The sequence below is a fragment of the Nonomuraea sp. SYSU D8015 genome (assembly GCF_008065375.1).
Taxonomy (GTDB): domain Bacteria; phylum Actinomycetota; class Actinomycetes; order Streptosporangiales; family Streptosporangiaceae; genus Nonomuraea.
On the sequence record NZ_VJYI01000035.1, the window covers coordinates 1 to 55,365 of the forward strand.

Below are 55,365 nucleotides of genomic sequence, written 5' to 3' on the forward strand. Positions count from 1 at the left end.
GCAGCCAGTCGAAAGACTCGGTCTGCAGGGCCAGAAGGTCAGGAACTTCGAGAGGCTCCTGGATGCGCGCAAAAGAGACGCGACGGGGACCAGCGGGTACGGCGGAGGCGTTGCGCGAGGCTGCCAACAGATGTCCTTCCGAGGGCTCGCGGCGGACTGACTACACGCACGCCAGACAACCTCGCAACGTGAGCAAGCATCGCGGGTCGTCAAAGGGCAGCGCAAAGGGGCAGTGTAGCCGAACGGCACACGCCTGTCCACTTCGCTCTCGCTGCATGCTCCACGTTGGTCGCAGCATCGCCCGTTCAGGCGGAAACGTCAAGCCCACGAGCCCGACTTTTAGCCGACTCAGGGCCCGGACGCTGGGTTTTCTCCCCTGTGTGACCGGTCGCCTACCGCCAGGCCCAAGACGATACCCGCGAACGGGGGCGGTTAACGCTCCGTCACACCAGGGGTCGAACCCATGCCGACAACCGGTGTAGCTGTGACTGGGGTACCCCTGTCACAGGCTTCGCTAAACCAGATTTTTGGTAACAATTGAAGGAAGCGGCGCGCCCGCCGGAGCTCGGGGCTCGGGGCATCGGTGGATCACGCTCGTCAGGCGGTCCCGAGCAGGGTGGACAGGTCGGCGACCAGCCAGCGTGAGCCCTGCCGCACCATGACGAGCCTGGCCCGGCTCCGCTCGAACAACTGCTGGGGCTCGGCCTGCCCGGCGATCTCCTTGACCGTACCAGTGTTCACGAAGAGCAGAATCTCGACCCGGTCGGGCGCGGCCCGCTCCACCGCGGCCGCCGTCACCGCCACGGTCCGCACCGTCTTCTCTGCCTTGGCCTTGGAGACCAGGCTCGTGGTCAGCTGCTTGTAGTGCTTGGTCAGCTCGCCGGTGGTGTGCGCGCCGGCGCGCGCCAGGTCCTTTTCGACGGTCCGGTAGTCGTACGAGAGCAGGTCGGGCGCGACCTTCCTGGCCGCGGCCATGGCCTCGGCGGCGGCCACGTCGGCGGCCCGCAGATCGTGCAGGTTGAACCACATCGTCGGCACCAGTACGCCGGCCACGAGCACCAGGACGCCCAGGAGCACGATCACGAAGGTCCTCACAGCACCTGCACCGCCTTCGAGACCAGCCAGACGCCGCCGATCTTGTCGAGCTCCATCGACCACCGGTGGTTGCGGGGCTGCGGCGGGGTGTCGGAGCCGTCCCAGCGGATCTCGACGTCCGCCACGACCAGCACCTTCGCCTTGCTGCCCGTGAGCGAGACGACTCCGGCGGCACGCAGCACGCCCTGCTGGACGACCTTGCTCTTGAGCGTGGTGGACTTGAGCTTGTCCGCCGCCGCGGCGTACTCGGCCCTGGCCGCCCCCGTGGAGGTGTCGAGGATGCGTTGCAGGTCGGTGTCGACGGTCCGGTAGTCCAGCGAGACCAGATTCTTGGCGTGGGCTCCGGCGGCCAGCATCGCGGCCTCCTTGTCGCCCGCCCTGCCCTGCTCGTCGCGTGCCTGCGCCGCGATCCACGCGCCCGAGGCGACGAGCACCGCCAGCACCCCGCTGAGCGCCGCGATGAGGATGCGTGCAGGCCGAACGCCGAGCCCCGCCACGTACGCTCACCCCTTCCCCGCCACGCCGGTCGCCGGATCATAACGCGACCGTGCCTCCAGAAGCCCCCGAATCGACCCAGGCGGTAAGGCAGGGTGGGAAACACCCCTGAAAGGCTCTCAGGCGCCCGCTGCGGGGTTCGCTCAGGCGATGCCGTGCAGGTGGGCGTTGACCAGCCTTGGGTACTCCTCGAGCCAGTTGCGGCCGCGCTCGTCCACGAACGATCCCGGCGGCGGGATCACGCCGTTGGCCGCCAGCCAGGTGCCGGGCGGCTGCTGGGTGCGGCGGATCCGGCTGCCGGTCGGCATGAGCTGCGGCGGGATCGGCGGCAGCGCGCCGGGGTCGTGCCCCATCTGGGCCTCGGCCTCCAGCTCGGAGATGTCCTTCTCCTCCGACATGCCGATCGGGCCGTGCCTCCTGGCGTTGAGGAACTGCCGCACCACCGGCTCGTCGCTCGACAGCAGCATCTCGCGGGGGCCGAACATGACCAGCTCGCGCCTGAAGAGCAGCCCGATGCTGTCCGGGACCGTGCGTGCGGTGTTGATGTCGTGCGTCACGATCAGGAACGTCGCCTCGACCTCGGCGTTGAGGTCGACGATGAGCTGGTTGAGGTACGCCGTCCGCACCGGGTCGAGGCCGGAGTCCGGCTCGTCGAACAGGATGATCTCCGGGTCCAGCACCAGTGCCCTGGCCAGCCCCGCCCGCTTGCGCATGCCGCCGGAGATCTCCCCGGGCAGTTTGCGCTCGGCGCCGAGCAGGCCGACCAGCTCCATCTTCTCCATGACGACCTGGCGGATCTGGGTCTCGGTCTTCTTGGTGTGCTCGCGCAGCGGGAAGGCGATGTTGTCGTAGAGGTTGAGCGAGCCGAACAGGGCGCCGTCCTGGAAGAGCACTCCGAAGAGCCGGCGCAGCTCGTACAGCTTGCTCTCGGTGCAGTTGGCCAGGTCGTAGCCGTCGATCCAGATGTGGCCGCGGTCGGGGCGCAGCAGGCCGACCAGCGTCTTGAGGAAGACGGACTTGCCGGTGCCGGACGGGCCGAGCAGCACCGAGATCTCACCGGCGGGCAGCGTGAGCGAGACGTCCTCCCAGATGACCTGGCGCCCGAACGACTTGGTGAGACCGTCCACGACGACTTCGACGCCCACTGGCCACCTTCCCTTGTCGAGGGGAGTACCACCGTAGTGGCTATGAGACTTCCGGTCCAGTAAGCGCCCGCAGGCTCGGGCGCAGCACCCGGGCGATCTCCTCCTGTGGTGCGTCGCGCAGCTCGTCGAGCTCCAGAAGATGGTGGCCGACCGTCAGGCCGAGCATGATCGTCGTCATCAGCGCGGCCCGCAGGCGGGCGTCGTCGCCGGGGATGGACTCCGCGAGCCGGTCGATCTGCCTGCCGAGCACCTCACGGGCGGACGCGGCGGCCTCGGGGTGGGTCAGCATGGACCGCATCATGGCCAGCGAGCCCTGCGGCAGCTCACCCATCTTCACGGTGAGGGTGCCGAGGAGGTGGTCGACCAGCTGATCGGCGTCGAGGCCGGCGTCGGGGACCGGTGTCACGCGCACGGCCTTGCGGAAGAGCTCCTCTTTGTTTCCGAAGTACTGCATGACCAGGGCCGGGTCGACCTCGGCCGCCCTGGCCACGGCCCTGATCGTGGTGCGCTCGAAGCCCATCTCCGCGAACAGCACCCTGGCCGCGTCGAGGATCTTTCCCTCGGTCCTGCGCCGCCTCTCGGCCCGGGGAAGCGGTCTCTCACTCACGCCCTGACTCTACACGCGTTGACCCATCGACTCATTTCACTCTACGCTCGTTGAGTCAACGCCTGTTGAGCGAATGGGGATTGCTCATTTCCGTCGAAGAGACCGAAGCGACCGAAGAGATCGTCACCCGCTTCCACGACGCGATGCTGCACAAGTCGGCCGACGAGCTGGCCGACCTCTACGCGGAGGACGGGCTCCACGAGTTCCCGTTCGGCGGGCTGCCGCCGTACGAGGGGCGGGAGGAGATCCGGGCGGGGTACCGGGCCTCATGGGGTGCCACGCCGGCCGAGGTCCAGGAGGTACGCAGGCTCGCGCTGCATCGCACGGAGGATCCGGAGGTCGTGGTGGTGGAGCAGGACACGCATGTCACGGTCGGAGGCCGGCCGATCAGGGTCCCCGGGCTCCTGGTGCTCCGGATCCGAAACGGCAAGATCGTCCACACACGGGACTACATGGACGCCACCGTCATCACCCAGGTCCGCACGGCGACCGGCTAGCCGAGGGCATGGCCAAGGGGTTACGACCAGGACGACGGCCCTGGATGCCGACGCCCCATGCGGCCGGCCCGTGTGTTCTCACCACCCGCCGACGAGGCCTGCGGGTTGCCCGGGGAGGGCGGAAGCACAGCGGCGACCGAAGCGGACCTGGCCGCTCCCCCGGGCCGTCCGCATGAAATCATCGCGACGGCCCAACCGGACCCTGGCGACCGAAGCCAGCGTCGCGACCCGGGCGGCTAGAGCCGGCGCAGCGACCCTCGGTCCGAGCCCCTGGTGCTCAGTAGCGCCGTGACGACGCCTGCTAGCTCCCCCGGGGGCGCAGGCACCGCAGTAGCGGGATCCGCCATGGCTGCCCCCTGGACAGAACCCACAGCGCCGGAATCAACGCAGCGGGCCCAACTGGACCCAGGTGGCCCGAAGAGGTGGCGTGGCGACGCCTGCCTGTCCCGGGCGGCGGTTCGGCGGCGCCAGGCAGGCCGGGTGGCCGCGGTGGCCGGGGGGGCCGGGGGGGCCGGGGTGGCCGGGGTGGCCGGGGTGGCCGGCAGGCCCGGAGGAGTGGGTCAGGGGGTCGTCAGGTCGAAGACGGTGGTGCCGGCGACCGTCGTGGCGGTGAAGTTCTCCTGGACCCAGGCGGCGATCCGCGCCGCGTCATCGCTGCCGCCCGTGCTGCGCCCGCCGAAGCCACCCATCCCGGCGCCCAGGAAGTAGTGGATCTTCTTCTCGGCCACGTACTGCTGGAACTGCTGAAGCGTCGGCGCGGGGTCGGTGCCGTTGAAGCCGCCCACGGCCATCACCGGCACACCACTGGCGAGCTGGTAGCCGGCCGCGTTGTTGGAGCCGACCGTCGCCGCCGCCCACGTGTAGCCGGAGGCGCCGTCCTTCAGCAGCGCGGTCAGCTCGGCGGCCGGCGCGCCGGCGTTGAGCAGCCCGCCCATGCCGCCGCGTCCCATCCCTCCGAAGCCACGCCCCTGACCCGGCGTACCTCCGCCGAACCCGGTCGCGGGCGGCCGGCCGAACGTCTGACCGCCGCCGGGCCGCGCGAAGCCACCACCGGGCCGCGCGAAGCCCCCGCCGGTGGAGGGCCCGGCTGTCGGGATGGCGCCGGTGTGCGGCGACGCGGCCGTGTCCACGGCGTACGCGGCCGGCCCGGCCAGGCACGCCGCCAGCGCGACCGCGACCACGGCGAGGACCCGCCGGGTCAGCAGCATCGCCAGCGCGGCCCCCAGCCCCGCGACCAGCACGGCGACGCCCAGCCACGGATTCCAGTCGGAGCTGCGGGACAGCAGCACGTACGACCACACGGCCGTCACGGCCGTGAGCACGCCGAGCAGCCGGCGCGCCCCGCGCTCCCACAGCACGGCGACCCCCATCCCGACCAGCACCGCGATGGCCGGAGCCAGCGCCACCGTGTAGTAGGAGTGGAAGATCCCCTGCATGAGGCTGAAGACCAGCCCCGTCACGATCAGCCAGCTCCCCCACACCCAGAGCGCGGCGCGCACCGGATCCGTACGAGGCGCCCCCCGGGTGAGCCACGTGACCGCGACCAGCAGCACCAGCGCCGCCGGCAGCAGCCACGCGATCTGCCCGCCCGCCTCGGTGTCGAACATGCGCAGCCAACCGGCCTGCTGGTTGAGGTTCCCCAGCCCGCCGTAGTCACCGCCGTTGAGCCGCCCGATGCCGTTGTAGCCGAGCGCCAGCTCCAGCACGCTGTTGGTCTGGGAGCCCCCGATGTACGGCCGCTCCGACGCGGGCACCAGCGCCACCGCCAGCAGCCACCACCCGGCCGCGGCCACCATGGCGGCCCCGGCCAGCAGCAACTGCCACACCCGCCGCCAGAACGCCACCGGCGCGGTCACCAGGTACACCAGCGTGAACCCCGGCAGCACCAGGAACGCCTGCAGCATCTTCGCCAGGAACGCGAATCCGATCGCCGCCCCGGCCAGCACCAGCCACCGGGTCGCGCCGCGTTCCTGGGCCCGTGCGACGCAATAGCCCGCGACGGTCAGCAGCAGCACCAGCAGCGCGTCAGGATTGTTGAACCGGAACATCAGCACGGCCACCGGCGTGAGCGCCATGACGGCCCCGGCCAGCAGCCCCGCCCAGGCGTTGAACAGCCTGCGCACGGAGGCGTACACCATGGCCACGGTCGCGACGCCCATCAGCGCCTGCGGGACGAGGACGGCCCACGAGTTCAGCCCGAACAGCCGCACGCTGAGCACCATCGGCCACAGCGAGGCGGGCGTCTTGTCCACGGTGATCGCGTTCGCGGCGTCGGAGGCTCCGAAGAAGAACGCCTTCCAGCTCTGGCTGCCGGCCTGCACGGCAGCCGAGTAGTACGAATTGGCCCATCCGGAGGCGTCCAGGCCCCAGATGTACAGCAGGCCAGTGCCTGTCAGCAGGGCGGCCAACGCCCAACGGGACTTAGCTTCGGTCATCACGTCAGGCACGCTAGGCAGGCATGCTCGGCGCGCGATGAGACGCGTATGAAAATCCCCTGAGCACCCCCGGACATGAGAAAAGAGGCGGCGCACCCGGCACCAGGGTGCGTCCGCCTCTTTCCGGAAGAGCGTTGAGCGTGAAATTACTTCACGGTCACGGTGGCGCCGGCGCCCTCGAGGGCAGCCTTGGCCTTCTCCGCCTGCTCCTTGTTGACCTTGCCGTCGAAGACGTTCTTCGGAGCGCCGTCCACCAGGTCCTTGGCCTCCTTGAGGCCCAGGGACGTGAGGGCGCGGATCTCCTTGATGACCTGGATCTTCTTGTCGCCGGCGGCCTCGAGGATGACGTCGAACTCGTCCTGCTCCTCAACAGCGGGGGCCTCGGCGGCAGCGGCGCCGGGGGCGGCGGCGGCAACCGCGACCGGGGCGGCGGCCTTGACGTCGAAGACCTCTTCGAACTGCTTCACGAACTCGGACAGCTCGAGGAGGGTCATCTCCTTGAACGCGTCGAGCAGCTCGTCGGTGCTGAGCTTCGCCATGATGGATTTCCTTACGTATAGGACTTGCAGAAAACTGGGAACGGGACCGCGGGTGAATGCGGCAACCCCCGTGTTACTCGCCCGCCTCTTCGCGCTTCGCGCGCAGGGCGTCGGCCAGCTGAGCCATTTGCGTGGGCAGCGCGGCGAACACCGCGGCAGCGGCGCTCTGCTTCGCCTTGAGCGCACCGGCAAGCTTCGCGAGGAGGACCTCGCGGGACTCGAGGTCGGCGAGCTTGGTGATCTCGGTGGCGTCGAGCGTCTTGCCCTCGAGGACGCCGCCCTTGATCACCAGAAGGGGATTGGCCTTGGCGAAGTCACGCAGACCCTTGGCCGCCTCGACGACGTCGCCCTTGACGAAGGCGACGGCGGTCGGGCCGATCAGCAGGTCGTCCAGACCCGTCACGCCGGCCTGGTTGGCCGCGATCTTGGTCAGGGTGTTCTTCGCCACGGCGAACTTCGCATTCTCACCGAGAGACGTGCGCAGCTCCTTGAGCTGCGCGACGGTGAGACCGCGGTACTCGGTCAGAACGGCGGCAGAGCTGCCCTCGAACTCGTTCTTGAGCTCGGCAACCGCTGTCGCCTTATCCGGCCTCGCCATGGGCCTCCTTCCAGATGTGCCGCCGGCGAAGGCCCGTGAAATGAGAACAGCCCCGGGCGCAGGGCGCACGGGGCTTCGCACACATGGATCATCCATATGGGAAACTCGCATCACACCTGCGCGGGTCGTCCACATGGCGTGGATCCTTCGGCCGCCAGGTTTTGAGCACCTGACGACGACCGGCGGTCTTCGGCAACGACCAGACTACGTCCTGGCCGCCGAGTTTCCAAATCGCTCTCAGTTGGTCGTGTTCTTGGGCAGCTCGCCGACCTGGTCCGCGGGCGGGGCCTCGATGGTCACGGGCTTGTTGTAGTCCTTGAAGAACAGGGTGGCGTCGAGCGTGCCGCCCTCCTTCTGGCCGCTCAGCGCGAGCTTGCGCGGCAGGCCGTCGGCGGCCACCCAGATGTCGAACTTGACGTCCTTGAGCTCGGCCAGGTTCGTACGGGCCTGCTCCTGCTCGTCCGGGGGCAGCAGCTGCACGGCCGCGTCTACCGGGAAGGTGCCGCTGTAGTGGGTGGTGTCCTCGCCGTTGACGCTCTCGTTGCCGGCCGACTTGACGTCCTGCGAGGCCGTGACGAGCTTCGTGACGCTGGCCAGGTCGAACTGCTGGATCTGGGCGAGGTACTGGTTCACCTGGGCGGAGTCGCCCATCTCGCTGAGCGAGACCTTGATCCACGGCTTCTGGGCGCCCACCAGGTCCTTGAGCGCGTCGACCTTCACGTAGACGGTGTCGCCCTGCAGCACGGCACGTACGCCGCCCGGCAGGCTCTTACCGCCCATGTCGACCGTGTCGAGGGTGAGGTCCACGGCCAGCTGGGGCTTGCTCTGGTAGAGCATGCGCCCCTGCACCCGGCCATCGCCCTGCTGCGGGTGCGTGGCGTTCACCACGGCGTCGACCGTGTAGCTGGTGACCTCCGCGGTCTTCTGCGCGGCCTGCGCCAGCACCTCTGAGGCCGCCAGGTTGACCTGGATGGGCTGGGCGTTCACACCACAACCGGCAACCGCGGCCACGGCTAGCGCGGCTCCGGCCGCGGCGAGACTTATCGTGCGCTTCAGCATGTCTTGACCCTACGTTTGGGATCCGCCGCCGTAGCGACTTCCCCGCACAAATAGGGGAAAACCCAGGGTTATCCCTCACTACTTCTGCACATACCCTCCACATCCCATCTGGATTCAGCGGCGGCACTCAGTGAACCCCGCCGACGAGCCCGTGAAACACCTCTCCTGCCCGCCGGTGACCACCTCGCCGGAAGGGACGCCCTGCCCAAGGCTCATCCCGTGGAGCACGCTCGCCCACGACCGGCTGATCATGCCCGCCTGACCGGCTGGACGGCACCACGCCGCCACTCGCCGCCGCAGGCGCCGAAGGCCGCGAGCCGGCCGCCGCCCCCAGCGCCCGTTGCTCGCGAGGCGGTCGGACACTGACGGGCACACGAAAAGCCCTCGCCCGAGGGCGAGGGCGAGGGCTTTCGCGAGAACGAGAGGGTCAGCTCTCCAGGTCGGCGGTGATGCCGCGGGTGACGTTGGGGTCGACCGGCACGCCGGGGCCCATCGTCGTGGAGAAGGTGACCTTCTTCAGGTAGCGGCCCTTGGCCGCCGACGGCTTGAGACGCAGCACCTCGTCCAGGGCGGCGGCGTAGTTCTCCAGGAGCTGGCGCTCGTCGAACGACGTCTTGCCGATGATGAAGTGCAGGTTGGCCTGCCGGTCGGTGCGGAACTCGATCTTGCCGCCCTTGATCTCCGTCACGGCCTTGGCGACGTCGGGCGTCACGGTGCCGGTCTTCGGGTTGGGCATGAGACCGCGCGGACCGAGCACCCGGCCCAGGCGGCCGACCTTGCCCATCAGGTCGGGCGTGGCCACCACGGCGTCGAACTCGTTGAGCCTGTTGCCCTTGGAGATCTCGTCGATCAGCTCGTCGGCGCCGACGATGTCGGCGCCCGCCTCGCGGGCCGCCTCGGCACGCTCACCGGTCGCGAAGACCAGGACCCGGGCGGTCTTGCCGGTGCCGTGCGGAAGGTTGACCGTGCCGCGCACGATCTGGTCGGCCTTGCGAGGGTCGACGCCCAGCCGCAGCGCGACCTCGACGGTGGCGTCGAACTTCGTGGTCGACGTCTCCTTGGCGAGCTTCGCGGCCTCGACGGGCGAGTAGAGCTTGTCGCGGTCGACCTTGGCGGCCGCGTCTTTGTGCGCCTTGCTGCGCTTCATTTCTTAACTCCTAGTGGTATGCGGGCCTGACGGCCCTCCCACGAACGTCTGTGGAAGGTGTTACTCGGCGATCGTGATGCCCATCGACCGGGCGGTGCCGGCGATGATCTTCTCGGCCGCCTCGATGTCGTTGGCGTTGAGGTCGGGCATCTTGGTCTCGGCGATGCTGCGCAGCTGCTCGCGGCTCAGCTTGCCGACCTTGTCGCGGTGCGGGACCGCGCTGCCCTTGTCGAGGCCGAGGGCCTTCTTGATCAGCTCGGGGGCCGGCGGCGTCTTCGTGATGAAGGTGAAGCTGCGGTCCTCGAAAATGGTGATCTCAACGGGGATGATGTTGCCCCGCTGGGCCTCCGTCGCAGCGTTGTACTGCTTGACGAAGTCCATGATGTTGACGCCGTGGGGACCGAGGGCGGTACCCACCGGCGGCGCCGGGGTGGCCTGGCCAGCGGGAAGCTGGACCTTCACCAACGCGGCGATTTTCTTCTTCGGAGGCATTTGTCCTTCTCCGGGTCCTTGATTGCGATGCCGTCCGCCTCGCGGGTTGCGGGGCCGGACATGTCGGAGGCCGCCCACCCGACAAGAAACCTGCTTCCCCAGACTGCTGCCCTACCGCTGTGCGTGGTCAAGGCCGTAGCGGCAGTCCGTTTGGCAGGTTTCTCATTGGTCGCGACAAGGCGGCCACTCCGAACGTCTAAGTGTAGGTGATCGTCCTAGATCTTGGAGACCTGGTTGAACGACAGCTCGACCGGGGTCTCGCGACCGAAGATCGAAACGAGCACCTTGAGCTTCTGCGACTCGGGGCTGATCTCGCTCACCGAGGCCGGCAGCGTGGCGAACGGGCCGTCCATGACGGTGACCGACTCGCCGATCTCGAACTCGACCGCCGGGCCGGTGGGCGCCTTGGCCGCGGCCTTCTTCGTCTCCTCGGTCGGCTCGGGCGCGAGCAGCTTGGCGACCTCGTCGAGGCTGAGCGGGCTCGGCTTGTTGGACAGGCCCACGAAGCCGGTCACGCCGGGCGTGTTGCGCACCGCGGCCCAGGACTCGTCGGTCAGCTCCATGCGCACCAGCACGTAGCCGGGCAGCACACGCTCCTTGACCGGCACCTTCTTGCCGCTCTTGAACTCCTGGACGGTGTGCGTCGGCACCTCGACCTGGTAGATGTAGTCCTCCATGTTGAGCGACACGTTGCGGCTCTCGATGTTGGACTTCACGCGGTTCTCGTAGCCGGCGTAGGAGTGGATGACGTACCACTCACCGGGCAGGCCGCGCAGCGACTGCTTGAACTCCTCGACAGGGTCGACGTCAGGAAGAGCCGAACCGTCCTCGACGGCAGCCTCGGCTTCGGCCGCCTCGTCGCTCTCCGCGACCCCGGCCTCAGCGAGAGCCGCCTCGGCGGCCTCCTCAGTGGCCTCTTCCAGCTCGTCGCCCCACTCGTCGCGGGACTCGTCCGCCGGAACTGAAGACTCGGACACGGTGACTCTTCCTCTTTCGTCGTTTCGAATGGCGACTCCGTCAACCAGGCTACCGGCCGCGTCCGGGGTCAGGATCCACCGAAGACGCGGAGGACCACCCATCCCAGGGCGCTGTCGAGCCCGTACACGATGGCAACCATGATCAGAACGAATATCAGAACGACCGTGGTGTAGGTGATGAGATCCTTGCGTGTCGGCCAGATGACCTTGCGGAGCTCGCCGACGACCTGCCGGTAGAAGAGAGCCGGTGTGGTGCGCGTCTTCTTTTCGCCACTGGGCTTGTCTGCGGTCTCGCCGCGCGTGTCGATCGCCACAGTCCTCACCTGAATTCGTCGTATCCAACGCAGTTTTGCGGCGCGCTTACACGCCTATCATTGCGCGGACCGCACTCGCAGGGCACGAGGGACTCGAACCCCCAACCGCCGGTTTTGGAGACCGGTGCGCTACCAATTGCGCCAGTGCCCTATGTCATCAACCAGACTACCCTGATCGAATCGCTGCCCGGACCGATCCGCTCGGCGACATGCGGCGGAAGGACCGGGCCAAAGCATACGGGGGAATGCCCGGTACGTCGAACCGAAACCTGATCGCCCAGGTCACGAGCGCGTGGGACGATGGAGACATGTCCACCCGACCTCGCATCTCCGCAAGAATTTCCGCGATCTCCGAGTCCGCCACGCTCGCCGTGGACGCCAAGGCGAAGGCGATGAAGGCCGCCGGACGGCCCGTCATCGGCTTCGGCGCGGGCGAGCCGGACTTCCCGACGCCCGGCTACATCGTCGAGGCCGCGATCGAGGCGGCCCGCGACCCGCGCTTCCACAAGTACACCCCGGCGGGCGGCCTTCCCGAGCTCAAGCAGGCCATCGCAGCCAAGACGCGGCGCGACTCCGGCTACGCCGCCGAGCCCGCTCAGGTGCTGGTCACCAACGGCGGCAAGCAGGCCGTCTACGAGGCGTTCGCGACGCTGCTCGACCCGGGTGACGAGGTCCTGGTCGTGGCGCCCTACTGGACGACCTACCCCGAGGCGATCAAGCTGGCCGGAGGCGTGCAGGTCGACGTCGTGACCGACGAGTCCACCGGCTACCTGGTGACCGTCGAGCAGTTGGAGGCCGCGCGCACCGAGCGTACGAAGGTGCTGCTCTTCGTCTCGCCCTCCAACCCGACGGGCGCCGTCCACTCGCGCGAGGAGACCGTGGCGATCGGCCGCTGGGCGGCCGAGCACGGCCTGTGGGTCGTCACCGACGAGATCTACGAGCATCTCGTGTACGGCGACGCCGAGTTCACCAGCATCGCCACGGCCGTCCCCGAGCTGGGCGACCGGGTCGTGATCCTCAACGGCGTGGCCAAGACCTACGCGATGACCGGCTGGCGCGTGGGCTGGATGATCGGCCCGGCCGACGTGGTCAAGGCCGCCACCAACCTGCAGTCGCACGCCACCTCCAACGTCTCCAACGTCGCGCAGATGGCGGCGCTGGCGGCGGTCTCCGGCGACCTGTCGGCGGTGGCCGAGATGCGCACGGCGTTCGACCGGCGGCGCCAGACGATGGTGCGGATGCTCAACGAGATCCCGGGCGTGTTCTGCCCCGAGCCGAAGGGGGCGTTCTACGCGTACCCGTCGGTCAAGGAGCTGATCGGCAAGGAGCTGCGGGGGCGGCGTCCCCAGTCGTCGGGCGAGCTGGCCGAGCTGATCCTGGAGGAGGCCGAGGTGGCGGTGGTGCCCGGGGAGGCGTTCGGCACGCCGGGCTACTTCCGCCTGTCGTACGCGCTGGGCGACGACGACCTGGTCGAGGGCGTCAGCCGGCTGGGCAAGCTACTGGCCGAGGCTCGCTGAGACGCCCCCTGCGATGGGCCTGATCTGGTCGGCCAGACCGGGCGTCGCGCCGATGTAGACCGCGGTGCCCGGCTGCTCCAGCCACATGAAGTTGCGCAGCCCCCTCCGCGTGGTCCAGCGCAGCGCGGGCTTCCCCTGGTACGCCGTCAGCCTGGACCTGGCGACCAGCGTGGCGAACTGCTCGGCGGTACGCACGCCGCACACCACGCCGACGTACACGTGCTCGTCGTCCCTGCGCCAGATCATGCCCTCGACGTCGAGCCGGCGGGTGAGCGAGGCCAGGTCGGCGAAGGAGCCCGCCCGGGCCAGTCCCAGGGGCATGGAGGGGAGCCAGACCTTGGTGCCGCCGCACGCGAGCGAGAGCCCCCGGCTCCTCGCCGGCTCGGGCGACGGCGGCGCGGTGCCGGAGGAGTCGGAGGTGTCGGAGGCGGCGGTCGAGCCGGTGGGGTCGGCGGGGGCGGGTGTCCGCACGCCGTCGCCACCGGTGCAGCCGGTGAGCGCGCACAGGAGGAGCACCGCCGCAAGACGCCGCATGGACCCCCCATGACGTGTGTGGATACCTCGGGAAGGGGTCCTAGTCTCCTACAGGAGCCTGAACGGAGGCGGCAACTGCGACCAGTTCCTTGCCGAGGGATTCACTGACCCTGATCCACGCCCCCGTGCCCACACGTTCCAGCCAGGCGATCACACGGCCGCCGTCAGGGTGCCTGCCGACCACGGCGGGCTTGCCGCGCACGGTGGTGGCGCGGGCGTCCAGCACGGTGATCCGCGCGCGGTAGCTCTGCCAGTCGGCGGCCACGCTGCCGTGCTCGACCTGCGCCTCCACGAACCTGCCCGCGGAGCCGAACCTGGCCCAGCCGGCCTCGACGCCCGGCTCGGACTCGATCACCCCGCCTCCGATGCGCTCGAGCCCTCCGGGCAGGTACGCGAGCCAGAAATCGTCGGAGACGACCGCGAGGCCGGCCTCGGAGGTCGAGATGCGGCCGGCGACGCTCGCGCCTTTCGTCGCCGGTGTGGGGGTGACCACGGCGACGGGCTCGGGCGGCTCCTCGACGGGCCGTGGGATGCGCCCGAACCCGGACGAGAACAGTGCGTAGATGACGAGGGCCGTCACCGCGAACGCCAGTGTCGCGAGCGCCGCGCGCCATCCCCGTCCACTTCCGCGCCCCTCAGGGATCATGCCGGGTAGATCCCCGGTCAAGTCCCATCCATCACCTGGTCGCCCGGATGCCTTCCGCGATCTTCTTCAGCTCGGCGACCGCGTCGACCTTCTGAGCGTAGTGGCGCTCCATGCGGATCTGTACGGCCAACCCGTCACGCGGCTCCCAGACGATCGTGGGCGTGCCGGAGTCGGAGCCGATGGGCACGATCTCGTCATCGCGGTAAAGGTAGGCCAGCTTCGCCTTCCTGCCGCCGACGTCCACGACCGTGGCGCCCTTGCCGGGCATGGTGGCGAGGAGCTGCGGCGCCGACTCGCCGTGCGCCACGAACACCTGGACGTCATAGCCGCCCTGCATGGTGCCCGGCTCGTCGAAGCTGGTGGTGTAGCTCTTCCCGGGGCCGATCACCTTGTCGGCGGACCACTTGCCCCATACGAGCCCGTCGGGCAGGTAGCCGAGGCGGATGCCGCCGAACTCGCGCCCGTCGCCCAGATCGCCCAGGGCCTGCGGATCGGGACTGGGTGTGAGCCCCGGGTCCAGCCTGACGACGGTGCCCGCGGCGATCTGCTGCCCGGCGGCCGGCTCCTGCATCGTCACGACGCTCCTCGCCAGGTCACCCTCCGGCTCGACGAGCTCCATGCCGCCCTCGTACATGACCGCCCTCAGCGCGGACTCGCGCAGGATCCTCGTCGCCTCGGCGACGGTCATGCCCACCACGTTCGGCACGATCACGTCGTCTGTGACGACGGCGCTGCTCTGCCGGCCGGCGGCGTCCCCACCGCCTGCGGGCAGGGCAGGACCCAGCGCCACCGGCACGGCCACCGCCACCGCCGCCGTCACGAGCGCGGCACCCGCCATGCGCAGCCTGAGCACGCGGGTGCGGTGCCGGCGTCGTACGGCGCGGCCCAGGTCGGGTGGGATCTCCGCACCGGCCACATGCTCCGCCATGGCGTCCGCGAGCTGGTCCTCGATCTTCATCTGGCCACTTCCTCTGCGACGGTCATGTTTGCGCGGATCCTGGCGAGCCCCCGTGCCGCCTGGCTCTTCACCGACCCGACCGAGCAGCCGAGCAGCGCGGCCGTGGCGGTCTCCGACTGGTCCTCCCAGTAGCGCAGGACCAGCACGGCCCGCATCTTGGGGGGCAATCTGCGTAATTCCCTGATGAGCGTGTCGCGCAGATCCAGGTCGGGAGGGTCGGCGGCGGTCTCGGGCGGCCGGGCGAAGGAGATCTCCCTGATGATCTTCCGCCGTCGCGCCAGGCTGATGGCGGCGTTCAGGACGATCTTCTTCGCGTACGCCTCGGGGTTGTCGTGCCTGATCCGCGGCCAGTGCCGGTAGACCTTCTCCAGCGCGTGCTGGACCAGGTCCTCGGAGTCGTGTCTGGTCGCTCCGCAGACCAGGATCGCGGTACGCAGCAGCGAGGTGCCGCGCGCGGCGAGGAACTCGTCGAAAGCCGCTTCGTCGTCTTCTGTCATGAGCGAGGATCCCCTTTCGCCCTCCCCAACGCGCGAACCCGTCCCCAGGTTGAGTGGCAAGATAAGCAAATGCCCAGGCCCCTACATGCGCTGCCGAAAGCCCATCTCCACCTGCACTTCACCGGCTCGATGCGGCACGCCACGCTCATCGAGCTGGCCAGGGAGCAGGGGCTGCATCTGCCCGACGCGCTCGAAGAGGACTGGCCGCCCAAGCTGCGGGCCACCGACGAGCGCGGCTGGTTCAGGTTCCAGCGGCTGTACGACATCGCCAGGTCCGTGCTCACCAAGTCGGAGCACGTCTACCGGCTGCTGCGCGAGACGGCCGAGGACGAGGCGGCGGCCGGGTCGCGGTGGCTGGAGATCCAGGTGGACCCCTCGGGCTACGCGCAGCGCTTCGGCGGCCTGACGGCCACGCTGGAGCTGGTGCTGGACGCCGTACGCCAGGCGAGCGCGCACGCCGGCGTCGGGATCGCGGTCGTCGTGGCGGCCAACAGGACCCGGCACCCGCTGGACGCCAACACCCTCGCCAGGCTGGCCACCCAGTACGTCGGCCACGGCGTCGTCGGGTTCGGGCTGTCCAACGACGAGCGGCGGGGCCAGGCGCGCGACTTCGAGCGCGCGTTCAGGATCGCCAAGCGGGGCGGGCTGCTGTCCGTGCCGCACGGGGGCGAGCTGATGGGGCCGCGCAGCGTGGCGCAGTGCGTGGACGACCTGGGGGCGGACCGGGTCGGGCACGGCGTGCGGGCGGCCGAGGACGAGCGGCTGATGCACCGGCTGGCCGACCGGCAGATCTGCTGCGAGGTCTGCCCGACCTCCAACGTGGGGCTGGGGGTGGCCGAGCGGGCCGCCGACGTGCCGGTGCGGCGGCTGTTCGACGCGGGGGTGCCGATCGCGCTGGGGGCCGACGACCCGCTGCTGTTCGGCACGCGGCTGCTGCGGCAGTACGAGCTGGCCAGGGAGGTCTACGGCTTCAGCGACGCGGAGGTGGCCGAGCTGGCGCGGCAGTCCGTACGCTCGTCGGCGGCCCCGGAGTCCGTGCGCAAGGAGCTGCTCAAGGGCGTGGACGACTGGCTGTCGGGCTCACTCGAGTGACTCGGCGATCCTGATGGCCTCCTCCTTGGTGCGCACGCCCTCCAGGCGGTAAGTGATCCCGTTCTGCTGCCAGATGAGGGTGGCGGCCGCCTGTCGCAGCGGAACGACGGAGCCGTCCACGCGCTTGATGTAGCCCAGGGGGTGCTCGCCGGGGAGCCACAACGCCTGGTACGGGCCCACCTTGACGAAGTCGGGGAACGGCGGGCCCGCCTTCTTGAAGAAGTACGGGTCCATGGTGCCCTCGAACTGGTCGAGCCTGATGCCGTCCGGCCAGAAGATCGACACCAGCCTGCCGCCGTCGGCGACGGACGTGCGCTGTGGGGGGCCGAGGCGGGACGGTGTCCTGACCTGGAATCCCGCCCGGCTCGGGACCTCCGACGGGGGCACGGTCCGCTCGCCCGGCAGTGGGGCCGTGGTGGTGACCGGCGGGGGCGGGGCAGCGCCGATCTCGAGCTCGATGCCGGCGAAACGCAGGATCCTCGCGACCGCCGCCCGGCCCTGGGGCGTGGCGGCCGTGATCGCGATGACGACGATGACGACGGCCGTCACGACCTTCCACCGCCTCCGCCGCCCGGGCGGCCGCCGCCGATCCTCCCCCCGCCTCGGCCGGCGGCTGTGCGGCCTTATGGGCGTGGCAGGGGGCCCATGAGCAGGATCGGGCCCTCCGCCGGGATCCTGGGGCTCTCCAGCGGCCTCTTCACCGGCGCCGGCACCCTCCCCGCCGGGAGCGGGCGCGGCGTCGGGGGTGGATTCGAGGCGGGCGCGGACGGCGGCGGCCACGTCGGACGGAGGTGGCGTGGGGACGTCCAGGAGGTCGCCGAGGGCGAGCAGCTCGGCCTCCAGCTCGTCGAAAGGCTCACGCGAGCTCATTGCCCACCTCCTCCCTCAACCGGGCCAGCCCACGGTGGGTGCTGGACTTGACGGTGCCGACCGGCCAGTCGAGCACCTGCGCCGTCTCCGCCTCCGTCAGCTGTAAGAAGTACCGGCACACGACGGCCTGGCGTTCCCGCTCGGGCAGCCCGCGCACCGCCGCCAGCAGCCGGGCGCGCCGGTCGGTGGCCACGGCCTCGCCCTCGGGGTCGTCGGGAGCCCGTACGTCGGCCGTGGCGCCGAGGCGTAAGGCCAGCTCGGCGCGCCGCCCACGCGACCGGGTCAGATTGTGCGTCTCGTTCGCCACGATACGCAGCAGCCAGGGCCGGAACGGCGCGTCCCGGCGGAAGCCGGGCAGGTGGCGGAAGGCTTTGACGAACGCCTCCTGCACCACGTCCTCGGCTTCGTCCCCCGCACCCAGCATGTACGCGGTACGGTGGGCGAGCGCGCTGTAGCGCGCGACCAGCGCCTCATAGGCAGCGAGGTCGCCGTCGAGCGAGCGCGCGATCGCCTCATCGTCGTCCATGGCGAGTCAGATTCCACCGCACCAGGGGCCCCGCGGGGAAGGGTGTGAGGCAGATCGCGTGACCCTCGTCGCTGACTTGGGCATTAGACTCGGGCAATCCATGAGCCCCCGAGAAGGAACGAACGGGACTATGTCTTCTGGGTATGACCGTGTAGTACAACCGGCGGCCGGTGATGAGGCCCTGGAGAACCACCTAGGTGGGGACGAGGCCAAGAACTATCGGCAGTACGAGTTCGACATGGTCGCCCCGCATGTCGGCCGCTCGATGCTGGAGATCGGCTCGGGGCTGGGCCACTTCGCCGAGCAGTTCCTGCCCCGGCTCGACCGGCTCGTCGTCAGCGACTTCGACCCCTACTGCGTCGAGCAGCTGGAAAAGCGCTTCGACGGCCGTGACGACATCGACGTCCTGCAGTTCGGGCTGCCGACCGACATCCCGCTCGAGGACAAGGTCGACACCGTCGTCATGATGAACGTCCTGGAGCACATCGAGGACGACGCCGAGGCGCTGCGCTCGCTGGCCCGCGTCACGCTGCCCGGCGGCCGGATCATCATCTGGGTGCCCGGCTACATGCAGCTCTACGGCGACTTCGACCGCAAGGTGGGCCACGTCCAGCGCTACACGCCGAAGACGCTGGCCACGACGGTCGCCAAGGCGGGCCTGGACATCGAGGTGCTCAAGCCGATCAACTTCCTGGGCGGCATCGCCTGGTGGTTGGCGGTGCGCCGGGGCGGCGTCGGCTACCCCGACCCGCGGCTGGTCAAGATCTACGACCGAACGGTGGTCCCGCTGACCCGCCTGATCGAGCGGTTCGTGCGGCCTCCGTTCGGCCAGACGGTGTTCTGCGTGGCGCGGGTGCCGCAGAAGAAGCAGTAGAAAAGGGGGGGAGGCCGGTGGGCCTCCCCCCTTTTCCTCGTCTCACTTGATGGAGCCTGCGGTCAGGCCGCCGACCACCTTCCGCTCGATCAAGGCGAACAGGATGATCACCGGGATGGTGGCGATCACGGACCCGGCGAACAGGTTCTGCCAGTCCACCTGGTATTGCCCGATGAACGAGTTCAGCGCCACCGTGAGCGGCTGGTTCTCGGGCGTCGTGGTCAGCGTCAGCGCGACCACGAACTCGTTCCACGCCGCGATGAACGTGAAGATCAACGCGGTGATGACGCCCGGCATCGCCAGCGGCAACGTGATCCTGAACAGCGCCCCGAATCGCCCGTTCCCGTCGATGAACGCGGCCTCCTCCAGCTCGCGCGGGATCGAGGCGAAGTACGCGTTCAAAATCCACACCGCGAACGCCAGGTTGAACCCGCCGTTGACCAGGATCAGCGACCAGGTCGAATCCACCAGCCCGAACTGGTAGAACTCGCGGTAGATGCCGACCAGCATGGCCGTGGGCTGGAACATCTGAGTGATCAGCACCAGGATCAGGAAGGCCGTACGCCCCCGGAAGTTGTGCCTGGCCGAGTAGTACGCCGCCGGCAGCGCCACCAGCAGCACCAGGATCGTCGACCCGGCGGCCACCTTGATCGTGACCCAGAGGTTGCCGGCCAGTCCGCTGGTCCAGAAGTTGGTGAGGTTCGACCACACCCACTCCTCGGGCCAGAACGTGACGTCACGCAGCGAGTCCTGAGCCCGCAGCGAGGTGAGCAACATCACGATGTACGGGAACAGGAAGACGAACGCGATGACGTACGCGGCGGCCGCGATGATCACGGTCTTGAGCTGGGGCATGCGGCGCGGGGCGGCTCCCCGAGGCCGGGCGTGATGGTGCGGCCTGGCCTGCGTCGGCAGAGTCTTGACGGCCATCACGCCACCTCCTTGTTCCACCGCGAGACCCGCAGGAAGATCACGGTCAGTACGATCACCATGCCGAAGTTGACGACGGACATGGCGGCGGATTCACCGATGTCGGAGCCCTTGAGGATGAACATGAGGATCGTCGAGGTGGCCGTGGAGTAGCCGGGCTGCCCGTGGGTCATCGCCCAGATGATCGGGAAGCTGTTGAAGACGTTCATCACGTTGATCAGGGCCGCCACGGTGAGCGCGGGGCGCAGCAGCGGCAGCGTGATCGACCAGTACGTACGGAATCGTCCGGCCCCGTCCATCCTGGCCGCCTCGTAGACGTCGGCGGGGATCGTCGCCAGCCCGGCCAGCAGCGCGTACGTGGTGAACGGCACCGACACGAAGACGGCCACGAACACCAGCCACGGCATCGCCGTTGAGGCGTCGCCGAGCTGGTCGGCGGCCGCCCCGCCCATGGCGTCGATCAGCCCGAGCTTCAACCGGATCTGGTTGATCACGCCGACCTCGGGGTCGAGCATCCACTTGAAGATGATCGCCGTCATCAGCACCGAGGCCGCCCACGGCGCGATCAGCGCCCAGCGGGCGACCTTGCGCAGCGGGAACTGCTGGTTGAACAGCTGGGCCAGAGCCAGCGAGATCAGCACGGTGAGCGCGACGACCGCGACCACCCAGATCACGCTGCGGACCATGATGTCGGCGAAGTCCTTCTCGCCGAAGAGCTTCTCGTAGTTCGCCAGCCCGTTGCCGCCCTGGACCACGCCGAATCGGCTGATCTTGAGGAACGACGACCTGATCATCTCGATCACGGGCCAGAGCACGACCACCGCGATCAGCACGACGGCCGGGCCGACCCAGGCGAGGGGCTCGAGGGCGCGCAACCTTTTCATGCAAAGCCTTCCAGGAGAGTGCGGCCCGGTGCCCCGTCACGAGGCGCCGGGCCGTACACGATCAGCTAGCCGACTCGGCGACCTTCTGCAGCTCGCCGAGGACCTTGGCCGGGTCCTCCTTGACGGCGCCGCCGATGGTCTGCTTGATGGCCGGGTTCACCGTGGCCCACTTGGGGTCCTGGAAGGGGTAGAAGCTGGCGTTCGGCAGGGCGTCCAGGAACGGCTTGAGGTTCTCGTCGCTCGACAGCTTCTGGATGCCGCCGTTGGTGACGGGCAGCAGCTTGTAGGTGTCGGAGATCTTCTGCGCGGCGGAGCCGGTGTAGAAGAAGTCGAAGAACTTCTTGATCTCGGCGGCGTGGCCGTTCTTGTTGAACGCCATGATCCAGTCCATGACGCCGAGCGTGGTGTCGAGCGGGCCGCTCTTGCCGGGGATGGGCGCGACGCCGTACTTGCCCTTCAGACCGGCCGCGTCGAAGATCGGGATCGACATGGGGCCGCCGTTGACCATGCCGACCTTGCCGGCGCCGAAGTCCTCCCAGACCGTCTTGCGGTCCTTGGTGCCCGGGTTGGGGGTGGTCAGGCCCGCGTCGACCAGGCCCTTGACGTACTGGAACGTCTCGACGTTCTGCGGTGAGTTGATCGCCCACTTGCCGGAGGCGTCCTTGTAGCCGCCGCCGTTGCCCAGCATCCACAGGAACGACTCGGCCTGGGCCTCCTCCTGGCCGAGCGGCAGGCCGAACGGCTGCGTCACGCCGGCCGCCTTCAGCTTCTCGGCCGCGGCCTTGAGCTCGTCCCAGGTCTTCGGCGGCTCGGCGATGCCGGCCTTCTGGAACAGGTCCTTGTTGTAGAAGAGGGCGCGGGCGGAGGAGACGAACGGGATGCCGTACGCGGTCCCGTCGACCTTGCCGAACTCGGCGAACTTCTGCAGCATGTCGCCGGAGACGTTCGGGGACAGGACCTCGTCGACCTTGTAGAGCAGCCCGTCCTTGACGAAGCCGGAGTAGTCGCCGGTCTGCAGGATGTCGGGCACCTGGCCGTTCTGGACCATGGTGGCGACCTGCTTGTCGATGTCGTTCCAGTTGATGACCTGGACGTCGACCTTGATGTTCGGGTTGGCCGCCTGGAACTCGTCCACGACGCCCTTCCAGAACGTCTCGCCCGAGTTCGGCTTGCCGGGTCCGTCGCCGTAGTCCGCGGCGACCATCTTGAGCGTGACCGTGCCGTCGCCCGAGGCCTGGGTGCCGCCACCGGACCCGCCGGAACCACAGCTGGACAGGACCAGCACCGAGGCAAGGCCGAGAGCGGCGCCGCCCACAAGCTTCATGTTCACTGGAGATACCGCCTTCTCGTCGGACGGGTGACGCTGGTCCGTACCAGCCACCGGACCCCGCCCTGGGGGGATGGGCACGCGCGAGGCGGAGCTCTACGCGTTTGCGTCAGCGTAAGCCCGCGTTAAGGAGCCGGTCTATACCGGCTTGTCTCGATTTGGAAACAAACTTGCCAGAAAGGGCGCACAACCGGTCTAGACCGGATGTCAGAGGATCTTTCTCCGGACGCTCTCCCCGCCCTCGGGCGCGCCGATCCACGGCCCCTCGATGGACGGGTCGAGGATGCCCTCCTCGACGAAGCCGTAGCGACCCTCCAGCACGTAGCCGGCCAGCCGCGCGTCCTGGGCGTCGCTGTTGTCCCAGAGCCGGTCGAACAGCGCGTCCACGCGGAGCCGCGCCTGGTGGCAGAAGGTGTCGGCCAGCTCGTACGGCCGCCGCCCCAGATCCTTGGAATCCTCCTCGGCCTTGACGCAGGCGGCCGTCATGGCGAACAACTCCGCCCCGATGTCCACGATCCGGCCCAGGAAGGACTGCTTGTGCTCCAGTCTGCCCTGCCAGCGGGACATGCCGTAGAAGGTGGACCGGGCCAGCTTCCTGCTGGTCCGCTCCACGAAGCGCAGGTGCGCGGCCAGCGGGCCGAACTCGGCGTACGCGGTGGGCAGGTTGCCGGTGCCGGCCACCAGCGTGGGCAGCCATTTGGCGTAGAAGCGGCTGGCGCGCTTGAGCGCCTGGGTGCGCTCGTGACGGGAGGCCTCCGGGTTGATCAGCTCTCCGGCGGCCGACAGGTGCGCGTCCACCGCCTCCCTCGTGATCATCAGACGCATGATCTCGGAGGAGCCCTCGAAGATGCGGTTGATGCGGGAGTCGCGCAGCATCTGCTCGGCGGGCACGCCGCGCTCGCCGCGGGCGGCCAGCGACTCTGCGGTCTCGTAGCCGCGCCCGCCCCTGATCTGGACCAGTTCGTCGAGCGCCCGGTACGACAGCTCCGTCGCGTACAGCTTGGCCAGCGCCGCCTCGATCCTGATGTCGTTGCGCTTGTCGTCGGCCAGGCGGCTGGTGAGCTCCATGACGGCCTCCAGCGCGTACGCCGTGGCCGCGATGAAGGCGATCTTCGTGGCCACGGCCTCGTGCCGGCCGATCTTGTGCCCCCACTGCACGCGGGCGTTGGCCCACTCGCGGGCGACCTTCAGCGCCCACTTGGCGTTGCCCGCGCAGACGGCGGGGAGCGACAGGCGGCCGGTGTTGAGGGTGGTCAGGGCAATCCTGAGCCCTTCGCCCTCCTTCCCGATCATGTTCTTGGCGGGCACCCTGACCTGGGAGAACTCGGTGACGCCGTTCTCGATGCCGCGCAGCCCCATGAAGCCGTTGCGGCGCTTGACCGTGATGCCCGGCGAGTCGCCCTCGACCACGAAAGCGCTGATCTTCTTGCCGGTCCTGGCCATGACGACGAGCAGGTCGGCGACGACGCCGTTCGTCGTCCACAACTTCACGCCGTCGATCACGTAGTCGTCGCCGTCGCGGACGGCGGTGGTGGACAGCCGGGCCGGGTCGGAGCCGACGTCCGGCTCAGTCAGGAGAAACGCCGAAATTTCGCCCGCCGCGCACCTTGGCAGGAATTCTCGCTTCTGTTCCTCGGTGCCGAAGAGCTTCAGCGGCTGCGGCACCCCGATCGACTGGTGCGCCGACAGCAGCGTGGCCAGTGCCGGGCAGTACGAGCCGACCAGCATGAGGGCGCGGCAGTAGTACAGGTACGGCAGGCCGAGCCCGCCGTACTCCTCGCCGATCGTGATCCCGAATGCGCCCAGCGCTGCCAGCCCCTTGACCACCTCGTCCGGAATCTGCCCGGTCCGCTCGATGAGCGCCGGGTCGACGTGCGCGTCGAGGTAACGGCGCACCGCGCGGACGAACTCCTCGCCGCGCTTGGTGTCCTCGTCGGGCAGCGTGGGCGCCGGATACACCAGATCCAGCCGGAAGTCGCCGAGGAACAGCTGCTTGCCGAAGCTCGGCAGCCGCCACTCCTTCTCGCGGGCCTGCTCACCAACTGCCCTGGACTCCGCGTACTTGGCGTGCTCGGTCATAGCACCCTCCCGACGTTGCGCCGTCCCGTGCTATGTGTAGTGCCCGCCTGACGGCGTCCTTCGCCGTTTATATGCCGTTTTTATCCGTACGGCGAGAGCCTGTGGCGTTCGAACGTCGCCGGCCGGCCGAGAGAACGGCCGCCGCCACGAGCGCGAACACGGCGGGAACCACGAGGTAGACGCCGCAGAACGCCAGTGCCACCAGTGACATTCCGGTGCCCACGACGGCCGTGTTCCGGTGCCGCCCCGCGGGCAGCATCCGCACCGCCGCCGCCACGCCGGCCGCCGTGACGGCGGCCAGGCACGCCGAGGTCGCCCGCATCAGCAGGTCGAGATCCACCGCCCACACGAGCACGGGCAGGCACAGCGCGGCCAGCAACCCCAGGCTCCGGTACGGCGTGCGCCCCGGCTCCCCGCCCGCCGCGAACCAGCCGGGCAGCGCCCCGTCCCTGGCCAGGGCGGCCCCCAGCCGCGCGGCCCCGGCGAGGTAGGTGTTGACCGCCCCGAAGGTCAGCAGCAGGGCCAGAACCCCGGTCACCGGCCGGGCGGCTCCGCCGAGGCCGGTCTCCAGCATCGCCGTCAGCGGCGCTCCTGTCATGTCCGCGCCCAGTACGCCGAGGGAGGTGATCGACACCCCGAGGTACAGGACGGCGATCACGGCGAGCGTCACCACCGTGGCCCTGACCAGGCCGTTCGTCCGGTCCTCGAACTCGGCCGACAGGTGGCTGGCCGCCTCCCAGCCGACGAAGGCGAACATGAGCACCCCGGCCGCGCTCGCCACGCCCGCCAGGCCGTGCGGCGCGAAGGGGGTGAAGTTGCCGGCGTCGGCATGCGGGGCGGCGCTGATCACGGCGGCGGTCAGCAGCGCGACCAGCACCGCCACGAAGCCGATCTGCAGCCGCCCGGAGGTACGCAGGCCGGCGGCGTTGGCCGCGAAGGCGGCGATCATGATGAGCCAGGCGGCCAGGGTGCCGTCCAGGCCGAAGCACGCCTCGACGTACTGGCCGCCCACGAGCGCGCCCGCGACGGTCCCGATGGGGACCGCGCCGAAGAACCACCATCCGGTCACGGCGGAGGCGTGTCGGCCGAACGCGTGCCCGACGAAGCTCGCCACTCCCCCGCCGTCCGAATGACGTGCGCCGAGTGCGGCGAAGGTCAGCGCGACGGGGACGCTCAGCGCGAGCAGCCCCACCCAGGCCAGCACGGAGGCGGGCCCCGCGGCGGAGGCGGCCAGGTGCGGGAGCACCAGCATCCCGGGCCCCAGCACCGCCCCGACCAGCAGCGCCGCGCCCTGTCCCGCCGTCATGTGAGCATACGTCTGTTGCGTCATGTCGCCGAAATTAGTCCATATGCACGAACCAGCCGGGTCTGTGCCGAACGCCTGACCGGACAGCCATGCAAATATGCATACATGGATGAACTTGATTCGGAGATCGTGCGCTTGCTCCAAACGGATGCTCGGCAGTCGAACAGGGAGCTCGCCCGCCAGCTCGGCATCGCCCCCTCCACCTGCCTGGAGCGGGTCAGGGCGCTCACCCGCCGCGGCGTCATCCGCGGCTACCACGCCGACATCGACCCGGCCGCGCTCAACCGCGGCGTGCAGGCCATGGTGTCGGTCCAGGTACGCCCGCTCAGCCGGGCCGTGATCAACGCGTTCAAGTCGTCGGCCGCCGAGATGCCCGAGGTGCTCAGCGTGTTCGTGCTCGCGGGCGGGGACGACTTCCTGCTGCACGTGGCGGTCCAGGACCTGGATCACCTGCACGCGTTCCTGCTGGACAAGCTGAGCAAACGCAAGGAGATCGTCGGCTTTCGCACGTCGGTGATCTTCCAGCAGGTTCAGAAGCCCGTGCCGACCCGCCTGCCGGAAACCTGACTTTCGTCAGGTGCGGTTCTGTACGGTCGGCAGATCCGGCGGAGGGCGGGTCCTTTCTAGATTTCTCGCGTGAAAACCCTCCTGATCGGTCTGTTCACGGCGACGACCCTCGCCGCCCCGGCCCCCTCCATGACCTCTGCCGCCATTGACACCTACATGCGCGACGCGCTGGAATCCACCGGTCTGCCCGGCGTGTCCGTGGTCGTCACGCACGCCGGCAAGGTGGTGCACGCCGCCGGCTACGGCCACGACTCCCAGGGCCGCGCGGTCACCGAGAACACGCCGATGCGGGTGGCCTCCGTGAGCAAGTCGTTCACCGCGATGGCGGTCATGACGCTCGTGGAGCGCGGCAAGATCAAGTTGGACGAGCCAGTGACCGCGCAGCTTCGCGGCTTCACGATGGACGACCCGCGCGCGGCCCGGATCACCGTGCGACAGCTGCTGAACCAGACCTCCGGCCTGTCGGACACCACGGTCGACGTCAACGAGCTGAACGACGCCACGTCGCTCGCCGACTACACCGCCCGTCTGGCCGACGACGGGCTGCGCGCCGATCCCGGCACCCGCTGGGAGTACTGCAACGTCAACTACAACCTGGCCGCCAGGCTGGTCGAGGTGGCGAGCGGGCGGTCGTTCGGCGACTATCTGCGTGAGCGGGTGTTCGGTCCCCTCGGCATGAAGTCCAGCGCCGTCAGCGACCAGGTCGTCAAGCCGGCCGACGGCTACAACTCGATCTTCGGTGTCTGGCTCCCGCGCCCCGAGCTGCCTGCCTTCCTCGACGACAGCGGCTCGGGAGGCGTCATCACCACGGCCGCGGACATGGGCAAATGGCTGATCGCCCAGACCGGGGACGGCCGTCCGCTGGTCAAGCGCCAGAGCCTGGAGACCATGCACGCGCCCACCCCGATCCGCGACTACGGCATGGGCTGGGGCGTGGACGACGAGACCGGGCAGCTCACGCACTCCGGCAACCTGTTCACCTACACCGCCGTGGAGGCCATCTCACCCAAGACCGGCTACGGCATCGCCGTCATGACCAACAGCGCCGCACTCCAGGACGACGCCTACGCGATCATGCTGGGACTGTCGGCCATGAGCGAAGGCCGAACCCCGGAGCCGCCCGGGGGCGACCGGCAACTCTACGAGCTGGTCCTGGGCGTGATCGCGCTGGCGGCGATCGGCCTCGCGGCCGTGGGCGCGATGCGGGCACGGCGCTGGGCCGCCAGGCGGGCGGGCAAGCCGCGGTGGCGGATCGGACTGCGCCTGGTGCCGGTCCTCCTGCCCGCGGCTGTGCTGGCGGCATACCCGGATCTGCTCTCGTTCCTGATGAACGGGCGCACGGTCACGTGGGCGCAGCTCACGTACTTCCCCGCGCCGCTGTCGATCGCGCTGGCCGTCACGGCGCTCGCGGGGGTGCTGGTTGCGGCGGCCCGCACGTACACGCTGTGCTCTCTGGCCTCTGGCAGATGAGTACGTCGATTTATTGTGTTGCGCCGGATTCTGGTGGACCCGTACTGTCGTGGACATGCGCCTTTACCTGTAATTCGCAGCTTCAGTCCGTCCGTCCATCCAGACGCGGCAGCTGAGCATGTCGACCGGCCTTCGTTCGCGAGTGAGCCGCGTCATGAGTTACGTAAAGGAGCCTCTCATGCGAGTTCGCGCAGCCAAGAAGAGCAAGAAGACCCCGGCCTTCCCCGGGCGGGAGATGCCGCCCGTGCCACGGCAGATGCCCCGGATGCCGCAGCGTCCGATCGCGCCGCCCCGGCGCATCCCGCCCAAGGGCCGCTGAGACAACTACCGGGATGGGTAGTTCGGGGCGCCGCCTCCCCTGTTACGCCTGGAGGCGGCGCCCCACCGTTCAAAGCCGCTCGATGATGGTGACGTTGGCCTGGCCGCCGCCCTCGCACATCGTCTGCAGCCCGTAGCGGCCTGCCGTGCGCTCCAGCTCGTGCAGGAGCTTGGTCATCAGGATCGCGCCCGTGCCGCCCAGCGGGTGGCCGAGCGCGATGGCGCCGCCGTTGGGGTTGACCTTGGCGGGGTCGGCGCCCAGCTCCTGCATCCAGGCCAGCGGCACCGGGGCGAACGCCTCGTTGATCTCCACGACGTCGATGTCGTCGATCGACATGCCGGCCTTCTTCAGCGCCCGCTGCGTGGCGGGGATCGGCGCGGTCAGCATGTAGACGGGGTCGTCGCCCATGAGCGCGAGCTGGTGGATGCGGGCGCGCGGCCTCAGCCCGTGGTCCTTGACGGCCTGCTCGGAGGCGATCAGCACGGCGCCGGAGCCGTCGGAGATCTGTGAGGAGGTGGCGGCGGTGATCTGGCCGCCCTCCTTCAGGGTCTTCAGCGCGGCCATCTTCTCCAGCGTGGTGTCCGGGCGCGGGCCCTCGTCGTCCTCGACGCCGTTGATGGGCTCGATCTGGTCCTTGAAGTGGCCGTTCGCGATGGCCTTGGCGGCCCGCTGGTGGGACTCGAAGGCGTACTTCTCCAGCACCTCCCGCGTGTAGCCCCATTTCTCGCACATGAGCTCCGCGCCGCGGAACTGCGAGATCTCCTGCTTGCCGTACCGCTCGACCCATTTGTCACCGAACGGGAACGGCATGCCCTTCTCCAGGGCGGCCGTGATCGACGAGCCCATGGGCACGATGCTCATCGACTCGACGCCGGCGGCCACGACGAGGTCCTGGGTGCCCGACATGACGCCCTGGGCGGCAAAGTGGATCGACTGCTGCGAGGAGCCGCACTGCCGGTCGATCGTGACACCCGCGGTGGTCTCCGGCAGGCCCGCCGACAGCCAGGCGTTGCGCGCGATGTCCATGCTCTGGGGGCCGAACTGCATGACGCACCCCATGATGACGTCCTCGACCGCGGCGGGGTCGACGCCGGTGCGGTCGATCAGCGCCTTCAGCGTGTGAGCGGCCAGGTCCGTGGGATGGACGCCGGAAAGGCCGCCCTTCTTCTTGCCGACGGGGGTGCGGACCGCCCCGACGATGTACGCCTCTGCCACAGTGCCTCCTGCAAACCGAGCATTATTCGGTTACTAGGGTCAGACTACAACAGAACGACGTTCTGGCGCTGCTCACCCCGGCGGCAGAAGGTCCTCCGCCGCGTCCACGCGGAACCGCCACCGGTCCACGACCAGCCCGTTCAGCTTGTCGGACAGCTCCAGGGCCAGCGCCCCCAGCTTCATCTGCTCGTCCCCGCGCAGCTCGATCGCGGTCAGCTCGGTGGCGAAGGGCAGCAGCTCCTGGACGGCCGGCGGCTGACCCTTCTGCGGCACCAGCACGGCCTTGACGTCGCCCGCCGTGAACGTGAACTCGTCGTCCTCCTGCGGCTCCAGCAGCGGCGCCAGCTCCTCCGCCGTGGGGCGCACCGGGACGATCACCGCCGGTCCCGTGTTCTCCTCATCCGATGGATCGGTCACCTCGCCCCGGCAGACCGCGAGGCCCTTGAGCCGGAAGGCGATGCCCTCGGCGAGGTAGCGGTCGAAGAAGTCCAGCGGCAGCGGGCCCTCGGCGGCCACCCGCACCGCCCAGACCTTTTCCAGCTCGCCGCCCGACAGGTCGGGGTCGGCCTCCACGGGCGCGTAGACCCGGACGTCGGTGGCCACGACGTCGTCGCCGTCCGCCCTGGCGCCGGGATCGGCCAGCCGGACGATGCGCAGCAGCTCGGCCGGGCTCGGTTTGGCCGGCAGCGCCGCCGTCGGGCCAGTACGCAGTCTCCGCTTCGCCATCCAGCCCATGCCCGCCTCCGCGCTCGGTCAGCTTCTCAGCTTCGGTAGGAGCTCGTCATCGTCGCGTAGACGATGATGTTGTCGGTGTAGTGCCCGGTACGCCGATCGTAGGTGCCGCCGCAGGTGATCAGGTGGAGCTGGGCGTTGTCCCGCGGCCCATAGACGCGCTCGGTCGGGAACGTCTGCTTGTTCGCCTGCTCCACCCCGCCGACGGTGAAGACCGCCGTGGTCCCGTCCTGACGCTTGACCTCGATGGTGTCACCATTCTTGATCCGGAACAACGGGCTGAACACCGCGCTGCGCGTCCTGGTGTCCTTGTGCCCCAGCAGCACGGCGGGGCCGGCCTCGCCCGGGGTGGACATGTTCCGGTACCAGCCGACCAGGTTGGGGTCGTCCGGCGGCGGCACCTGGATCGTGCCGTTCTTGGCCAGACCGACGGACTTGATCGGGGCGTTGATCCCCAGCCGCTTGACCACGATCCTGATGGGCGTGGACGGCAGCATCGGCGGGGCCGGGGTGATCTGGGGCACCGGCGGCGGCACGTCGGGGGCGGCCTGGAACAACGCCTGCTCGGGCTGGCCCGTGGCCTTGCCGCTCGGCTGGGTCTGCAGGGATAACGCGTCCCTCTCCGAGGCGAGGCCGTACTCGTCGGGCGAGCGCATCACGATCAACAACCCGGCCACCACGGTGACGACGCCCGCGATGGCGGCCACGATCAGCACGGTCCTGAGCGCCGTGCTCCCTTTGTCCTCGGGCGGCGGGGGCGGTGCGGCCCCGCCACCGCCGTAGGGGTAGTAGCTGGACACCGCGGTCAGCCTCGGGTGGCGTTACGACGACGCATGACGAGCCCGCCCACGGTGGCGGCCGCGATCAGCGCGGCGCCTGTGAGGATGAACATCCGCCCGTCGGGGCCCATCTCCCCACCGGCACCGGTATCCGCCCCGGCCTTGGGGGTCCGGGAGTTCCTTCTGCTCTCGCTCGGGGTCACGGTGACCGTCGCGGTGCTGGTCCTGGTCGGCCTGGGGGTGCTCGAAGTGGTCGTGTTCGTCGGGGTGGCGGTGTTGGTGTTGGTGTTGGTCGGCGTGGTCGTGGCGGTGTTGGTGGCCGAGCCGACGACCAGGTTGACGGAGGGCCCGCCGGAGGCTCCCGGCGTGCAGGTGTAGGTGGCGCCATTGACCTGAAGTGTGAACCCTTCGCCCTTGAGGCCTATGGTCCCCGATGCGGTGGGCGTGACCACCATGGTCATGGCTGGCACCGACAAGGTGGCGCCGGGTGTCACCGTCACGGTCGCCTGCTGAGACGCCGAGCCGCTGGCTGTAATCCGGGCCGAAGGCACCGGCGCCCCGCTCGGACTGACGGTGCCGGTCGCCGCGATAGTGCTGCCCGGCGTGAGCGTCGCCGTTGCCGTCGCCGTCAGCCCCGGTGAATGCGAGGGCGTGCCCGTCGGAGGGCGGACGTCCCACGTGAGCGTAACCGTGGAACTGGGCGTGATGGCCCCGGCCGGAGTCCGCAGCTCCATGTTGAACCAAGCGGACGACTGCGTCCCGCAGCTATAAACCACGTCCACCGGTGCGGCTAGAGCCGCGACCACCGGCAGTCCGCCGAAGATCCCTGCGCCTAGGACGGCCATGGCAGATGTCTTGAGGGCGAGGCGGCGCCGCGCCTTGGACGTCAGCACTTCCATCTCCATTTCAGCGCAGTATCAACAGTCGTGCCAGAATCCCAGCCATTGGTCACAGATTGGTTGAGATCTTACGAACTGTCCCTGTCAACTTCCGGTAAACCGCCGAATCGGCCACACCCAGTTCCCTCATCCCTTCTTCTTGGACAACGTCGCGTACACGACGATGTTGTCCGTGTAGCTGTGCGTCTGCTTGTTGTAGACGCCGCCACACGTGATGAGCCTGAGCTGGGAGTCGTCCGTGTTCCCATACACCCGGGAGGTCGGGAACGCCGACTTGCTGACCTGCTCGATCCCGCTCACCGTGAACCGCGTGACCTTCCCGTCCGACCGGTACACGTAAATGTGATCTCCCTTGGCCAGCTCCCGCAGCCGGTCGAAGACGGCCGGGCCCTTGCGGGTGCTCACGTGGCCGTTGATGATCGCCGGCCCCACTTCGCCCGGCACCGGCGAGAAGCGGTACCAGCCGGTCTGGTTGGGCTTGCTCAGCGGCGGGACGCCCAGGTTGCCCTTGAGGTCCACGGTGACCGCGCCGATCGGCGAGTTCACCTTGATCTTGGGGATCTTGATGCGGGCCGGCTTGGCCTTGGCCTTGGCGGCCTTGGTCTTGGGCGCGGGGATCGGGGCGACGGTCGGCAGGGCCGCGAGCGGCGGCGGCGCGTCCAGACGGGCCGGCGTCAGCGGCTTGTTCTTGCCGCCGGGACCGACCGTGGGAGGCAGGACGAACGCGCCCGCGTTCTCGACCTGGACCGAGGTCGGCTCGTCTCTGGCAGCGGCGAGCGAGCCCGAGCCGTCGTCCACCGGGGGCGCCAGCGACAGCAGGCTCACCATGATCGCGCCGACGCCGGCCAGCGACCCGGCGATCAGGAGCCCCGGCAGCGCCTTCTGCAGGGGGGTCTTCTGCGTCGGGTTCTCGGCCATCACTTCACTCCTCCCGCGTGCGCGGCCCTACGCCGCCGTAGCAGCAGTCCGCCGCCCGCGCTGCCCGCTATCAGCATCGCCCCGCTGGCCATCAGCGCGTACGGCGCCTCCTGCGGCCCATCGGGCGCCTCACCGCTGTCCACGCCGCCCCTGGGGGTCTTGGCCACCTGCGGCCTGACGTACTTGGTCGCGGTCGGCCCGGTGGTCTTCGGTGTGGCCGTGCTGGTCGTACCCGTCGCTCTTGGGATCACGACTGTGTGGGACCCGATGACCGTCGGGTAGGAGTAGTTGGGCTGGGTGGCAGACGTCGTCGGGCTGCCCGACGGGCTGCCCGACGAACTGCTCGTCGGGCTGCCCGACGAGGTGTTCGTCGGGCCGTCGGTGGGCGTGTTGGTGCTCGTGCTCGTGTTCGTGGGGCTCGTCCGGTCCCGCACCGTCACCTCGATCGACACCGGGTTGGCGACCGGCTTGCAGATCGCGCTGTGGTAGCCGGTCGGAATCTGCGACGTGGCGGTCGACACCTCGAACGCGTCCAGCCAAACCGGCTTGGTCGAGGCGCTCTGGATCTTGATCGTGTGCTCGCCGTACTTCAGCTGCGGCGACTCCCACAGCGTGTGGCCGCCGTCGAGATCGTCGTTGACGGGATCGTCGTTGCCGTCGCGGGAGGGGTCCACCGTGGCCCGCTTGATGCCGTCGATGTAGATGTCGACCTTGCCCGCGTCCTTGTCGTGCGGCCCGATGTATTCCACGCTCGTGCCGACGAACTTCAGCTCGGCGGAGGCGCCCATCTGGGTGGTCTCGTGCAGGTCGTTGTGCACGTGGTGCTCGGAGCCGGGACGGTCGTCCACCGAGGTCCAGCCCCCGCTGTAGACGATCTGCATGTCGCTCGGGTTGTCGGTGTCGTCCCCGTCGTTGATGACCACGCTGTTGTCCGGCGGGGTGAAGTCCAACTCGATGTCCTTCGGCGTGATCCTGATGGTGCCCGGCCTGTTGGTCAGGCCGGGGTCGTTCAGCATCGGGGGAAGGCCGAGAGGGAGGTCGGGGCGGAGCGGGCCCTCGGGGTCGGCGCTGCCTCTGGGCTGGAGTATGCCCACCCAGTTGCTCTTGAGCTCGACGTTCCCGGTGGCGTGCACCTGGGCGCCCTCGCCGAAGTAGCCGGGCGACTGGAGCCGGCTGCCGTCGCCGGTGTAGTTCAGCTTCCAGGCGAAGTTGAGCGGGTCGCCGACCGTCAGGTCCGTGGCGAAGGTGAGGTTCGTGGTCAGACGTACCGGACCGTGCCGGACGATGCTGCTCGGCCCGGCGGGCAAGCAGTCGTAGTCGATGACGAGATCGGCCGGCGCGGCCGACGCGGGCACGCTGGCATTCACCACTACACCTAACGCCGCCACAGAACCGACCGCTGCGGCGATCAACCCTTTGCGCCACCGACTCACGGGAGACTCCGATCAACCACAAATAGACCGAGGGTAGATCCTAGAGTCGAAAACACCCGCAACACATACCGAAACCGGCATCTTCCGGCACTTGTGATGAAGCCGTGTCCACAGGCACTAACAGAATCGTATTCTGGCCGCATCACACCTGCTTGGAGGCGACCGATGCAGCGAGACCTCTTCGACGAGGAGCACCTTCTCTTCAGGGACACCGTGCGCGAGTTCATGGCCCGCGAGGTCCTGCCTCACCACGCGCAGTGGGAGAAGGACGGCATCGTCCCGCGCGAGGTCTGGAAGAAGGCCGGGGAGCTGGGCATGTTCGGGTTCTCCGTCCCCGAGGAGTACGGCGGGGCGGGCATCACGGACTTCCGGTACAACGCGGTGATCGTCGAGGAGGTCATGCGGCACGGCGCGACGGGGCTCGGCTTCACCCTGCACAACGACGTCGTGGCCCCGTACCTCGTCGATCTGACCGACGAGGAGCAGAAGCAGCGCTGGCTGCCCGGCTTCGCCGGCGGCGAGCTGATCACGGCGATCGCCATGAGCGAGCCGGGCGCCGGGAGCGACCTGCAGGGGATCAGGACCACGGCCGTCCGCGAGGGCGACCACTACGTGGTCAACGGTCAGAAGACGTTCATCACCAACGGCATCAACGCCGACCTGGTGGTCGTGGTGGCCAAGACCGACCCGGAGGCGGGGGCGCGCGGCACGACGCTGATCGTGGTGGAGCGCGGGATGGAGGGCTTCAGCCGCGGGCGCAACCTCGACAAGGTCGGCATGAAGGCGCAGGACACCGCCGAGCTGTTCTTCGAGAACGTCCGCGTGCCCGTCGCCAACCGCCTCGGCCCGAACGACGGCGAGGGCTTCATCCATCTCATGAACAACCTGCCCCAGGAGCGCCTGTCGATCGCGGTGGCGGCGGTGGCCGCGGCGGAGACCGTGCTGGAGCAGACCATCGAATACTGCAGGACCCGCCAGGCCTTCGGCCGCAGCATCGGCTCCTTCCAGAACACTCGGTTCGTCCTGGCCGAGCTGGCCACCGAGACCGAGATCGCCCGCCACTACGTGGACAAGTGCATCGTGGCGCTCAACGCCAAGCAGCTCACCGCGGTGGACGCGGCCAAGGCCAAGTGGTGGACGACCGAGCTGCAGACCAAGGTCATCGACCGCTGCCTCCAGCTCCACGGCGGCTACGGCTACATGATGGAGTACCCGGTCGCCAAGGCCTGGCTGGACAGCCGCGTCCAGACGATCTACGGCGGCACCACCGAGATCATGAAGGAGATCATCGGCCGGTCATTCGGCTTCTGAAGCATTCTGCGCGAGGAGCCGTCCCACACCGCATACTGGACAGCATGGACGGCGGCCTGATCCTCCTGGTCTTCCTGGCGCTGCTCGTCGCCTGGGGGCTCAATCGCGTCCGCCGGGCGCTCCGCCTGGGGCCGGTGGGCTATGCCGGCGTGATGATCGTGTTCATCATCGCCATGCTGCTCGTCTGGGGCCAGACGAAGATCTAGGGGATCGCCTCGACGAAGCGGGTGAGCAGCCGGGCGAACTCCGCTCGCTCGGCCGCCGACCAACCCTCCATGGCCGCCGCGAACGCCGCCTGCCTGGCCTGATGCGCCTGCTCCAGCGCGGCCCGCCCACCGTCCGTCAGCACGAGATGCGATCTGCGCCCGTCGGCCTGGTCGGCCTCGCGCCTGACCAGGCCGGCCGCCACGGCGGCGGCCGCCAGCCGGCTCGCCCGCGGCTGGTCCACGCTCAGCGCCCGCGCGACCGCGGTCACGGTGACCGGCTCGCGGGCGCCCTCGATCACGTCGAGCACGTCGTATTCGGGCCCGGCGCCCTGGGCCCGAGCCAGCGTCCGCCTGCTCTGCCTGCGCCTGATGGCGACCATCGCCCGCTCGATCGCGCGGAGCTCGGCAATTTCCTTGTATTCGTACATATAGTTGCTACTGTACACGCATGGAGAAACACATCGGCTATTGGGTGAAGAATCTTGACACGGTGCTGGAAAGCGCCATGGACGACGCGCTGCGGATGTCCCGGCGAGAGTGGCAGGTGCTCAACACCACCGCGCATGGAGGCAGGCCAGCCGAGCTGGAGCCGTTCACCGGCCTGGAGGAGGCGGTGGAGCGGCTCACCGCCCGAGGATGGCTGGCGGACGGCCGGATCACCGAGGCGGGCAGGGCCGCGCACGCGCAGATCGCCGAGCGGGTGGGCCGGTTCAGGCGGCAGGTGAGCATGGGCGTGACGCCGGAGGAATATCAGACGACCGTGGACGTGCTGCGGCGCATGGCCGACAACGTCACGAGCCGGCCGGCCTCATGAGCTCGAGGCCTCCAGGAGGACGCGGGCCACGAGGTCCGGGTCGTCGCTCATCGGCACGTGCCCGCAGCCCTTCAGCAGCTTGACCCGCTGCCCCGACCAGCGGGCGGCGCGCACCGCCTGGCGGCGCGGCAGCAGCCGGTCGTGGTCGCCCCAGGCGATCGTGATCGGCACCTTGGGCGGCCCGGGCGGCATCACCCCGGCGAACGCCTCCAGCGTCTCGTCGAAGCCGGTCGACGCGGCCAGCGCCTGGGTGGCCGCCATCAACGCGGTCGGCTCCAGCCTGGACGGGTGCGCGACCAGCAGCCCGGCGGGCACGGCCCGCAGGAACGGGCTCTCCGCCATCCGTACGATCTGATCGGGCGGCAGCGCGCGGGCCGTGGCCCGCAGCGCACGCAGCACGCTCTGGCAGTAGAGCAGCTCGGGACGGCTCCAGAAGCCGGCCGGGGAGAACGCGGTGGCCGTGCGTACGACGCCGCGTGAGGCCAGCTCCAGCGCGATGTAGCCGCCCAGCGAGTTGCCCGCCACGTCCGGCTCGCGGACGCCCAGCAGCGCGCAGAACGACTCGACGGCGTCCGCCAGCGACTCCGCCGTGTACGGCGTGCCGTCGGGCAACCCCGGCGACACCCCGAAACCGGGCAGATCAACCGCGATCACCGTCCGGGAGGCGGCCAGGCGATCCATGACCGGCAACCACCCCTGCCAGTGGTGGCCTATGCCGTGGATGAGGATCAGGGGCGCGCCGGCGCCCCGTCGTTCGAAGGCCAGCTCCATTGGGCCAGTAGACCACTCACCTGCCGCGGGTGGGTATCTCGAACCAGACGGCTTTGCCTTCCCTGGTGGGGCGCGATCCCCAACGCTTGGCGAGCTGGTCGACCAGGTAGAGGCCGCGCCCGCCCTCGTCGTTCTCCCCGGCGCTGCGGATGCGCGGCAGGCGCAGGTCCTGGTCGAACACCTCGACCCAGACCGACTCCTCGCCCCTGCGCAGCCTCAGGGTGAACTCCTTGTCGCCGACCACCTCGTCCTCGAAGCCCGGCATGTCCCAGGACTCCTCGAACGGCAGCGGCGGCCCCTCCACGACCAGCTCCCGGCGGGGCACGCTCGCGGTGGCCGCGTGCAGCACGACGTTGGTCACGACCTCGGAGACCAGCAGGCAGGCGAGCTCGGCCCGCTCCTCGGGCACGTTCCAGCCCGCGAACGCCTCGGCCGCCATGCGGCGCGCCTCACCGACCATGATCGGCTGAGCGGGGAACGTGCGCTCCTCGACGTCGAGGTCGGCGTCGCTGGAGCGGACGACCAGGATCGCCATGTCGTCGTCGATCTCGCCGGGCACCGCGACCGTGGCGACGTCGGCGATGCGCTCGACGTCGGCGTCGGACATCTTGGCGAGCTTGTCGCAGAGCACGCCGAGCGTCTCGGCGTCGCTCGGCATCCGGCCGTCGCGGCCGGGACGCCGGTCGACCAGGCCGTCGGTGTAGAGGAGCAGCGCCGCGCCCGGCGGGAGGGTGCGGGTCTCCTCCTTGTAGACCAGGTCGGCGTGCATGCCCTTGGCGCGTACGCCGAGCGGCTGGCCGACCTCCTCGATGTCGAGCTCGACGCACTGGCCGTCGACCAGCAGCAGCGGCGGCGCGTGGCCCGCGTTGGCGAAGGACAACTGGCGCGACCAGGCGTCGTAGACGAGGTATTGGCAGGTGACGATGGGCGGGACGCTGACGTCGGCGCCGGCGTCGTCCTGCTCGGGGGTGGCGATGATGCGGGTCCACTCGTCGAGCCTGGCCAGGATGTCGGCGGGCGACTTGTCGTCCTGGGCGAAGGCCCGCAGCGCGGCCCTGAGCTGGCCCATGATGGCCGCGGCCTTGGCGCCCCGGCCCTCGACGTCCCCGATCACGATGCCGACGCGGCCGGCGGACAGCGGGATCACGTCGTACCAGTCGCCGCCGACCTGGGTCTGGATGCCCTGCCCGTGGGAGGCCAGCGGGGCCGCCGGGTAGTAGCGCACCGCGATCTCCAGGCCGTCGAGCTGCGGCAGCGCCCTGGGCAGCAGGTATTTCTGGAACGACTCGGCGGTGTGCCGCTCCTCCTCGAACAGCAGCGCGTTGTCGATCGCGACGGCCACCCGCGTGGCGATGGCGCCCACGAAGTCGCGGTCGAAGGCGTCGTAGTGGGGGCTGCGGCGGTCGGTGAGGTTGGACAGGCCGAGGTACATCAGGCCGAGCGTCTCGCCGCGCACCAGCAGGGGGGCGACGATGGCCGAGGTCATGCCGATCTCGCCGCACAGCCGCGCGCTGTTGTCATGGGGCGCCGGGTAGCGGCTGGTGGAGAAGTCTTCGACGAGGATGGTCTCCTGGCGGCGGAGTGCCGTGTCCGCGTAGTGGCCGGAGGGGTAGCGGATCTCCGCGCCCACCGGCTTCCATGTTCCCGACGGCGGCGTCCACCCCTGCACGTGTTGTGAGACCCGGCGGACGAGCCGGTCGCCCTCCATGAGCTCGATGAAGCAGTGGTCGGCGAACTGCGGGACGAGCATCTCGGCGACGCGCTTGAGCGTCTCCTCGACGTAGAGGGAGCCGGCCAGCCGCTCGCCGATGCGCTCCAGCAGCCCGAACCGGTCTTTCTCCCGCTCGTTGCTGCGCAGCGCCTCGCGGGCGGTGACGACGATGCCCGTCACCGCACCCGACTGGTGGCGCAGCGGCACCGCCTGGGCGCGGACGTAGACGATGGTGCCGTCGCCGCGCTTGACGTCGAAGGTGCCCTCCCAGACGCCGCCCTTGAGCACGTGTTTGGCGAGCTCGATGGCGAGCGGGTGGTCCTTCTCCATGATCCCGAGGGAGAGGACCGACGTTTCCCTGGGCGGGATGTGGCCAACCCGGCCGAAGAGCTTTTCGGCGAAGGGGTTCCAATAGAGGAGGTTGCTGAAACGGTCGGTGACGACCACCGCCATTTCCGCGTGGTCCAGCACGGATCCGGCCGCCAGGTGATCAGCCGCATCCTGTGACAGATCCCCCCAACGCTTCATCCGGAGACCACTCCTCGGGGTGGCGAGCACGCAAAGCAGACCACGGGCGCTCCTGCAACAGTCTTGGTCAGGGGAGAGTGGAGGGCCTCCCAGGAGGGATTCAACCAAGCCGCTGCGCGCGCGTCAGCGCTTGGAGACAAAAACGTGCGCGGCAACATCGCGCGGAAGCTCCGCGGGAGTGTCGTTCGCGTCACCGTCACCTGTCACCCGCACACCGTCGTCGCTCGCCGCGAGCGTGACCTCGCGTCCGGGTTGTATCCCAACTTGCTTGAGTTTAAGCATCACAGCGGGATCACTTTGCACTTGTTCGCTAATTCGCCGGACGACGACGGGTATATCTCTCGGCCCCGCCAGGTCGCACATCGACGTCAACGCGTTGGCGCCGGACTCGGCGGCCTCCTTGGCCCCCAGCTCGGCGAGCCCCGGGATGGGGTTGCCGTGCGGGCAGACCGTGGGGTTGCCGAGCAGTGTCACCAGCCGCGACTCGACCGACTCCGACATGACGTGCTCCCAGCGGCACGCCTCGATGTGCACCTCTTCCCACGGAAGGCCGATCACCTGGGTCAGCAGGCACTCGGCGAGCCGGTGCTTGCGCATCACGCGGGTGGCGAGCTGGCGGCCGAGCTCGGTCATGGACAGGTGCCGGTCACCCTCGACGCGGACGAGCCCGTCACGCTCCATGCGCGCGACGGTCTGGCTCACCGTGGGGCCACTCTGCTGCAGGCGCTCGGCGATGCGGGCGCGAAGGGGGACGATGCCCTCCTCTTCGAGCTCGTAAATCGTGCGGAGGTACATCTCCGTCGTGTCGATCAGGCCGTGTGCGGTCAAGACAGTCCTCCCAACTGAATGTTACGCCGGTCGTGGCGTTGTGGGTCCGTCCGGACTCTGGCCCCACTCGACCCCAGGACTGAGCCCGTCCGCTTCGGGCACAGGGCTCACAGGAACCCTATTGGGAGAACGACCGACGATGGTCAACGACGGCAACAACAGTGCGGCCGACTTCCTTCCCGGCACGCTGGACCTGGAGTCGCTGCGAAGCGCGGCGGCGCACTGCGAGGGCTGCGGGCGTTATCGGAACGCCACGCAGACGGTGTTCGGCGAGGGCTCGCCGCAGGCGACGTTCATGCTGGTGGGCGAGGTGCCCGGAGACCAGGAGGACCGCCAGGGGCATCCCTTCGTGGGGCCGGCGGGCCGCGTGCTGGACAAAGGGCTCGCGGAGGCGGGGATCCCGCGTGACGACGTCTACGTGACGAACGCGGTCAAACACTTCTCGTTCACGCTCAGGGGCAAGCGGCGGATCCACCAGAAGCCGACGGCCGCCGAGATCACGGCCTGCCACCCGTGGCTCGACGCCGAACTCGAGGTCGTGGATCCGCGGGTGATCGTGGTGCTGGGCGCGACGGCGGCGCGGGCGCTGCTGGGGCCGGCGTTCCGGGTGACGCGGAGCCGGGGCGAGCCGGTGCCGCTCGGTGACGCGCTCGCCGTGGCGACGATCCACCCGTCGGCGGTGCTGCGCGCGCCGGACCGGGACGCGGCCTACGCGGGCTTCCTGGCCGACCTCCAGGTGGCGGCCCGCGCGGCCTAGCGCTCGGGTGGGGTCCGTGCGGCTCAACCTCAGGCGGCCCGCGCGGCTCAGTCGGCCTCGGCGCCGGCCACGGCGCCCGCGCGGTAGTTCCTGAAGCGGGCCACGGACAGGCCGACGACCAGCACCGTGACGGCGCACGCCAGGCCGCCGCCCACCCACGCCCCGGTCAGCCCGAACGCCGTCGCGGTCGCGCCGGCCCGCAGCTCGCCCAGGCGCGGCCCGCCGGCCACGACCACCATGAACGCCCCCTGCAGCCGCCCGCGCATCTCGTCGGGCGCGTACAGCTGCAGGATCGACTGCCGCCACACCGCCGAGACCACGTCGGCCATCCCGCCGACCGCCATGAACGCCACCACCAGCCACAACTGGCCCGAGAGTCCGGCGGCGGCGACGGCCAGGCCCCACACGGCGATGACCACCACCAGCCCGATCCCCTGGCGCCTGACCCGCCCGACCCATCCGGAGAACAGCGCGCCGGCGACCGAGCCGATGGCCATGGCCGCGTTCATCCAGCCGAGCGCGATCATGGACCCGCCGAACCGGTCGGCGGCCGCCTCAGGGAAGAGGGCACGCGGCATGGCGAAGACCATCGCGATGATGTCCACGACGAACGACATCAGCAGCACGGGGCTCCTGACGATAAAGCTGAGCCCCTCCAGGACGGCCCGGGCGCCCGGACGTCGCACCTCGCCCAGCGGGGGCAGTGAGGGGAGCCTGAGGGCCGCGTAGAGGCTGCCGGTGAACAGCAGGGCGTCCACCGCGTACGTGGCCGCCACCCCTCCCGAGCTCAGCAGCACCCCGGCGATCATCGGCCCGGCCACCGAGCCGATGCTGTAGACCAGCGAGTTCAGCGCGTTCGCGGCGGGCACCAGCTCCGGCTCCAGGATCCGGGGGATGATCGCGCCCCTGGTCGGCCCGGTGATCGCGAAGCCGGTGGCGTTCAGGGCGACCGCGGCGAAGATCAGGTAGAGGTTCCGCAGGTCGAGCAGCGCCTGGACGAGGATGAGCAGGGTGGCCGCCCAGGCCACGAACGATCCCGCGATCAGCAGCCGGCGCCGGTCCACGGCGTCGGCGACCGCGCCTCCCCACAGCCCGAAGACGACCAGCGGGATCAGGTTGGCCATGCCGAGCAGGCCGACCCAGAACGAGGACTGGGTGAGGTCGAAGACCTGCTGGCCGACCGCGACGACGGTCGCGCCGACGCCGACGTGGGTGACGGCCTGCCCGACCCAGATCCGCCGGTACGCGGGCACGCCCAGCGGACGGGTGTCTACCAGATGACGTTTGAGCAGCTCCCCGATTGCCACTTGACGCACATTAAGGTGCAAGCCTTTCCAGGGCCCAGCCGGGTCGGGTCCGCCGGTAGCGGAGCCGGTCGTGCATGCGGTCGAGCTGTCCCTGCCAGAACTCCATCTCCACGGGCGTCACCCGGTAGCCGCCCCAGAAGTCGGGCACCGGCGGGTCGTCCGGCCAGCGATCGGCCAGCTCCCGGTAGCGGGCGTCGAGCTCCTCCCTGGAGCGCACGACCGCCGACTGGCGCGAGGCCCACGCGCCGATGCGCGAGCCGTACGGGCGGGACCTGAAGTATTCGGCCGACTCCTCGTGGGAGATCTTCGCGACGGTGCCCTCGATGCGGACCTGGCGGCGGATCGGATGCCAGGGGAACAGCAGCGAGGCCCGGGGATTCTCGGCCAGGTCGCGGCCCTTGCGTGACTCGTAGTTGGTGTAGAAGACGAATCCGCGTTCGTCATAGCCCTTCAGCAGGACCGTCCTGGCGCTCGGGCGGCCGCCGGCGGAGGCGGTGGCCAGGATCATGGCGTTGGGTTCGGGCAGGCCGGCCTCGAGCGCGTCCTGGAACCAGACGGTGAATTGCGCGATGGGATCGGACGCGAGGTCGGACTCGAGCAGCGGTTCGCCCTCGTACGTACGGCGAAGCCCCGCCAGCACGGGCGGGCGCGGGGTGGCATCCACGAGACGGTATTCTTGCGCGCCCGCGTTACGGATCTCATGCACCCCTCCCCACCAGCGGGTTTGGCCTAACGGCGGGTCCCGAGACCGAGCATGTGCTGGTAGGCGGTTAAATTGACCCGCCGGTATCTCGACATCAAGGCTTTGCATTGCCGGAACATGGCAGAAAGGGAGGCGGCCGAGCATGTCCGACTTCAAACCCGGGCTCGAAGGCGTCGTAGCTTTCGAGACCGAGATCGCGGAACCGGACAAAGAAGGGGGCGCCCTTCGATACCGGGGCGTCGACATCGAAGAGCTGGTCGGCCGTGTCCCGTTCGGACACGTTTGGGGCCTGCTGGTCGACAACAAGTTCCAGCCGGGCCTGCCCCCGGCGGAGCCGTACCCCATCCCTGTCCACTCCGGTGACATCCGCGTAGACGTACAGAGCGCGCTGGCCATGCTGGCTCCGGCCTATGGCTTCAAGCCGCTGCTCGACATCAGTGACGACGAGGCCCGCGACCAACTGGCGCGGGCCTCGGTCATGGCTCTGTCGTTCGTGGCGCAGTCGGCGCGCGGGCTCGGCCTGCCGATGGTGCCGCAGAGCCGGGTCGACGAGGCCAAGACCATCGTCGAGCGTTTCATGATCCGCTGGCGCGGTGAGCCCGACCCCAAGCATGTCAAGGCCATCGACGCCTACTGGACCTCCGCGGCCGAGCACGGCATGAACGCCTCCACGTTCACCGCCCGCGTCATCGCCTCCACCGGCGCCGACGTGGCCGCCGCGCTCTCGGGCGCCGTGGGCGCCATGTCGGGCCCGCTGCACGGCGGCGCCCCGGCCCGCGTGCTCCACATGATCGAGGGCGTGGAGCAGCTCGGCGACGCCAAGAAGTACGTCCAGAGCGAGCTCGACAAGGGCAACAGGCTCATGGGCTTCGGCCACCGCGTCTACCGCGCGGAGGACCCGCGGGCCCGCGTGCTTCGCCGCACCGCCAAGGAGCTCGACGCGCCCCGGTACGAGGTCGCGGCGGCGCTGGAGCAGGCCGCGCTGGAGGAGCTGCACGCGCGCAAGCCCGACCGCGTGCTGGCCACCAACGTGGAGTACTGGGCGGCCGTGGTGCTGGACTTCGCCGAGGTGCCGTCCCACATGTTCACCTCGATGTTCACCTGCGCCCGCACGGCCGGCTGGGCCGCGCACATCCTGGAGCAGAAGCGCACGGGCAGGCTGGTCCGCCCCAGCGCGATCTACACCGGCCCCGCCTCGCGCCCGCTCAGCGACGTGCCCGGCGCCGACGAGGTGGTCGGCAAGTACTGACCCGAGTACTGATCTCTGCCCGCTGACATGACGGCTACCGCGCGGCTCGCACCCGCGCGGTAGCCGTTCTCCACTGAAGGCCCCCTTTAACGGACGGGTTGATGGCGTGCGCCTGCCGGCACTCGCCGAGGTCGTCACGGCCCAGTCCGGTGGCCTGGCCACCTCCCCCGACAGGTTCGGCCGGATCTTGACGCTCCCCCCGTTCGCGGACTTCAACGCACCCACGCTCAGGCAGGCGCTGACGGCCATGGGCCGACCCGGCGGCCCCATCGACGCCCGGGACCCGCTGCAGGAGGGCCCGATCCGCCGGACGGCACTCCTCAAGTCCCAGGCCGCTCCCGTCGCCGCTGACCTGGGCGTTCATGGTGAAAGTTTCACGAATCTCAAATCCCGGACCGCGTACGAGCCACTCCAGGCAGGTCGGTAGGCTCCGTTACGTGGCTGACATCGTGATTCCCGCTGACATCAAGCCCGCCGACGGCCGCTTCGGCTGCGGGCCCTCGAAGGTTCGCACCGAGCAACTGGCCGCGCTCGCCGCCTCCGGCGCGAGCCTCATGGGCACCTCCCACCGCCAGAAGCCGGTCAAGAACCTGGTCGGCCGCGTACGCTCCGGGCTCGCCGACCTGTTCTCGCTGCCCGAGGGCTACCAGGTCGTGCTCGGCAACGGCGGCACCACCGCGTTCTGGGACATCGCCGCCTTCGGGCTCGTCCGCGAGAAGGCGCAGCACCTGTCGTTCGGCGAGTTCTCCTCAAAGTTCGCCGCGGTCACCAAGAAGGCGCCGTGGCTGGCCGAGCCGAGCGTCATCAAGTCCGAGGTCGGCACCCACCCCACGCCGGTGGCCGAGGAGGGCGTGGACGTCTACGCGCTCACCCACAACGAGACCTCGACCGGCGTGGCCATGCCCATCAAGCGCGTGGGCGGCGAGGACGACCTCGTGCTCGTCGACGCCACCTCCGGCGCCGGCGGCCTGCCCGTCGACATCACGGAGAGCGACGTCTACTACTTCGCGCCGCAGAAGAGCTTCGCCTCCGACGGCGGCCTGTGGATCGCGATCATGTCGCCACGCGCCCTGGCCAGGGTCGAAGAGATCGCCGCGACCGGCCGCTACGTGCCGGAGTTCTTCAGCCTGCCGATCGCCATCGACAACTCCGGCAAGGACCAGACCTACAACACCCCGGCCGTGGCCACGCTGTTCCTGCTGGCCGACCAGCTCGACTGGATGAACGGCAACGGCGGCCTGGCCTGGACCACCGCCCGCACGGCCGACTCCAGCTCGCGGCTCTACACCTGGGCCGAGAAGTCGACGTACGCCACGCCGTTCGCCGCCCCCGAGTTCCGCTCGCAGGTGGTCGGCACGATCGACTTCTCCGACGACGTGGACGCCGCGGCAGTGGCCAAGGTGCTGCGCGCCAACGGCATCGTCGACACCGAGCCCTACCGCAAGCTGGGCCGCAACCAGCTGCGCATCGCGATGTTCCCGGCCATCGACCCGGCCGACATCGACGCGCTGACCACGTGCGTCGACTACGTGGTCGAGCGCCTCTAGCTCTGTAACCCGTAGCCCTGCAGCTCGGCGAACGAAGGGCGAGCACGTCCGCTGACGTGCTCGCCCTTCGTGTTCGTCTAGGAGGCGGGGATCTCCGGCTTCTTCTTGCGGCGCAGCACCCAACCGGCGACCACGCCGCCGATGAGGCCGAACAGGTGCCCCTGCCAGGAGATGCCCTGCTGGTTGGGCAGCAGGCCGGCCAGGATCCCCCAGTAGGCGATGCCGACGCCGACGGCGATCACGATGTCGAGCAGCCGCCGGTCGAACACGCCCCTGGCCATGATGTAGCCGAAGTAGCCGAACACCAGACCGCTCGCCCCCACCGTGTAGACGTCGGGGCTCGTCACCCAGGTGCCCAGGCCGCCGATCAGGATGATGATCAGGCTTGCCCAGAGGAACTTGCCGACGTCGCGCAGGCCGGCCAGGAAGCCGAGGACCAGCAGCGGCAGCGAGTTGGCCATGAGGTGGGCGAAGCCGCCGTGCAGGAAAGGCGCGAACAGGATGCCGGCCAGGCCCTCGGGATCCCACCCGAGGATGCCGAACTGGTCGAGGGCGCCGTTGAGCACGAAGTCCACGCCTTCGACGACCCACATCACGGCGAGCATGGCGATCACGATGATGAGGGCGCTCAGCGCACCTGAGAGAAGGGCTCCGGCGCCGCGTTTGGCGGACCCGAACCTGGAACCCGAATAGTCGCTCATCCGCACTCCCAGTAGCTCGGCTTCTCTCTTTACCGTACGCAGGAAGTGCTATGAGCGCGCTAAAAAGAGTCCCCCTCCCGTTCCGGGGCGGGAGGGGGACCCGGCTATTCGCCCTTCCACTGGGGCGCGCGCTTCTCGGCGAAGGCGGCGGCGCCCTCCATGGCGTCCTTGGAGCCGAACACCGGATTGATGATCGCCCCTTGCCTCTTGAACATCTCCTCCAGCGGCCAGTCCTGCGACTCGATGATCACCTTCTTGGTCGCGGCGAGCGCCAGCGGGGCGTTGGCGGCGATCTTGCGGGCCAGTTCCAGCGCGCCCTCCAGGGCCGCGCCCGGCTCGGCGATCCGGTTGACCAGGCCGAGCTCGTACAGGCGCGAGGCCGGATAGTGGTCGCCGGTCAGGGCGATCTCCATGGCCACGTGGTACGGGATCCTGCGCGGCAGCCGCATGATCCCGCCCGCGCCCGCCACGAGCCCGCGCTTGGGCTCCGGCAGCCCGAACGTGGCCTCCGACGACGCCACGATGACGTCACACGCCAGGGCCAGCTCGAATCCTCCGGCCAGCGCGTACCCTTCCACCGCGGCGACCAGCGGCTTCTTGGGCGGCGACTCGGTCAGCCCGCCGAAGCCCCGGCCCTCCACCACCGGGAAGTCGCCGGTCAGGAACCCTTTCAGGTCCATCCCCGCGGAGAATGTGCCGCCCGCGCCGGTCAGGACATAAGCGGAAATGTCAGGGCGGGCGTCCAGGTCGTCCAGCGCACTCGCGATCCCGCGTGCCACCGCCCCGTTGACGGCGTTGCGGGCCTTGGGGCGGTTGATCGTGATGATCGCTACGTTGCCGGACTCCTCGACGAGCACTTCGTCAGACACAACAACCCTTTCGATCGAGACTCGCGGGGTTCGGCCCCGCGGGGCGTTGACGGGCAGCTGCCGGATCCGGCCCTTCGCCCGACCGAGGTGGTCAGCGGGCTCGGGGCGTCCCCGGCGGATTGCGGGGATGCGGGGGCGCATTCCCGCCCACGACCGTGACGCGGAGGGCATCCCCGCCCACGACGGTGCTGCGAGGACCGCTCCGCCACCCGCGGCGGGGGATGCGCCCCCGCCGCGTGCCCCGCGGGCAGACACCGCCCCTGCGGGTGGTGCCGTGCCTCCCACGGGACCGCCCAGCAGTTGGACGCACCGCCGCGGAGGCGGCCCGCCCCGCAGCGCCCGTGGGCAGCTCCTACGCGTCCGCCCCGGTGCCGGCGCCTCGCGGTGACGTGAAGCGTCGGCCGGCGGTCGCGGGCAGGCCGGCGGCAGCGGGCCGCAGGAGCCTTGGGTGCGGGTTGCGGCGCGAGGGCGCAGGCCGGCGGGCGGGTTACTTCGGCTGGAAGCGGATGCCGCCGTCGAAGCGGATGACCTCGGCGTTCATGTAGTCGTTCTCGATCAACGACCGCACCAGGTGCGCGAACTCCTCGGCCCGGCCCATCCGCTTGGGGAAGACCACCGGCGCCACCAGCTTGGCCTTGAACTCCTCGGCGTTCGGCGAGAAGCCGTAGATGGGGGTGTCGATGATGCCGGGGCAGATCGTGTTCACGCGGACGCCGATCGCCGACAGGTCGCGGGCCGCGGGCACCGTCATGCCCACGATGCCGCCCTTGGAGGCCGAGTACGCCAGCTGCCCGGTCTGCCCCTCCAGCGCCGCCACCGACGCGGTGTTGATCACCACGCCACGCTGCCCGTCGGCGTCGGCGGGCTCGGTCTTGGCGATCGCGGCCGCGGCCAGGCGCATGAGGTTGAACGTGCCGATCAGATTGACCTCGATGACCTTGCGGTAGGTGGCCGGGTTGTGCGGCTGGCCCTCGCGGTTCACCGTACGCTCCGCCCAACCGATGCCGGCGCTGTTGACCACCACGCGCAGCGGCTTGCCGGTGGCCACGGCGGCGTCCACGGCCGCCTGCACCTGGTCGTCGTCCGACACGTCCGTCCTGACGAAGACGCCGCCGATCTCGTCGGCGACGGTCTTGCCGCGCTCCTCGTTGAGGTCGGCGACGACCACCGTGGCGCCGGCGCGGGCCAGCTCGCGGGCCGTGGCCTCGCCGAGACCGCTGGCGCCGCCGGAGATGATTGCTGCAGATCCGTTCACGTCCATAGACCGGACCTTAACCCGCCAACCGAATGAAGTTCTACTCGGGGGTGGTCAAATCTCACCCACCGCGCTGTCGACGTCGGAGTACACCTTGATCCGCCGATCCAGACCGGTGGTGCGGAGGATGCGCGCCACCGGCGCCTGCGGCGCGGCCAGTGACACGCCGCCGCCCTCCCCCGTCGCCAGCCGCCAGGCCTCGATCAGCACCGACAGTCCGCTGGAATCCATGAACGACAGCTGCTGCAGGTCGAGCACGAGTCTGGCGCCGTCCTGCTTGATGGCATCGCGTACCTCGTCGCGGAGGAACGGTGCAGTGAACAGGTCGAGCTCTCCCTCAACGGCCACCACCACGGCGTCTCCCAGGGCATGTCGCGCAAGCCGCAGCTTCATTTGGCCCCTCCTCGATGAGCCACTGTACTTCGACATCCCCGGATAACGGGCATCCACAGACTACGAAGAGTCGGATAAAAGCCGCCAAGCGGGTCAGAACATCCTCACACCGCCGGGATGGCGAAGCCGTACGGGAGCTCCAGACGGTGTCTGGCCAGCAGTTCCGCATCCGCCAGCAGCTCGCGCGTGGGCCCGTCGGCGGCGATCACGCCGTCGGAGAGAATGAGCGAGCGCTCGCACAGCTCCAGCGCGTACGGCAGGTCGTGCGTGACCATGAGCACGGTCACGTCCAGGGAGCGCAGGATCTCGGCCAGCTCCCTCCGGGCGGCCGGGTCGAGATTGGACGAGGGCTCGTCGAGCACCAGGATCTCCGGCTCCATGGCGAGCACCGTCGCCACCGCCACCCGGCGCCGCTGGCCGAACGACAAGTGGTGCGGCGGCCGGTCGATGGCCTCCAGCATGCCGACCCGGTCCAGCGCGTTCTTGACCACCCGGTCCAGGTCCTCGCCCCGCACGCCCGCGTTGGCCGGGCCGAAGGCCACGTCGTCCCTGACCGTGGGCATGAAGAGCTGGTCGTCGGGGTCCTGGAAGACCAGGCCGACGCGCTGCCTGACCTCTTTGAGCGTGTCCTTGCGCACCGGGGTCCCCGCCACGGCCACAGTGCCGTGCCCCGGGGTGAGGATCCCGTTGAGGTGCATGACGAGCGTGGTCTTGCCGGCGCCGTTCGGGCCGAGCAGGGCCACCCGCTCGCCGCGGGCGATCGACAGGTCCACGCCGAACAGCGCCTGCGTGCCGTCCGGGTAGGCGTAGGCGAGCTGCCTGACTTCGAGAGAGTTCACCACGTGAGTCCCAACACGGCGAGGGCTGCGGCGGGCAGGGCGAGGGCGGTCGCCCATTGGTGCGCGGATGCCGACATATCTTGAATTATCGGCATCCGTCCGGAGTATCCGCGGCTCAGCATCGCCAGATGCACCCGCTCTCCCCGCTCGTACGAGCGGATGAACAGCGCCCCGGCGGAGCGGGCGATCACAGGGATGTGCCGGAAATTCCGGGCCTCGAACCCGCGGGACTCCCGCGCCACCCGCATCCGCCGCATCTCTTCCATGATCACGTCCATGTACCTCAGCATGAACATGGCGATCTGCACCAGCAGGCTCGGCAGCCGCAGCCGCTGTGCCCCGATGAGGATGACCCGCGGCTCCGTGGTGGCCGCCAGCAGGATCGAGGCGGCCACCCCCAGTGTGGCCTTGGCCAGGATGTTCCACGCCGCCCAGAGGCCCGGCACGCTCAGCGAGAGCCCCAGCACGGTGATCCGCTCCCCCAGCCCGATGACCGGGATGAGGAACGCGAACAACACGAACGGCACCTCGATCACCATCCGCCGGCCGACGTACGTCACCGGCACCCGCGCGGCCGCCGCGACCACGCCGAGCAGCACCGCGTACGCGGCGAACGCCCAGAACCGCTCACGCGGCGTGGCGACCACCACGATGGCGAACGCGAAGATCGCGAGCAGCTTGCACTGCGGCGGCAGCCGGTGGACGACCGAGCCGCCCGGCAGGTAGAGCTGATGGTGATGTCCGGCGCCCACGCGTCACACCTTGATCTTGTCTCGGCTTCTGGCGGCGTAGGCCACTCCCCCGGCGATGAGCAGCACGAGCCCGACGCCGATGATCCCGGCCACGCCCACGGGGATCCCGCCCACCTCACCGTAGTCGGCCAGTGCCCAACCCCCGAACAGGTGGTCGGCCGCCTGGTCGAGGAAGCCCTTGTTCTCGGCCACGGCCTCCAGCCCGTCGGGGTCCGAGGAGGCGAAGAACGACACGACACCGGCCAGCACCGCCGTCAGCCCGAGACCGCCGAGCAGGAACGGCTTGAGTGCGCCACGGACGGGGACCGGCTCCGGCTCGCCCACGGTCGTGGTCGTCCCCTCGGCGCCGCGCAGGAGCAGCGGCTTGGCCAGGCCGCGGGCGCCGTACACGAGGTCGGGCCGGACGGCGAGCACCGCACCGACGGTCACCGCCGTGATCACGCCCTCACCGATGCCGATCAGCAGGTGCACGCCGCCCATCGCGGCCGCCACCGCCCCCACCTCGATCGGCGCCGTGCCGCCGATCCAGAACAGCAGCGTGAACACCAGCGCGGAGGCCGGCACGGAGATCAGCGCGGCCAGGAACGCCGCCAGCGTGACCCCGCCCTTGCCCCTGGCCAGCCCGGTGACCAGCCGGAAGACCGCCCAGCCGACGAGCACGGTGACGAGGCCCATGATCGTGATGTTGACGCCCAGCGCGGTCAGCCCGCCGTCGGCGAAGAACACCGCCTGCACCAGGAGGACCACGGCCATGCAGAGCACGCCGGTATAGGGCCCGACGAGTATCGCCGCCAGCGCGCCGCCCAGCAGGTGTCCGCTGGTGCCCGCGGCGACGGGGAAGTTGAGCATCTGGACCGCGAAGATGAAGGCCGCGACGAGGCCGGCCATGGGCGCGGTCCTGTCATCGAGCTCGCGCCGCGCCCCACGCAGGCACACCGCGACCCCGGCAGCCGCCACCGCTCCGGCCGATACGGACGTTACTGCGTTGAAGAAGCCATCGGGTACGTGCACGACCATGCCTCCCAAAAGGGGACGAACAAGCTTTCCTACTTTAGGACATCGTCTTGCACCTGCACATAGCTGGCAATTACCGCACGATTCTCCTGACGATGGTCGCGGGTGTCAGCCTCCGCACCGCCGCGCTCAGCCGTCCCTTCCCCGACGTCGCGTACGGCCGCACCCTCCTGAAGACGCCCCGGCGCGGGGCGGTGACCGCCTCGGCGTCGGCCTCGATCCTGAAGCGGGTGGGTGGACCGCCCAGGTCGAGCTCCAGGTAGGCGTCCCAGGTGCCGGGCGCGAGCCGGCCCACCGCGAGCCTGGCCGTGAACCCGCCGCCGGGCAGCGCCACCACCTGCTCGGCCCGCTCCCGTCCGGTGCGCCGCTCGCGCCAGACCAGCCGCCTGATCGCCGCAGCCGCCGGGGCGGCGCCGGCGACGGTGACCTCGCCATCGACCAGCAGCCGCCGCCCGAGCGCCCACCTGGTCCTGATGAGCCTGGCCGTGCCGGGCACCGCGACGACGTGCCCGCCGACGTCGATGCTGAGGTTGCCGTTGTCCTTGGTGAAGTACGGCATCACCACCACGTCGCCGATCAGCCTGGGCGGCGGCCGGGTGATGCCGCTGTCGCGCTCCGCGCCGAGCCGGCCGAAGCGCACCACGCCCTCCAGCTCGACCGCCACCCGCAGGTCCCAGACGCCGGAGCCGAGCTCGCCGGCCTCCACGCGGGCGGTGAACTCGCCGCCCTTGCGCTGCGCGGGGACGACCAGCTCGGCGGTGGGCTCGTACCGTGAGCGCAGCACCAGGCCCACGCCGTCGTCCCTGCTGATGCCGTCGAGCCGGGCGGCGCCGGTCACCACCAGGCGGTCGCCGTCCCAGCGCAGACCGGTCAGCCGGCGCCGGACGGTGGCGCTCTCGATGCGGGCCAGACGCACCAGGCGGTCGATGTCGTCGAGCGCGGTCGCCCGCTGCCGGTCGATGCTGCCCAGCCGCTCGTGCACACCCGGCGTGTACCACTCTTCGCAGAGCGCGGCCACCTCCCGCGCGATGTCCTTGCGCCGGATGTCGTCGCTCTCCAGGAACACCGCCCCGAGCTGGGCGAACGCGTCGAGCCTGAAGTGCCTGCGGAGCAGGTGGTCTCGGAGGGGGCCCGGCTCGACGTGCCGGGCCATGAGGCGGATGGGCTCGCGGATCATGGTGAGCCAGGCGATCGGGTCCCGGCTGCCCGGCTGCTGCATGACGCTGCTGCCGTCGGGCCTGGACACCAGGTGGTAGCAGTCGTAGTCGGCGACCACGGAGATCACCCGGGCGTGGCAGTAAGCGTGGACGGTGAAGATGAGGTCCTCGCCGACCAGCATGCCCTCGCCGAACCTGATGCGGTGGCGTTCGAGCAGCTCCCTCCTGAACAGCTTGAAGCAGCACAGGCTGTTGTAGACGGTGCTGTCGCCCAGCTCCACCCGGTCGGCGCTGTGCTGGAACATCGACACCGGCGCCCGTCTGCCGTGCCCCACGATCTTGCCGAGGACGATGTCGGAGCCGTTCCTGTCGCCCATGGCGACCATGCGCTCCAGCGCCTCGGGGCCGAGGTAGTCGTCGGCGTCGCAGAAGAACACGTAGCGGCCGGTGGCGTGCGCGAGGCCGACGTTGCGCGGACGGCCGGCGCCGCCGCTGCTCTCGATGCGCACCACCCGGACGTTGTCCTTGTGATAGGCGGCGTAGAGGTCGAGGAGGTCGGCGCTGCCGTCCGTGGAGCCGTCGTCGACGACCACGATCTCCTTCTTGACCCGCTGCACGAGTGCGGACGTCAGGCATCTGTCGAGATAGTCCCGGCAGTTGTGCGCGGGGATGACGACGCTGACGTCCACCGCGTCGTCACCATTGTCCCCTGCCACCCGCATCTCCCACCGTCCCGGACTACGTTGCGTCGCCATCCCGTTTCAGTATGTGACGAAGAGTCGCCGTCGTGGGGCCCGATCGGACGTCTTCATCCGCGGCTTTTGCGGACAACGGATATTGGCGGGCATTCTTCGAATAAGACCCCGCAGAGTGGCCAAATACCGCATTCGGTCCGCACCGAACGAGTTTCAGGGAAGAGCTTTTCCCACCCGGGCATAGAAACCTCCCCGGCAGGAGCGCTGAGGTACTCCCAGACTTCCCCAGTGATCCGCAACCGGCTGTTGCGCGTCTACAGTTAGGCAACCTTGACCGGGAGGTGGCGGGAAATGGGATCGGATCTCCGCAGGCGGACGGCCGTCGGCTCGGCCGTGCACACTGCTGAGTTCATCGTCTCCTCGGCGCGGCTGGCTGAGCTGTACGAGTGCTCCGCACTGCTGCGCCGTACGAGAATGCGGGCCGAAGAGATCGTCGGCGAGGCCCGCGCCTTGCTGGCCGAGGCCGAGCAGCAAGGCGACGCCGATCGCATCCTGCGCCTGCGCGCCGAGGTGGAGCAGGCGCGGCAGGCGTACTGCAAGGTGCTGAACGCCTACGTGACGATCTGCCGCAGGATCAACGAGGAGCGACAGGCCATCCTGCAGGCGCAGATGGAGCGAGATCGGCTTGCGGGGTTGTCAGGTGTGGCCTGACAGGCTTAGTGTCAGGCCATGCCTGACTGGACGGACAAGGCCCGCTGCTCCTTCTGCCACAAGAAGAGCACGGACGTCGACACGCTCATTGCCGGTCCCGGTGTACACATTTGCGACCAGTGCGTCGAACTGTGCAATGCGATCCTCGAAGAGGAACGACTCGTCTCCTCCTCCGAGCCCCGGCTTCCCGCGTGGGAATCCATGACCGATGAACAAATACTCGACCACCTCCCGAAAATCGCGGCCGTACAGGAGCAGGTCGACGACAACCTGCGCGATTGGGTGGCGCACCTACGCACCAGGGACGTCAGCTGGGAGCGCATCGGCGCCTCGCTCGGCATGACGCGCCAATCGGCGTGGGAACGGTTCAGAACCGAGACATAGGTGTAAACCGTTGTGACTCCTGCGGCGTCGTTTACTCAGGGAGGCCCGCTATGTGCGTCCTTGACGGCCTTGCGGCACCGGATCTCGACGAGCTCCATCTGGAGCTGGTCCTCGTCCTCGCGCTGCACGAAGAGGCAGAACGGCTAGCCGCCGAATGAACGGGCTCCAGCTCCCCGGCCCCTGCGCCGGGGAGCTGGAGCAGGGGGGCCGGCCACGCTCTTCTTTCACTCCGCCTTGCCCCTGGCGCGGAAGGCGGCCGTCTTGACGCGGTTCTGGCAGGCCGTGGAGCAGAACCTGCGGGTGCCGTTGCGGGAGACGTCCACGTAGACGCGGTCGCAGTGCGGCGCCGTGCAGACGCCGAGGCGGTCGGCGAACTCGGTGCCCAGCACGATCGCGAGCCCCGTGGCGCACCTCGCCGCCCACTCGCCGCCCAGTGTGCTGCCGGGGCCGTGGAAGTGCAGATGCCAGGGCTCGCCGTCGTGCTTGACCAGCATCGGCCTGGCACGCGTCTCCTCCAGCAGCACGTTGACCAGCGTGGCGGCGGTGTCGACATCACCGTCGGCCACGGCGGCGAAGACCGCGCGCAGGCGTGCCGCGACCTCGACCAGCTCGGCGCCCTCGGCCTCGGTGAGCTCGCGCTGGGCGGCGTAGACGCTGCGCAGGCCCTCGGTGGCGGCCGCGCCGGGGGCGGTCGGCGCGGGGAAGGCGCGCCCGCGCCTCTCGCCCGGGGTCAGCGCGTTCACCAGCGCCACCGTGGCCGCGACCACGGTATCTGTGTGACCGTTGTAATCCAATTGACCAGTTACACCTTTGTGGTTTAGCTTGTGACTGCCCAAAGCTTAGACGACAGTCACAAGGAGATTCTCGTGCTCACTCACGATGTCGCACTGGAGTGGATCACGCGCTGGGACCGCCAGCAGGAGCACAACCTGCCCGACCGGGAGGAGCGCTTCACCGCCCTGATCGACGCCGTGGAGGCGCTCGGGCGGCCCGATCCGCTGGTCATCGACCTGGGGTGCGGTCCGGGCTCGCTGTCGGTCCGGCTGCTCGACCGGCTGCCCAAGGCCACAGTGGTGCCGGTGGACGCCGAT

Annotated in this window: 61 protein-coding genes and 1 tRNA gene (1 of these 62 only partly in view); 17 read left to right on the plus strand and 45 right to left on the minus strand. The window is 69.5% G+C overall.

The window, feature by feature from the left end; all coding sequences use genetic code 11:
• Positions 1–597: 597 nt before the first annotated feature.
• The 4 genes from ID574_RS54505 to ID574_RS54520 form a co-directional block, all read right to left on the minus strand.
• A complete protein-coding gene (locus ID574_RS54505) occupies positions 598–1,095 on the minus strand; it encodes a hypothetical protein (protein WP_223168083.1) in 498 nt (165 codons plus the stop codon).
• Positions 1,092–1,592 carry a hypothetical protein gene (locus tag ID574_RS54510; RefSeq protein WP_188196985.1) on the minus strand — a complete coding sequence of 167 codons (501 nt, stop codon included), beginning with the start codon at positions 1,590–1,592 and terminating at the stop codon, positions 1,092–1,094. The genes ID574_RS54505 and ID574_RS54510 overlap by 4 nt, the downstream gene beginning before the upstream one ends.
• A 141-nt stretch (positions 1,593–1,733) precedes the next feature.
• Complete coding sequence (locus ID574_RS54515; protein WP_188196986.1) at positions 1,734–2,735, minus strand: ABC transporter ATP-binding protein; 1,002 nt, start codon at positions 2,733–2,735, stop codon at positions 1,734–1,736.
• A 40-nt stretch (positions 2,736–2,775) separates the two neighbouring features.
• Positions 2,776–3,342, minus strand: coding sequence for a TetR/AcrR family transcriptional regulator (locus tag ID574_RS54520; protein ID WP_223168084.1), 567 nt, complete (start codon positions 3,340–3,342; stop codon positions 2,776–2,778).
• Between the two features lie 50 nt (positions 3,343–3,392).
• Here ID574_RS54520 and ID574_RS54525 point away from each other — a divergent pair, with 50 nt between their 5' ends.
• A complete protein-coding gene (locus ID574_RS54525) occupies positions 3,393–3,839 on the plus strand; it encodes a nuclear transport factor 2 family protein (RefSeq protein WP_223168085.1) in 447 nt (148 codons plus the stop codon).
• Between the two features lie 560 nt (positions 3,840–4,399).
• Here ID574_RS54525 and ID574_RS54530 read toward each other — a convergent pair.
• From ID574_RS54530 to ID574_RS54570, 9 genes are all read right to left on the minus strand, one after another.
• A complete protein-coding gene (locus tag ID574_RS54530; RefSeq protein ID WP_188197060.1) occupies positions 4,400–6,274 on the minus strand; it encodes a mannosyltransferase YkcB-related protein in 1,875 nt (624 codons plus the stop codon).
• A gap of 146 nt (positions 6,275–6,420) precedes the next feature.
• Entirely contained in the window at positions 6,421–6,813 is a 393-nt protein-coding gene (rplL, locus tag ID574_RS54535; RefSeq protein WP_188196987.1) for a 50S ribosomal protein L7/L12, read from the minus strand.
• A gap of 73 nt (positions 6,814–6,886) precedes the next feature.
• On the minus strand, positions 6,887–7,411 hold the full coding sequence (gene rplJ / locus ID574_RS54540) for a 50S ribosomal protein L10 (RefSeq protein ID WP_188196988.1): 525 nt from the start codon (positions 7,409–7,411) through the stop codon (positions 6,887–6,889).
• 237 nt (positions 7,412–7,648) lie between these two features.
• Entirely contained in the window at positions 7,649–8,470 is an 822-nt protein-coding gene (locus ID574_RS54545) for an SCO4651 family lipoprotein (protein WP_223168086.1), read from the minus strand.
• Positions 8,471–8,897: 427 nt separating this feature from the next.
• The gene (rplA, locus tag ID574_RS54550) at positions 8,898–9,617 is read right to left on the minus strand and encodes a 50S ribosomal protein L1 (protein ID WP_188196989.1); all 720 of its coding nucleotides are present in this window, start codon (positions 9,615–9,617) and stop codon (positions 8,898–8,900) included.
• Between the two features lie 60 nt (positions 9,618–9,677).
• The gene (gene rplK / locus ID574_RS54555) at positions 9,678–10,109 is read right to left on the minus strand and encodes a 50S ribosomal protein L11 (RefSeq protein WP_188196990.1); all 432 of its coding nucleotides are present in this window, start codon (positions 10,107–10,109) and stop codon (positions 9,678–9,680) included.
• A gap of 215 nt (positions 10,110–10,324) precedes the next feature.
• The gene (gene nusG, locus ID574_RS54560; protein WP_188196991.1) at positions 10,325–11,086 is read right to left on the minus strand and encodes a transcription termination/antitermination protein NusG; all 762 of its coding nucleotides are present in this window, start codon (positions 11,084–11,086) and stop codon (positions 10,325–10,327) included.
• Positions 11,087–11,154: 68 nt separating this feature from the next.
• Positions 11,155–11,400, minus strand: coding sequence for a preprotein translocase subunit SecE (gene secE, locus ID574_RS54565; protein ID WP_188196992.1), 246 nt, complete (start codon positions 11,398–11,400; stop codon positions 11,155–11,157).
• A 78-nt stretch (positions 11,401–11,478) separates the two neighbouring features.
• A tRNA-Trp gene (locus tag ID574_RS54570) sits at positions 11,479–11,551 on the minus strand.
• A gap of 157 nt (positions 11,552–11,708) precedes the next feature.
• On the opposite strand from ID574_RS54570, the gene ID574_RS54575 reads away from it, so the two are divergent.
• Entirely contained in the window at positions 11,709–12,917 is a 1,209-nt protein-coding gene (locus tag ID574_RS54575) for a pyridoxal phosphate-dependent aminotransferase (RefSeq protein ID WP_188196993.1), read from the plus strand.
• Here the strand turns inward: ID574_RS54575 and ID574_RS54580 are convergent.
• Genes ID574_RS54580 through ID574_RS54595 form a run of 4 tightly spaced genes read right to left on the minus strand, consistent with a single transcriptional unit; the run spans position 12,897 to position 15,552 of the window.
• On the minus strand, positions 12,897–13,451 hold the full coding sequence (locus tag ID574_RS54580; RefSeq protein ID WP_188196994.1) for a hypothetical protein: 555 nt from the start codon (positions 13,449–13,451) through the stop codon (positions 12,897–12,899). The two genes, ID574_RS54575 and ID574_RS54580, sit on opposite strands and share 21 nt — an antisense overlap.
• A 40-nt stretch (positions 13,452–13,491) precedes the next feature.
• A complete protein-coding gene (locus ID574_RS54585; protein WP_188196995.1) occupies positions 13,492–14,118 on the minus strand; it encodes a hypothetical protein in 627 nt (208 codons plus the stop codon).
• Positions 14,119–14,128: 10 nt separating this feature from the next.
• The gene (locus ID574_RS54590; protein WP_188196996.1) at positions 14,129–15,055 is read right to left on the minus strand and encodes a PASTA domain-containing protein; all 927 of its coding nucleotides are present in this window, start codon (positions 15,053–15,055) and stop codon (positions 14,129–14,131) included.
• Entirely contained in the window at positions 15,052–15,552 is a 501-nt protein-coding gene (locus ID574_RS54595) for a SigE family RNA polymerase sigma factor (RefSeq protein ID WP_188196997.1), read from the minus strand. The genes ID574_RS54590 and ID574_RS54595 overlap by 4 nt, the downstream gene beginning before the upstream one ends.
• A 69-nt stretch (positions 15,553–15,621) precedes the next feature.
• Here ID574_RS54595 and ID574_RS54600 point away from each other — a divergent pair, with 69 nt between their 5' ends.
• Positions 15,622–16,644 carry an adenosine deaminase gene (locus ID574_RS54600; RefSeq protein WP_188196998.1) on the plus strand — a complete coding sequence of 341 codons (1,023 nt, stop codon included), beginning with the start codon at positions 15,622–15,624 and terminating at the stop codon, positions 16,642–16,644.
• Here ID574_RS54600 and ID574_RS54605 read toward each other — a convergent pair.
• Together ID574_RS54605 and ID574_RS54610 are read right to left on the minus strand one after the other, a co-directional pair.
• On the minus strand, positions 16,633–17,514 hold the full coding sequence (locus ID574_RS54605) for a hypothetical protein (RefSeq protein ID WP_188196999.1): 882 nt from the start codon (positions 17,512–17,514) through the stop codon (positions 16,633–16,635). The two genes, ID574_RS54600 and ID574_RS54605, sit on opposite strands and share 12 nt — an antisense overlap.
• Positions 17,501–18,040, minus strand: a complete 540-nt coding sequence (locus ID574_RS54610; protein WP_188197000.1) for an RNA polymerase sigma factor — start codon at positions 18,038–18,040, stop codon at positions 17,501–17,503. The genes ID574_RS54605 and ID574_RS54610 overlap by 14 nt, the downstream gene beginning before the upstream one ends.
• A 130-nt stretch (positions 18,041–18,170) precedes the next feature.
• Here ID574_RS54610 and ID574_RS54615 point away from each other — a divergent pair, with 130 nt between their 5' ends.
• Positions 18,171–18,914, plus strand: a complete 744-nt coding sequence (locus ID574_RS54615) for a class I SAM-dependent methyltransferase (protein ID WP_188197001.1) — start codon at positions 18,171–18,173, stop codon at positions 18,912–18,914.
• 42 nt (positions 18,915–18,956) lie between these two features.
• On the opposite strand, the gene ID574_RS54620 is transcribed toward ID574_RS54615, so the two are convergent.
• The 5 genes from ID574_RS54620 to ID574_RS54640 form a co-directional block, all read right to left on the minus strand.
• Positions 18,957–19,844 carry a carbohydrate ABC transporter permease gene (locus tag ID574_RS54620; RefSeq protein ID WP_223168087.1) on the minus strand — a complete coding sequence of 296 codons (888 nt, stop codon included), beginning with the start codon at positions 19,842–19,844 and terminating at the stop codon, positions 18,957–18,959.
• Entirely contained in the window at positions 19,844–20,728 is an 885-nt protein-coding gene (locus ID574_RS54625; protein ID WP_223168088.1) for a carbohydrate ABC transporter permease, read from the minus strand. The genes ID574_RS54620 and ID574_RS54625 overlap by 1 nt, the downstream gene beginning before the upstream one ends.
• A gap of 61 nt (positions 20,729–20,789) precedes the next feature.
• Positions 20,790–22,052: an extracellular solute-binding protein gene (locus tag ID574_RS54630; RefSeq protein ID WP_188197064.1), complete on the minus strand. Its 1,263-nt coding sequence runs from the start codon at positions 22,050–22,052 to the stop codon at positions 20,790–20,792.
• Between the two features lie 210 nt (positions 22,053–22,262).
• A complete protein-coding gene (locus ID574_RS54635; RefSeq protein ID WP_188197002.1) occupies positions 22,263–24,134 on the minus strand; it encodes an acyl-CoA dehydrogenase family protein in 1,872 nt (623 codons plus the stop codon).
• A gap of 67 nt (positions 24,135–24,201) precedes the next feature.
• Positions 24,202–25,464, minus strand: coding sequence for an APC family permease (locus tag ID574_RS54640; RefSeq protein ID WP_223168089.1), 1,263 nt, complete (start codon positions 25,462–25,464; stop codon positions 24,202–24,204).
• An 81-nt stretch (positions 25,465–25,545) separates the two neighbouring features.
• On the opposite strand from ID574_RS54640, the gene ID574_RS54645 reads away from it, so the two are divergent.
• The 3 genes from ID574_RS54645 to ID574_RS54655 all read left to right on the plus strand — a co-directional run bounded on the left by ID574_RS54645 (position 25,546) and on the right by ID574_RS54655 (position 27,796).
• Positions 25,546–26,007 carry an Lrp/AsnC family transcriptional regulator gene (locus tag ID574_RS54645; protein WP_188197003.1) on the plus strand — a complete coding sequence of 154 codons (462 nt, stop codon included), beginning with the start codon at positions 25,546–25,548 and terminating at the stop codon, positions 26,005–26,007.
• 69 nt (positions 26,008–26,076) lie between these two features.
• Entirely contained in the window at positions 26,077–27,477 is a 1,401-nt protein-coding gene (locus ID574_RS54650; protein ID WP_223168090.1) for a serine hydrolase domain-containing protein, read from the plus strand.
• Between the two features lie 178 nt (positions 27,478–27,655).
• Positions 27,656–27,796 carry a hypothetical protein gene (locus ID574_RS54655; RefSeq protein WP_188197004.1) on the plus strand — a complete coding sequence of 47 codons (141 nt, stop codon included), beginning with the start codon at positions 27,656–27,658 and terminating at the stop codon, positions 27,794–27,796.
• A 69-nt stretch (positions 27,797–27,865) separates the two neighbouring features.
• Here ID574_RS54655 and ID574_RS54660 read toward each other — a convergent pair whose 3' ends face one another.
• The 6 genes from ID574_RS54660 to ID574_RS54685 all read right to left on the minus strand — a co-directional run bounded on the left by ID574_RS54660 (position 27,866) and on the right by ID574_RS54685 (position 33,706).
• The gene (locus ID574_RS54660) at positions 27,866–29,011 is read right to left on the minus strand and encodes an acetyl-CoA C-acetyltransferase (protein ID WP_188197005.1); all 1,146 of its coding nucleotides are present in this window, start codon (positions 29,009–29,011) and stop codon (positions 27,866–27,868) included.
• 72 nt (positions 29,012–29,083) lie between these two features.
• Entirely contained in the window at positions 29,084–29,746 is a 663-nt protein-coding gene (locus ID574_RS54665; RefSeq protein ID WP_188197006.1) for a hypothetical protein, read from the minus strand.
• A gap of 26 nt (positions 29,747–29,772) precedes the next feature.
• Positions 29,773–30,543, minus strand: coding sequence for a class F sortase (locus ID574_RS54670; protein WP_188197007.1), 771 nt, complete (start codon positions 30,541–30,543; stop codon positions 29,773–29,775).
• Between the two features lie 5 nt (positions 30,544–30,548).
• Complete coding sequence (locus tag ID574_RS54675; protein ID WP_188197008.1) at positions 30,549–31,022, minus strand: hypothetical protein; 474 nt, start codon at positions 31,020–31,022, stop codon at positions 30,549–30,551.
• Between the two features lie 525 nt (positions 31,023–31,547).
• Positions 31,548–32,339 carry a class F sortase gene (locus ID574_RS54680; protein ID WP_188197009.1) on the minus strand — a complete coding sequence of 264 codons (792 nt, stop codon included), beginning with the start codon at positions 32,337–32,339 and terminating at the stop codon, positions 31,548–31,550.
• Positions 32,339–33,706, minus strand: coding sequence for a hypothetical protein (locus tag ID574_RS54685; protein WP_188197010.1), 1,368 nt, complete (start codon positions 33,704–33,706; stop codon positions 32,339–32,341). The genes ID574_RS54680 and ID574_RS54685 overlap by 1 nt, the downstream gene beginning before the upstream one ends.
• A gap of 231 nt (positions 33,707–33,937) precedes the next feature.
• On the opposite strand from ID574_RS54685, the gene ID574_RS54690 reads away from it, so the two are divergent.
• Together ID574_RS54690 and ID574_RS54695 are read left to right on the plus strand one after the other, a co-directional pair.
• Complete coding sequence (locus ID574_RS54690; protein WP_188197011.1) at positions 33,938–35,083, plus strand: acyl-CoA dehydrogenase family protein; 1,146 nt, start codon at positions 33,938–33,940, stop codon at positions 35,081–35,083.
• Positions 35,084–35,127: 44 nt separating this feature from the next.
• Positions 35,128–35,289: a hypothetical protein gene (locus ID574_RS54695; protein ID WP_188197012.1), complete on the plus strand. Its 162-nt coding sequence runs from the start codon at positions 35,128–35,130 to the stop codon at positions 35,287–35,289.
• Here the strand turns inward: ID574_RS54695 and ID574_RS54700 are convergent.
• On the minus strand, positions 35,286–35,717 hold the full coding sequence (locus ID574_RS54700; protein WP_188197013.1) for a MarR family winged helix-turn-helix transcriptional regulator: 432 nt from the start codon (positions 35,715–35,717) through the stop codon (positions 35,286–35,288). The two genes, ID574_RS54695 and ID574_RS54700, sit on opposite strands and share 4 nt — an antisense overlap.
• Before the next feature lie 20 nt (positions 35,718–35,737).
• Between ID574_RS54700 and ID574_RS54705 the strand changes: the two genes are divergently transcribed.
• Positions 35,738–36,103 carry a MarR family winged helix-turn-helix transcriptional regulator gene (locus tag ID574_RS54705; RefSeq protein ID WP_188197014.1) on the plus strand — a complete coding sequence of 122 codons (366 nt, stop codon included), beginning with the start codon at positions 35,738–35,740 and terminating at the stop codon, positions 36,101–36,103.
• Here the strand turns inward: ID574_RS54705 and ID574_RS54710 are convergent.
• The 3 genes from ID574_RS54710 to ID574_RS54720 all read right to left on the minus strand — a co-directional run bounded on the left by ID574_RS54710 (position 36,098) and on the right by ID574_RS54720 (position 39,941).
• A complete protein-coding gene (locus ID574_RS54710; RefSeq protein ID WP_188197015.1) occupies positions 36,098–36,874 on the minus strand; it encodes an alpha/beta fold hydrolase in 777 nt (258 codons plus the stop codon). The two genes, ID574_RS54705 and ID574_RS54710, sit on opposite strands and share 6 nt — an antisense overlap.
• Before the next feature lie 16 nt (positions 36,875–36,890).
• Entirely contained in the window at positions 36,891–39,113 is a 2,223-nt protein-coding gene (locus tag ID574_RS54715) for an ATP-binding SpoIIE family protein phosphatase (protein ID WP_188197016.1), read from the minus strand.
• A gap of 123 nt (positions 39,114–39,236) precedes the next feature.
• The gene (locus ID574_RS54720; protein ID WP_188197017.1) at positions 39,237–39,941 is read right to left on the minus strand and encodes an iron-dependent transcriptional repressor DtxR; all 705 of its coding nucleotides are present in this window, start codon (positions 39,939–39,941) and stop codon (positions 39,237–39,239) included.
• Between the two features lie 121 nt (positions 39,942–40,062).
• Between ID574_RS54720 and ID574_RS54725 the strand changes: the two genes are divergently transcribed.
• Positions 40,063–40,698 (plus strand): UdgX family uracil-DNA binding protein, encoded by a 636-nt coding sequence (locus ID574_RS54725; protein ID WP_223168091.1) that lies wholly within the window; start codon positions 40,063–40,065, stop codon positions 40,696–40,698.
• Between the two features lie 47 nt (positions 40,699–40,745).
• Here the strand turns inward: ID574_RS54725 and ID574_RS54730 are convergent, their stop codons facing one another.
• Together ID574_RS54730 and pdxH are read right to left on the minus strand one after the other, a co-directional pair.
• A complete protein-coding gene (locus ID574_RS54730) occupies positions 40,746–42,005 on the minus strand; it encodes an MFS transporter (protein ID WP_188197018.1) in 1,260 nt (419 codons plus the stop codon).
• A 10-nt stretch (positions 42,006–42,015) separates the two neighbouring features.
• A complete protein-coding gene (pdxH, locus tag ID574_RS54735) occupies positions 42,016–42,669 on the minus strand; it encodes a pyridoxamine 5'-phosphate oxidase (RefSeq protein ID WP_188197019.1) in 654 nt (217 codons plus the stop codon).
• Between the two features lie 181 nt (positions 42,670–42,850).
• Between pdxH and ID574_RS54740 the strand changes: the two genes are divergently transcribed.
• The 3 genes from ID574_RS54740 (at position 42,851) to serC (ending at position 45,504) form a co-directional block, all read left to right on the plus strand.
• Positions 42,851–43,957 carry a citrate synthase 2 gene (locus ID574_RS54740; protein ID WP_188197020.1) on the plus strand — a complete coding sequence of 369 codons (1,107 nt, stop codon included), beginning with the start codon at positions 42,851–42,853 and terminating at the stop codon, positions 43,955–43,957.
• Between the two features lie 106 nt (positions 43,958–44,063).
• Positions 44,064–44,384: a hypothetical protein gene (locus ID574_RS54745; RefSeq protein ID WP_188197021.1), complete on the plus strand. Its 321-nt coding sequence runs from the start codon at positions 44,064–44,066 to the stop codon at positions 44,382–44,384.
• Between the two features lie 10 nt (positions 44,385–44,394).
• On the plus strand, positions 44,395–45,504 hold the full coding sequence (serC, locus tag ID574_RS54750; protein WP_188197022.1) for a phosphoserine transaminase: 1,110 nt from the start codon (positions 44,395–44,397) through the stop codon (positions 45,502–45,504).
• Between the two features lie 77 nt (positions 45,505–45,581).
• Here serC and ID574_RS54755 read toward each other — a convergent pair whose 3' ends face one another.
• From ID574_RS54755 to ID574_RS54790, 8 genes are all read right to left on the minus strand, one after another.
• A complete protein-coding gene (locus ID574_RS54755; protein WP_188197023.1) occupies positions 45,582–46,205 on the minus strand; it encodes a rhomboid family intramembrane serine protease in 624 nt (207 codons plus the stop codon).
• Positions 46,206–46,309: 104 nt separating this feature from the next.
• Positions 46,310–47,074, minus strand: coding sequence for a crotonase/enoyl-CoA hydratase family protein (locus ID574_RS54760; RefSeq protein ID WP_188197024.1), 765 nt, complete (start codon positions 47,072–47,074; stop codon positions 46,310–46,312).
• A gap of 487 nt (positions 47,075–47,561) precedes the next feature.
• Positions 47,562–48,335 (minus strand): SDR family NAD(P)-dependent oxidoreductase, encoded by a 774-nt coding sequence (locus tag ID574_RS54765; protein ID WP_188197025.1) that lies wholly within the window; start codon positions 48,333–48,335, stop codon positions 47,562–47,564.
• Positions 48,336–48,383: 48 nt separating this feature from the next.
• Positions 48,384–48,722: an STAS domain-containing protein gene (locus ID574_RS54770; protein WP_090946873.1), complete on the minus strand. Its 339-nt coding sequence runs from the start codon at positions 48,720–48,722 to the stop codon at positions 48,384–48,386.
• 104 nt (positions 48,723–48,826) lie between these two features.
• Positions 48,827–49,564: an energy-coupling factor ABC transporter ATP-binding protein gene (locus ID574_RS54775; RefSeq protein ID WP_442939460.1), complete on the minus strand. Its 738-nt coding sequence runs from the start codon at positions 49,562–49,564 to the stop codon at positions 48,827–48,829.
• Positions 49,558–50,313 carry a cobalt ECF transporter T component CbiQ gene (gene cbiQ, locus ID574_RS54780; protein ID WP_188197027.1) on the minus strand — a complete coding sequence of 252 codons (756 nt, stop codon included), beginning with the start codon at positions 50,311–50,313 and terminating at the stop codon, positions 49,558–49,560. Before cbiQ ends, ID574_RS54775 begins: the two co-directional genes overlap by 7 nt.
• A 3-nt stretch (positions 50,314–50,316) precedes the next feature.
• Positions 50,317–51,324 carry an energy-coupling factor ABC transporter permease gene (locus ID574_RS54785; RefSeq protein ID WP_188197028.1) on the minus strand — a complete coding sequence of 336 codons (1,008 nt, stop codon included), beginning with the start codon at positions 51,322–51,324 and terminating at the stop codon, positions 50,317–50,319.
• Positions 51,325–51,400: 76 nt separating this feature from the next.
• A complete protein-coding gene (locus ID574_RS54790; RefSeq protein ID WP_188197029.1) occupies positions 51,401–53,239 on the minus strand; it encodes a glycosyltransferase family 2 protein in 1,839 nt (612 codons plus the stop codon).
• A 291-nt stretch (positions 53,240–53,530) separates the two neighbouring features.
• Here ID574_RS54790 and ID574_RS54795 point away from each other — a divergent pair, with 291 nt between their 5' ends.
• Together ID574_RS54795 and ID574_RS54800 are read left to right on the plus strand one after the other, a co-directional pair.
• The gene (locus ID574_RS54795; RefSeq protein WP_188197030.1) at positions 53,531–53,890 is read left to right on the plus strand and encodes a hypothetical protein; all 360 of its coding nucleotides are present in this window, start codon (positions 53,531–53,533) and stop codon (positions 53,888–53,890) included.
• Positions 53,891–53,908: 18 nt separating this feature from the next.
• On the plus strand, positions 53,909–54,274 hold the full coding sequence (locus tag ID574_RS54800; RefSeq protein WP_188197031.1) for a ClpX C4-type zinc finger protein: 366 nt from the start codon (positions 53,909–53,911) through the stop codon (positions 54,272–54,274).
• 224 nt (positions 54,275–54,498) lie between these two features.
• Here the strand turns inward: ID574_RS54800 and ID574_RS54805 are convergent, their stop codons facing one another.
• Complete coding sequence (locus ID574_RS54805) at positions 54,499–55,068, minus strand: CGNR zinc finger domain-containing protein (RefSeq protein WP_188197032.1); 570 nt, start codon at positions 55,066–55,068, stop codon at positions 54,499–54,501.
• Positions 55,069–55,140: 72 nt separating this feature from the next.
• Here ID574_RS54805 and ID574_RS54810 point away from each other — a divergent pair, with 72 nt between their 5' ends.
• Positions 55,141–55,365, plus strand: the start of a protein-coding gene (locus ID574_RS54810; protein WP_188197033.1) for a class I SAM-dependent methyltransferase. Its footprint extends 525 nt past the window's final position; only the first 225 of its 750 coding nucleotides appear in the window; its start codon is at positions 55,141–55,143; its stop codon lies off the right edge, out of view.

Bases quoted from the DNA above. Each gene is read 5' to 3' on its own strand.
- rplK (WP_188196990.1), bottom strand. From the start codon at position 10,109: ATGCCTCCGAAGAAGAAAATCGCCGCGTTGGTGAAGGTCCAGCTTCCC.
- rplA (WP_188196989.1), bottom strand. From the start codon at position 9,617: ATGAAGCGCAGCAAGGCGCACAAAGACGCGGCCGCCAAGGTCGACCGC.
- ID574_RS54615 (WP_188197001.1), top strand. From the start codon at position 18,171: ATGTCTTCTGGGTATGACCGTGTAGTACAACCGGCGGCCGGTGATGAG.
- ID574_RS54695 (WP_188197012.1), top strand. From the start codon at position 35,128: ATGGACGGCGGCCTGATCCTCCTGGTCTTCCTGGCGCTGCTCGTCGCC.
- rplL (WP_188196987.1), bottom strand. From the start codon at position 6,813: ATGGCGAAGCTCAGCACCGACGAGCTGCTCGACGCGTTCAAGGAGATG.
- ID574_RS54665 (WP_188197006.1), bottom strand. From the start codon at position 29,746: ATGGGCTGGATGGCGAAGCGGAGACTGCGTACTGGCCCGACGGCGGCG.
- ID574_RS54620 (WP_223168087.1), bottom strand. From the start codon at position 19,844: ATGGCCGTCAAGACTCTGCCGACGCAGGCCAGGCCGCACCATCACGCC.
- ID574_RS54795 (WP_188197030.1), top strand. From the start codon at position 53,531: ATGGGATCGGATCTCCGCAGGCGGACGGCCGTCGGCTCGGCCGTGCAC.
- ID574_RS54700 (WP_188197013.1), bottom strand. From the start codon at position 35,717: ATGTACGAATACAAGGAAATTGCCGAGCTCCGCGCGATCGAGCGGGCG.
- ID574_RS54740 (WP_188197020.1), top strand. From the start codon at position 42,851: ATGTCCGACTTCAAACCCGGGCTCGAAGGCGTCGTAGCTTTCGAGACC.
- ID574_RS54690 (WP_188197011.1), top strand. From the start codon at position 33,938: ATGCAGCGAGACCTCTTCGACGAGGAGCACCTTCTCTTCAGGGACACC.
- ID574_RS54770 (WP_090946873.1), bottom strand. From the start codon at position 48,722: ATGAAGCTGCGGCTTGCGCGACATGCCCTGGGAGACGCCGTGGTGGTG.
- ID574_RS54800 (WP_188197031.1), top strand. From the start codon at position 53,909: ATGCCTGACTGGACGGACAAGGCCCGCTGCTCCTTCTGCCACAAGAAG.
- ID574_RS54680 (WP_188197009.1), bottom strand. From the start codon at position 32,339: ATGGCCGAGAACCCGACGCAGAAGACCCCCCTGCAGAAGGCGCTGCCG.
- ID574_RS54765 (WP_188197025.1), bottom strand. From the start codon at position 48,335: ATGGACGTGAACGGATCTGCAGCAATCATCTCCGGCGGCGCCAGCGGT.
- ID574_RS54630 (WP_188197064.1), bottom strand. From the start codon at position 22,052: ATGAAGCTTGTGGGCGGCGCCGCTCTCGGCCTTGCCTCGGTGCTGGTC.
- ID574_RS54645 (WP_188197003.1), top strand. From the start codon at position 25,546: ATGGATGAACTTGATTCGGAGATCGTGCGCTTGCTCCAAACGGATGCT.
- ID574_RS54580 (WP_188196994.1), bottom strand. From the start codon at position 13,451: ATGCGGCGTCTTGCGGCGGTGCTCCTCCTGTGCGCGCTCACCGGCTGC.
- ID574_RS54625 (WP_223168088.1), bottom strand. From the start codon at position 20,728: ATGAAAAGGTTGCGCGCCCTCGAGCCCCTCGCCTGGGTCGGCCCGGCC.
- ID574_RS54610 (WP_188197000.1), bottom strand. From the start codon at position 18,040: ATGGACGACGATGAGGCGATCGCGCGCTCGCTCGACGGCGACCTCGCT.
- rplJ (WP_188196988.1), bottom strand. From the start codon at position 7,411: ATGGCGAGGCCGGATAAGGCGACAGCGGTTGCCGAGCTCAAGAACGAG.
- ID574_RS54655 (WP_188197004.1), top strand. From the start codon at position 27,656: ATGCGAGTTCGCGCAGCCAAGAAGAGCAAGAAGACCCCGGCCTTCCCC.
- ID574_RS54710 (WP_188197015.1), bottom strand. From the start codon at position 36,874: ATGGAGCTGGCCTTCGAACGACGGGGCGCCGGCGCGCCCCTGATCCTC.
- ID574_RS54705 (WP_188197014.1), top strand. From the start codon at position 35,738: ATGGAGAAACACATCGGCTATTGGGTGAAGAATCTTGACACGGTGCTG.
- ID574_RS54595 (WP_188196997.1), bottom strand. From the start codon at position 15,552: ATGACAGAAGACGACGAAGCGGCTTTCGACGAGTTCCTCGCCGCGCGC.
- ID574_RS54545 (WP_223168086.1), bottom strand. From the start codon at position 8,470: ATGCTGAAGCGCACGATAAGTCTCGCCGCGGCCGGAGCCGCGCTAGCC.
- ID574_RS54755 (WP_188197023.1), bottom strand. From the start codon at position 46,205: ATGAGCGACTATTCGGGTTCCAGGTTCGGGTCCGCCAAACGCGGCGCC.
- ID574_RS54575 (WP_188196993.1), top strand. From the start codon at position 11,709: ATGTCCACCCGACCTCGCATCTCCGCAAGAATTTCCGCGATCTCCGAG.
- ID574_RS54605 (WP_188196999.1), bottom strand. From the start codon at position 17,514: ATGAGCTCGCGTGAGCCTTTCGACGAGCTGGAGGCCGAGCTGCTCGCC.
- ID574_RS54530 (WP_188197060.1), bottom strand. From the start codon at position 6,274: ATGACCGAAGCTAAGTCCCGTTGGGCGTTGGCCGCCCTGCTGACAGGC.
- ID574_RS54640 (WP_223168089.1), bottom strand. From the start codon at position 25,464: ATGACGCAACAGACGTATGCTCACATGACGGCGGGACAGGGCGCGGCG.
- ID574_RS54590 (WP_188196996.1), bottom strand. From the start codon at position 15,055: ATGAAGATCGAGGACCAGCTCGCGGACGCCATGGCGGAGCATGTGGCC.
- ID574_RS54635 (WP_188197002.1), bottom strand. From the start codon at position 24,134: ATGACCGAGCACGCCAAGTACGCGGAGTCCAGGGCAGTTGGTGAGCAG.
- ID574_RS54600 (WP_188196998.1), top strand. From the start codon at position 15,622: ATGCCCAGGCCCCTACATGCGCTGCCGAAAGCCCATCTCCACCTGCAC.
- ID574_RS54715 (WP_188197016.1), bottom strand. From the start codon at position 39,113: ATGAAGCGTTGGGGGGATCTGTCACAGGATGCGGCTGATCACCTGGCG.
- ID574_RS54790 (WP_188197029.1), bottom strand. From the start codon at position 53,239: ATGGCGACGCAACGTAGTCCGGGACGGTGGGAGATGCGGGTGGCAGGG.